The sequence below is a fragment of the Streptomyces sp. NPDC002853 genome (assembly GCF_053591915.1).
Genome location: NZ_JBSFUS010000010.1, coordinates 1 through 57,671, shown reverse-complemented (window position 1 = coordinate 57,671; position 57,671 = coordinate 1). Strand labels below are relative to the sequence as shown.

The 57,671-nt window shown below is 68.1% G+C and carries 49 protein-coding genes and 1 tRNA gene (1 of these 50 running past the window's edge); 22 read left to right on the top strand and 28 right to left on the bottom strand.

All coding sequences use genetic code 11. The annotated features are described in order from the left end of the window. Positions 1-980: the 3' portion of a serine/threonine-protein kinase gene (locus ACWD02_RS27165; protein ID WP_451215041.1), read on the top strand. Its footprint begins 541 nt before the window's first position; only the last 980 of its 1,521 coding nucleotides appear in the window; the start codon falls outside the window, past its left edge; its stop codon occupies positions 978-980. Position 981: 1 nt separating this feature from the next. On the opposite strand, the gene ACWD02_RS27160 is transcribed toward ACWD02_RS27165, so the two are convergent. Next, positions 982-2,421 carry a hypothetical protein gene (locus ACWD02_RS27160; RefSeq protein ID WP_451215040.1) on the bottom strand — a complete coding sequence of 480 codons (1,440 nt, stop codon included), beginning with the start codon at positions 2,419-2,421 and terminating at the stop codon, positions 982-984. A 258-nt stretch (positions 2,422-2,679) separates the two neighbouring features. Beyond that, positions 2,680-2,808: a DLW-39 family protein gene (locus tag ACWD02_RS27155; RefSeq protein WP_003999697.1), complete on the bottom strand. Its 129-nt coding sequence runs from the start codon at positions 2,806-2,808 to the stop codon at positions 2,680-2,682. Positions 2,809-3,144: 336 nt separating this feature from the next. Between ACWD02_RS27155 and ACWD02_RS27150 the strand changes: the two genes are divergently transcribed. Beyond that, positions 3,145-3,474, top strand: a complete 330-nt coding sequence (locus ACWD02_RS27150; RefSeq protein WP_451215039.1) for a DUF6344 domain-containing protein — start codon at positions 3,145-3,147, stop codon at positions 3,472-3,474. Positions 3,475-3,571: 97 nt separating this feature from the next. On the opposite strand, the gene ACWD02_RS27145 is transcribed toward ACWD02_RS27150, so the two are convergent. The 9 genes from ACWD02_RS27145 to dnaA form a co-directional block, all read right to left on the bottom strand. Further along, a tRNA-Ile gene (locus ACWD02_RS27145) sits at positions 3,572-3,645 on the bottom strand. 340 nt (positions 3,646-3,985) lie between these two features. Continuing rightward, positions 3,986-4,693, bottom strand: a complete 708-nt coding sequence (locus tag ACWD02_RS27140) for a DUF3566 domain-containing protein (protein ID WP_451215038.1) — start codon at positions 4,691-4,693, stop codon at positions 3,986-3,988. Positions 4,694-4,711: 18 nt separating this feature from the next. After that, positions 4,712-7,312, bottom strand: coding sequence for a DNA gyrase subunit A (gyrA, locus tag ACWD02_RS27135; protein ID WP_451215037.1), 2,601 nt, complete (start codon positions 7,310-7,312; stop codon positions 4,712-4,714). A 43-nt stretch (positions 7,313-7,355) separates the two neighbouring features. Next, on the bottom strand, positions 7,356-9,425 hold the full coding sequence (gene gyrB / locus ACWD02_RS27130; RefSeq protein WP_451215036.1) for a DNA topoisomerase (ATP-hydrolyzing) subunit B: 2,070 nt from the start codon (positions 9,423-9,425) through the stop codon (positions 7,356-7,358). Between the two features lie 265 nt (positions 9,426-9,690). Beyond that, a complete protein-coding gene (locus ACWD02_RS27125; RefSeq protein WP_451215035.1) occupies positions 9,691-10,254 on the bottom strand; it encodes a DUF721 domain-containing protein in 564 nt (187 codons plus the stop codon). 22 nt (positions 10,255-10,276) lie between these two features. Further along, positions 10,277-11,398: a DNA replication/repair protein RecF gene (gene recF / locus ACWD02_RS27120; protein ID WP_451215034.1), complete on the bottom strand. Its 1,122-nt coding sequence runs from the start codon at positions 11,396-11,398 to the stop codon at positions 10,277-10,279. An 81-nt stretch (positions 11,399-11,479) separates the two neighbouring features. Next, a complete protein-coding gene (gene gnd / locus ACWD02_RS27115) occupies positions 11,480-12,364 on the bottom strand; it encodes a phosphogluconate dehydrogenase (NAD(+)-dependent, decarboxylating) (RefSeq protein ID WP_363210338.1) in 885 nt (294 codons plus the stop codon). A gap of 89 nt (positions 12,365-12,453) precedes the next feature. Further along, entirely contained in the window at positions 12,454-13,584 is a 1,131-nt protein-coding gene (gene dnaN / locus ACWD02_RS27110) for a DNA polymerase III subunit beta (protein WP_344518427.1), read from the bottom strand. A gap of 817 nt (positions 13,585-14,401) precedes the next feature. Next, on the bottom strand, positions 14,402-16,321 hold the full coding sequence (gene dnaA / locus ACWD02_RS27105) for a chromosomal replication initiator protein DnaA (RefSeq protein WP_451215033.1): 1,920 nt from the start codon (positions 16,319-16,321) through the stop codon (positions 14,402-14,404). A gap of 366 nt (positions 16,322-16,687) precedes the next feature. Here dnaA and rpmH point away from each other — a divergent pair, with 366 nt between their 5' ends. From rpmH to ACWD02_RS27060, 9 genes are all read left to right on the top strand, one after another. After that, a complete protein-coding gene (rpmH, locus tag ACWD02_RS27100) occupies positions 16,688-16,825 on the top strand; it encodes a 50S ribosomal protein L34 (protein WP_006381191.1) in 138 nt (45 codons plus the stop codon). Positions 16,826-16,844: 19 nt separating this feature from the next. Continuing rightward, positions 16,845-17,216, top strand: coding sequence for a ribonuclease P protein component (gene rnpA / locus ACWD02_RS27095; RefSeq protein ID WP_363210336.1), 372 nt, complete (start codon positions 16,845-16,847; stop codon positions 17,214-17,216). After that, positions 17,213-17,572 (top strand): membrane protein insertion efficiency factor YidD, encoded by a 360-nt coding sequence (yidD, locus tag ACWD02_RS27090; protein ID WP_363210335.1) that lies wholly within the window; start codon positions 17,213-17,215, stop codon positions 17,570-17,572. The genes rnpA and yidD overlap by 4 nt, the downstream gene beginning before the upstream one ends. Positions 17,573-17,575: 3 nt before the next feature. Next, a complete protein-coding gene (yidC, locus tag ACWD02_RS27085; RefSeq protein ID WP_451215032.1) occupies positions 17,576-18,868 on the top strand; it encodes a membrane protein insertase YidC in 1,293 nt (430 codons plus the stop codon). A 14-nt stretch (positions 18,869-18,882) separates the two neighbouring features. Beyond that, entirely contained in the window at positions 18,883-19,404 is a 522-nt protein-coding gene (locus ACWD02_RS27080; RefSeq protein WP_363210333.1) for a Jag family protein, read from the top strand. Between the two features lie 99 nt (positions 19,405-19,503). After that, positions 19,504-20,220 carry a 16S rRNA (guanine(527)-N(7))-methyltransferase RsmG gene (rsmG, locus tag ACWD02_RS27075; protein ID WP_361193803.1) on the top strand — a complete coding sequence of 239 codons (717 nt, stop codon included), beginning with the start codon at positions 19,504-19,506 and terminating at the stop codon, positions 20,218-20,220. A 284-nt stretch (positions 20,221-20,504) separates the two neighbouring features. Then, positions 20,505-21,581 carry a ParA family protein gene (locus ACWD02_RS27070; RefSeq protein WP_451215031.1) on the top strand — a complete coding sequence of 359 codons (1,077 nt, stop codon included), beginning with the start codon at positions 20,505-20,507 and terminating at the stop codon, positions 21,579-21,581. After that, positions 21,578-22,690, top strand: coding sequence for a ParB/RepB/Spo0J family partition protein (locus ACWD02_RS27065; protein WP_451215030.1), 1,113 nt, complete (start codon positions 21,578-21,580; stop codon positions 22,688-22,690). The genes ACWD02_RS27070 and ACWD02_RS27065 overlap by 4 nt, the downstream gene beginning before the upstream one ends. A 306-nt stretch (positions 22,691-22,996) precedes the next feature. After that, entirely contained in the window at positions 22,997-23,614 is a 618-nt protein-coding gene (locus ACWD02_RS27060) for a GNAT family N-acetyltransferase (protein ID WP_451215029.1), read from the top strand. 108 nt (positions 23,615-23,722) lie between these two features. On the opposite strand, the gene trxA is transcribed toward ACWD02_RS27060, so the two are convergent. The 7 genes from trxA to ACWD02_RS27025 all read right to left on the bottom strand — a co-directional run bounded on the left by trxA (position 23,723) and on the right by ACWD02_RS27025 (position 33,468). Next, the gene (trxA, locus tag ACWD02_RS27055) at positions 23,723-24,055 is read right to left on the bottom strand and encodes a thioredoxin (RefSeq protein ID WP_363210328.1); all 333 of its coding nucleotides are present in this window, start codon (positions 24,053-24,055) and stop codon (positions 23,723-23,725) included. 43 nt (positions 24,056-24,098) lie between these two features. Next, a complete protein-coding gene (gene trxB / locus ACWD02_RS27050) occupies positions 24,099-25,058 on the bottom strand; it encodes a thioredoxin-disulfide reductase (RefSeq protein WP_363210327.1) in 960 nt (319 codons plus the stop codon). A gap of 183 nt (positions 25,059-25,241) precedes the next feature. Next, the gene (locus ACWD02_RS27045; protein WP_451215028.1) at positions 25,242-26,186 is read right to left on the bottom strand and encodes a hypothetical protein; all 945 of its coding nucleotides are present in this window, start codon (positions 26,184-26,186) and stop codon (positions 25,242-25,244) included. Further along, positions 26,183-26,893, bottom strand: a complete 711-nt coding sequence (gene sigM, locus ACWD02_RS27040; RefSeq protein WP_451215331.1) for an RNA polymerase sigma factor SigM — start codon at positions 26,891-26,893, stop codon at positions 26,183-26,185. Before sigM ends, ACWD02_RS27045 begins: the two co-directional genes overlap by 4 nt. Positions 26,894-26,949: 56 nt before the next feature. After that, entirely contained in the window at positions 26,950-28,659 is a 1,710-nt protein-coding gene (locus tag ACWD02_RS27035; RefSeq protein WP_451215027.1) for a protein kinase family protein, read from the bottom strand. Between the two features lie 118 nt (positions 28,660-28,777). After that, positions 28,778-31,063, bottom strand: a complete 2,286-nt coding sequence (murJ, locus tag ACWD02_RS27030; protein WP_451215026.1) for a murein biosynthesis integral membrane protein MurJ — start codon at positions 31,061-31,063, stop codon at positions 28,778-28,780. A gap of 47 nt (positions 31,064-31,110) precedes the next feature. Further along, positions 31,111-33,468 (bottom strand): DUF6049 family protein, encoded by a 2,358-nt coding sequence (locus ACWD02_RS27025; protein ID WP_451215330.1) that lies wholly within the window; start codon positions 33,466-33,468, stop codon positions 31,111-31,113. Between the two features lie 192 nt (positions 33,469-33,660). On the opposite strand from ACWD02_RS27025, the gene ACWD02_RS27020 reads away from it, so the two are divergent. Beyond that, the gene (locus tag ACWD02_RS27020) at positions 33,661-35,103 is read left to right on the top strand and encodes a CCA tRNA nucleotidyltransferase (protein WP_451215025.1); all 1,443 of its coding nucleotides are present in this window, start codon (positions 33,661-33,663) and stop codon (positions 35,101-35,103) included. A 100-nt stretch (positions 35,104-35,203) separates the two neighbouring features. On the opposite strand, the gene ACWD02_RS27015 is transcribed toward ACWD02_RS27020, so the two are convergent. The 4 genes from ACWD02_RS27015 to ACWD02_RS27000 all read right to left on the bottom strand — a co-directional run bounded on the left by ACWD02_RS27015 (position 35,204) and on the right by ACWD02_RS27000 (position 38,955). Continuing rightward, entirely contained in the window at positions 35,204-35,677 is a 474-nt protein-coding gene (locus tag ACWD02_RS27015; RefSeq protein ID WP_451215024.1) for an LppU/SCO3897 family protein, read from the bottom strand. A gap of 114 nt (positions 35,678-35,791) precedes the next feature. Then, positions 35,792-37,048 carry an MFS transporter gene (locus ACWD02_RS27010; protein WP_451215023.1) on the bottom strand — a complete coding sequence of 419 codons (1,257 nt, stop codon included), beginning with the start codon at positions 37,046-37,048 and terminating at the stop codon, positions 35,792-35,794. 78 nt (positions 37,049-37,126) lie between these two features. Beyond that, positions 37,127-38,209 (bottom strand): inositol-3-phosphate synthase, encoded by a 1,083-nt coding sequence (locus tag ACWD02_RS27005; protein WP_451215022.1) that lies wholly within the window; start codon positions 38,207-38,209, stop codon positions 37,127-37,129. A gap of 59 nt (positions 38,210-38,268) precedes the next feature. Further along, on the bottom strand, positions 38,269-38,955 hold the full coding sequence (locus tag ACWD02_RS27000; protein WP_451215021.1) for a helix-turn-helix transcriptional regulator: 687 nt from the start codon (positions 38,953-38,955) through the stop codon (positions 38,269-38,271). Between the two features lie 373 nt (positions 38,956-39,328). Between ACWD02_RS27000 and ACWD02_RS26995 the strand changes: the two genes are divergently transcribed. Next, positions 39,329-42,079 (top strand): transglycosylase domain-containing protein, encoded by a 2,751-nt coding sequence (locus ACWD02_RS26995; RefSeq protein WP_451215020.1) that lies wholly within the window; start codon positions 39,329-39,331, stop codon positions 42,077-42,079. Positions 42,080-42,211: 132 nt separating this feature from the next. Next, on the top strand, positions 42,212-43,759 hold the full coding sequence (locus ACWD02_RS26990; RefSeq protein ID WP_451215019.1) for a glycosyltransferase family 87 protein: 1,548 nt from the start codon (positions 42,212-42,214) through the stop codon (positions 43,757-43,759). A 95-nt stretch (positions 43,760-43,854) separates the two neighbouring features. Here the strand turns inward: ACWD02_RS26990 and ACWD02_RS26985 are convergent, their stop codons facing one another. From ACWD02_RS26985 to ACWD02_RS26975, 3 genes are all read right to left on the bottom strand, one after another. After that, positions 43,855-44,886: an alanine racemase gene (locus ACWD02_RS26985; RefSeq protein WP_451215018.1), complete on the bottom strand. Its 1,032-nt coding sequence runs from the start codon at positions 44,884-44,886 to the stop codon at positions 43,855-43,857. A gap of 90 nt (positions 44,887-44,976) precedes the next feature. After that, entirely contained in the window at positions 44,977-46,098 is a 1,122-nt protein-coding gene (locus tag ACWD02_RS26980; protein WP_361828908.1) for a lipid II:glycine glycyltransferase FemX, read from the bottom strand. 146 nt (positions 46,099-46,244) lie between these two features. After that, positions 46,245-46,556, bottom strand: coding sequence for a hypothetical protein (locus ACWD02_RS26975; RefSeq protein WP_249588912.1), 312 nt, complete (start codon positions 46,554-46,556; stop codon positions 46,245-46,247). Between the two features lie 276 nt (positions 46,557-46,832). Between ACWD02_RS26975 and rpsF the strand changes: the two genes are divergently transcribed. From rpsF to rplI, 4 genes are all read left to right on the top strand, one after another. Further along, positions 46,833-47,123: a 30S ribosomal protein S6 gene (gene rpsF / locus ACWD02_RS26970; RefSeq protein WP_006604399.1), complete on the top strand. Its 291-nt coding sequence runs from the start codon at positions 46,833-46,835 to the stop codon at positions 47,121-47,123. Between the two features lie 80 nt (positions 47,124-47,203). Continuing rightward, positions 47,204-47,815 (top strand): single-stranded DNA-binding protein, encoded by a 612-nt coding sequence (locus ACWD02_RS26965; protein ID WP_451215017.1) that lies wholly within the window; start codon positions 47,204-47,206, stop codon positions 47,813-47,815. 57 nt (positions 47,816-47,872) lie between these two features. Beyond that, entirely contained in the window at positions 47,873-48,109 is a 237-nt protein-coding gene (gene rpsR / locus ACWD02_RS26960; protein ID WP_003949403.1) for a 30S ribosomal protein S18, read from the top strand. A gap of 18 nt (positions 48,110-48,127) precedes the next feature. Continuing rightward, a complete protein-coding gene (gene rplI / locus ACWD02_RS26955) occupies positions 48,128-48,574 on the top strand; it encodes a 50S ribosomal protein L9 (RefSeq protein WP_190082966.1) in 447 nt (148 codons plus the stop codon). A 131-nt stretch (positions 48,575-48,705) separates the two neighbouring features. On the opposite strand, the gene ACWD02_RS26950 is transcribed toward rplI, so the two are convergent. Further along, positions 48,706-50,043: an MATE family efflux transporter gene (locus ACWD02_RS26950; protein WP_451215016.1), complete on the bottom strand. Its 1,338-nt coding sequence runs from the start codon at positions 50,041-50,043 to the stop codon at positions 48,706-48,708. A gap of 460 nt (positions 50,044-50,503) precedes the next feature. Between ACWD02_RS26950 and dnaB the strand changes: the two genes are divergently transcribed. After that, the gene (dnaB, locus tag ACWD02_RS26945) at positions 50,504-51,982 is read left to right on the top strand and encodes a replicative DNA helicase (protein ID WP_451215015.1); all 1,479 of its coding nucleotides are present in this window, start codon (positions 50,504-50,506) and stop codon (positions 51,980-51,982) included. Positions 51,983-52,007: 25 nt separating this feature from the next. On the opposite strand, the gene ACWD02_RS26940 is transcribed toward dnaB, so the two are convergent. After that, positions 52,008-52,985 (bottom strand): helix-turn-helix transcriptional regulator, encoded by a 978-nt coding sequence (locus ACWD02_RS26940; protein WP_451215014.1) that lies wholly within the window; start codon positions 52,983-52,985, stop codon positions 52,008-52,010. A 136-nt stretch (positions 52,986-53,121) separates the two neighbouring features. Between ACWD02_RS26940 and ACWD02_RS26935 the strand changes: the two genes are divergently transcribed. Then, positions 53,122-53,517 (top strand): RidA family protein, encoded by a 396-nt coding sequence (locus tag ACWD02_RS26935; RefSeq protein WP_451215013.1) that lies wholly within the window; start codon positions 53,122-53,124, stop codon positions 53,515-53,517. Between the two features lie 105 nt (positions 53,518-53,622). Here the strand turns inward: ACWD02_RS26935 and pdxR are convergent, their stop codons facing one another. Further along, a complete protein-coding gene (pdxR, locus tag ACWD02_RS26930; protein WP_451215012.1) occupies positions 53,623-55,200 on the bottom strand; it encodes a MocR-like pyridoxine biosynthesis transcription factor PdxR in 1,578 nt (525 codons plus the stop codon). A 28-nt stretch (positions 55,201-55,228) separates the two neighbouring features. Between pdxR and ACWD02_RS26925 the strand changes: the two genes are divergently transcribed. Next, the gene (locus ACWD02_RS26925) at positions 55,229-56,152 is read left to right on the top strand and encodes a methyltransferase domain-containing protein (RefSeq protein ID WP_451215011.1); all 924 of its coding nucleotides are present in this window, start codon (positions 55,229-55,231) and stop codon (positions 56,150-56,152) included. Positions 56,153-56,156: 4 nt separating this feature from the next. Continuing rightward, a complete protein-coding gene (locus ACWD02_RS26920; RefSeq protein ID WP_451215010.1) occupies positions 56,157-57,539 on the top strand; it encodes a serine hydrolase domain-containing protein in 1,383 nt (460 codons plus the stop codon). The last annotated feature ends 132 nt before the right edge of the window (positions 57,540-57,671 follow it).

Below are 57,671 nucleotides of genomic sequence, written 5' to 3'. Positions count from 1 at the left end.
GCGCCGAGCCGGACTTCACCGCCGATCTCTTCGCCGTGGGCCTCGTGGCCCTCTATCTGCTGCAAGGCGCCAAGCCGGATGCCAAGGCCCTGATCGAGCACTTCGCCGCGCGGGGCACACCTGGGGCGCCGCAGGGTGTTCCGGAGCCGTTGTGGCAGGTCGTCGCCACGCTTCTCCAGCCGGACCCACAAGCGCGGTTCCGAACCGCCACGGGCGCGCGCAAGGCGCTGAACTCCGCTGTCGAGCTGCTTCCCGAGCCGGGTCCCGATGACGAGGTCGTGGAGATATTCGACCAACTGGGCCCGCTTCCCCAGGGGTTCGGACCCGACGGCCCTCTCACGGCCCCACCGCAGCCGGGCTTCGCTCCGCCCTCGGCTCCATCCTCGATCTCGTCCTCGGCTCCATCCTCGATCTCGTCCTCGGTTCCGTCCTCGGTCTCGGTTCCGCCCTCCGTTCCGCCCCCGCCCCGCTCCGCGCCCCGGACCGGCAGCTTCCCGCTCACGCCACCACCACCGCCCCCACAGTCCACGCCGTCGCAAGGGACACCGGCGCAAGAGGCCCCCGCGCAGGCCACCCCCGCGCAGGAGCAACAGCCCGCAACGCCACCTCCACCCCCTGCTCAATCCCCTCATGTCCCTTCCCCCCACCCGATCTCAGCGCCGCCCCCGGCTCCGGCTCCGGCACCCGCTCCTGCCCCCGCCCCTGTTCACCTTCCGGCTCAGTCCCCGGCACCACACCCGTCGCAACTCCCGGCGCAACTCCCGGCGTACGCATTCTCACCGTCCGTGATGACTCCGGCGCACCACGTATCCGCCCCTACTTATCCATACACCGCTCAAGCCCCGCAGGTTCCACTCCAGCGCCGACCCGTCGCGCACCGGCAGAAACGACCGGGGCCGCCCGCGAAGGTGGCGATCCCGATGCTGCTGGCCGCCCTGGCGTGCTTCGCGGTGGGAATCTGGGCCCTCACTCAGATCTGAACTACGTCGGTGGCGGCCCGTACCGCCCGTGGGCCGCAGCGGCAGCCCTCCGCCGCCCGATCAGCGTCCACGCACCCAAAATCATCAGCAGCAAGGCCCCGGCCCCGAACCCCCCGGCGGCAACCACTTTCATGACGTCACTGTCACTGCCACTGCCACTGCCACTGCCACTGGCACCGTCGCTGTTACTGGCCCCGTCCCCGCTGCCGCCCCCGGCATCCGACTCCCCCCGCGACGCCGCATCCTTGTCCTCACCCGTGACGCCGAACTCACCGGCGGGCCGCGCCGTCCCCACGTACGCGGGCCCCGCCTTCGCCGCGCCGTCGACGTTCACCCGCAGCGTCAGGTCCAGCGGCCCCTTGCCGAACTCCCGGGTGACCTGCGGATTCAGATGGACCGAGAGGTAGTACCACCCGGCGAACCGTGTTCCGGCCACGTCGTCGATCGGGGAGTAGCGGTTCTCGTGGGCCACGGGAGCCAGCGGGTCCAGCGTTGCCGTCTTCTGCCGGCCGTCGTAGGCCGTGGTGGCGTCGTCGATGCGTTCGCGCACGGGATTGGCCAGTGACATCACGAGCGCCGACGTCACGTACTCGCCCCCGCCCCCGCTCGCGCTGCCCAGCTCGGCGCTGGCGGAGATCTGCTGCCCCCAGTCGACCGGCACACGGTAGAAGAGGGTCTGGCCGGGCTCGATCCGGTCGCCCCAGACGCCTGTCCCCAGCGCACGCGCATCATTGAAGCCCGTGCCGCCCTTGCGCTCCTTGCGCGCACCACCGGGTGGCGTGGGCGAGGCTGAGTTCCACGACCGGGGCGGCGTCGTAGGGGCGTTCTTGTCCACGCCGGGCTCCGACACGACGCGAAGCTCCGTGTCCCACGTCTCCGTACTGGAGCCCGGGTCACTGTTCCGCTCGACCACCACGTAGTACGTTCCGGCCACTTTGCACCGGTTGTCGGCGGGGCCGACCGCCCGTACCGCCGAGGCGGAGATGGGCCGCGGGCTCTGTGACGTACCGAACCGGGCGTCTCCGGAGTTGCAGTTGTTGCCGTTCGCGTCCTGCAAGGACACCTCTACGCCGTCCCCGTAGGCGACCTTCGCGTCGAGCCCCGGAACGGCGGTGGCGGATACGTACACGGTCTCGCGGGCGTCTAATTGCAGCTGGTAGTAGAGCTTGGCACCGCGTGCGAGGGAGCTCTTGTACGTCGCTCCGGGCGTAAGGCGCGCGCTGTTCATGCTGGTCTGCGCGCCGTCGACCGGCACGGCCCGCTCGGCGAAGGCGTACGGGCTGGGAGCCGGGTCCGACGGCCCCTCCGCGGCGCCCACGGCCACCCCCGGAGACGCCGCCACGGCCACAGCCACCCCCGGAGACGCCGCCACCGCGCACAGCACCGCACACAGCGCCACCCCCACGGCCGGTATCGCCCGGCCTTCGTGCAGCCGCCCCATCACGTGCCACCCCTCCCCTGAGCCCCAGTCGTCCCGCGCACTATGCCCACGCGGGGACACGACAACCTTTGCTCACGCAAGGTGATGCTTGCGTGAGCAAACCCGAGCGCCAGCCGGCCGGAAAGATCCTGCACCACGGCCGGTCGGACAGCCGGATCCCGGGAGCTGGGAACCAGGAGCCGGGAGTCAGGAACCGGACAGCACAAGGCCCCGGCCGCAAAAGCGGCCGGGGCCTTGTTAAGAGACTGTTGTCGGTACTCACGAACCCGTGGGCACGGAGTCAGTCGCCTCCGTCCACAGATCCTGCTCGGCGCGATCCGCCTGGATCTGGCGGTACACGAGGAGCCCGCCGATGGCGGCCAGTGCGACCAGGAGAAGCTTCTTCACCGCGCGACCTCGTCTTTCTTGACGTAAGGGACCTCTGGCGCCCGACTATACACACCGATCGATACCGATCGGTGACCTGGATCGACCTCAACTCCCGCCCCGATCACAGCAGTCGAATCGGGCGTCGCCGCTCTCCGGCGCCTCACGACCCGACGCGGCGTTCACCGCTCCCGACCTCACCCGGACCTCTCCCAGGCCCTCCAGGGGCCTTTTACGGCCATACGGGTGGTGTTCATCTGAACATCGACGCGCCACGAGCGTCGGTCCTTCACTCTCGGCTCGACATACACATGATGAGGAAAGTACGCAAATCGCCCAACCCGAAAGTGAGAAGCCATGACCGGCTCCAAGGCCATGAAGCTGTGGACCACGCTCATCACCGCCTTCCTCGCACTCTTCGCCACGCTGGGATTCACCACGACGGCAACGGCGGCCACGCCGGTACAGCAGGCCACGGAAACGTGCAAGAGCACGCCGACCATGACGGCCCCACTCGCGGCCTACTGGGCTGCAGCGTACGAACGGTCCTTGCCGCCCACGATGAAGCAGCGCATCCGCGCCGAGGCCCACGGATCATCCCCCAGCTGCCGCCACCTCCCCACGGACGACACGGAGACGGCCGTTGAGGCCGAGGCCCATCCGGGCGGGCTCGCCGCGGAGCCGTAGTCACACCCCGGCCGCCCAGGCCGCAGTCCCCCCAGGGACCCCACAGACACGAAGAAGACCCCCAGCCGATACGGGCTGCGGGTCTTCTTCGTGTCTGTGGGGCTAACAGGATTTGAACCTGTGGCCTCATCCTTATCAGGGATGCGCTCTAACCAACTGAGCTATAGCCCCGCCGCGCTGCGGTGTGTCCCGCGCGCTGACCTCTGAAGATTAGCGCACGTGCGGGCCAGTCCCAAAATCGATACCTCCGCGGGCACCGCACGAGCCGGTGCACACGCCAGGGCCCCGCCCTGTACAGGCCGATCCCCACGCCAGGACCCCACCCTGATCAGGCCGATCCCTACGCCGGGACCCCGCCCCCCACAGGGGAGGACCCAGACCGCGACGGCCCCCGGCGTTGAACGCCGGGGGGCCGTAAAGCTCGGAGGAAGCGCTACTCGGAGAAGGCGCTACAAGAAGAGAGCCGAGGAACTAACTGCAAGAACTACAGGAACTACAGGAACCACAAGAACTACTCGTCCTCGGCCAGCGTCAGCTCGACGCCGCCCACGAAGCCCGCGGAGAGGTTGTAGATGAAGGCGCCGAGCGTCGCGAGCGCCGTGGCGAGGACCACGTCGATGACCGCGATGATCGTCGTGAACATCAGGACGCGGGGCAGCGACAGGAAGGACTGCAGGTCGAAGCCGTTGGACTCGTTCGAGCCCGTCGCCTCCGAGATCGTGCCGCCCACCGTGGAGAAGACGCCCATGGCGTCCATGACCATCCACAGCACGGCGGCCGCGACGATCGTGCAGATGCCGAGCGCGATGGAGAGCAGGAAGCTGACCTTCATCACCGACCACGGGTCGGCCTTGGCCACCCGCAGCCGCGCCTTGCGCGTACGAGGCGTCGTGCGTGCACCCGTCCGCGGCCTGCGCACGGAACCCGTCTGGGAACCCTGCTGATAGGCCTGCGGCGGGTGGTACGGCTGGGACGTCTGCTGCTGGGGCTGGCGCTCACCGGGCAGAGCACCGGTGGCGTTCTGGGACCCTTGGCCCCCTTGGGACCCGTCGGCGTACTGCGCTGACTGAGCCGGCTGCGGCCCTCGGGTGTCGGTCACGGTTCCCCCCTGGGATCCACGGGACTCATGCGAGTCGGGAGAATCAGTGGCGGAGCCACGGACACCGTCTGTACCGGCTGGGCCGGTTCCACTTGCCCCGGCGCCCGTGGCTCCACTCACGATGACTCTCTCCTCGCGCTACTCGGCCGCGGACTCCGTGCCCTCGTCCGTACCGACGGCCGGTTCGCCGTCGGCCGATTCGACGACGATGTCTCCGTCGACTTCCTCAGCCTCGCGCCCGGCCTCGGCGTTACGAGCGATACCGACCACGGCATCGCGCTTGCCCAGGTTGATCAGTTGGACGCCCATGGTGTCACGGCCCGTCTCCCTGACCTCGTTGACTCGCGTACGAATCACACCGCCGCCCAGGGTGATGGCGAGGATCTCGTCGGTCTCCTCCGTCACCAGCGCGCCCACGAGCTCTCCGCGGTCCTCCACGATCTTGGCGGCCTTGATCCCGAGGCCACCACGACCCTGGACGCGGTACTCGTCGACGTTGGTGCGCTTTGCGTATCCACCATCGGTTGCGGTGAAGACGAAAGTACCCGGCCTGACGACATTCATCGAGAGCAGTTCGTCGCCACCGCGGAAACTCATCCCCTTGACGCCCGACGTCGCACGGCCCATGGGGCGCAGCGCGTCGTCCGTCGCCGTGAACCTGATCGACTGCGCCTTCTTGCTGATGAGCAGCAGATCATCCTCGGAGGAGACGAGTTCGGCACCGATCAGCTCGTCGTCCTTGCCGTCGTCCGTCTCGCGGAGGTTGATGGCGATGACACCGCCCGAGCGAGGCGAGTCGTAGTCCTTGAGCGGGGTCTTCTTCACGAGGCCGCCCTTGGTGGCGAGAACCAGGTAGGGCACCGCTTCGTAGTCACGGATCGCGAGGATCTCGGCGATCTGCTCGTCCGGCTGGAAGGCGAGCAGGTTCGCCACGTGCTGACCACGGGCGTCCCGTCCGGCGTCCGGGAGCTCGTATGCCTTCGCGCGGTAGACCCGGCCCTTGTTCGTGAAGAACAGGAGCCAGTGGTGGGTCGTCGACACGAAGAAGTGGTCGACGATGTCGTCCTGCTTCAGCTTCGTGCCGCGCACGCCCTTGCCGCCGCGCTTCTGCGAGCGGTAGTCCTCCGTCTTGGTGCGCTTGATGTAGCCGCCGCGCGTGATGGTGACGACGATGTCCTCTTCGGCGATCAGGTCCTCCATGGACATGTCGCCGTCGAAGGGCACGAGCGCCGATCGGCGGTCCTCGCCGAACTTGTCGACGATCGCCGCGAGCTCCTCGCTGATGATCTGGCGCTGCCGCTCGGGCGAGGCCAGGATCGCGTTGTACTCGTTGATCTTCGCCTGGAGTTCGTCGTGCTCGGCGACGATCTTCTGGCGCTCCAGGGCGGCGAGCCGGCGCAGCTGCATCTCGAGGATGGCGTTGGCCTGGATCTCGTCGATCGAGAGCAGGCCCATCAGGCCCTCACGCGCGACGTCGACCGTCTGGCTGGCCCGGATGAGCGCGATGACCTCGTCGATCGCGTCCAGGGCCTTCAGGAGGCCACGCAGGATGTGAGCCCGCTCCTCGGCCTTGCGCAGCCGGAACTTCGTGCGCCGGACGATGACCTCGACCTGGTGCGTCACCCAGTGGCGGATGAACGCGTCCAGGGAGAGGGTGCGCGGCACGCCGTCGACCAGGGCCAGCATGTTGGCGCTGAAGTTCGACTGGAGGTCGGTGTGCTTGTAGAGGTTGTTCAGCACGACCTTGGCGACCGCGTCACGCTTCAGGACGACGACGAGGCGCTGGCCCGTGCGCGAGGACGTCTCGTCGCGGACGTCGGCGATGCCGCCGACCTTGCCGTCCTTGACCAGGTCGGCGATCTTCTGCGCGAGGTTGTCGGGGTTGGTCTGGTAGGGGAGCTCGGTGACCACCAGGCACTGGCGGTTCTGGATCTCCTCGACCGCGACGACCGCGCGCATCGTGATGGAGCCACGGCCCGTGCGGTACGCCTCCTCGATGCCTTTTCGGCCCACTACTAGTGCGCCGGTGGGGAAATCGGGGCCCTTGATGCGCTCGATAAGAGCGTCGAGCAGCTCCTCGTGCGAGGCGTCCGGGTGCTCCAGGGCCCACTGCGCGCCCGCCGCGACCTCGCGGAGGTTGTGCGGCGGGATGTTCGTCGCCATGCCGACCGCGATGCCCGCCGAGCCGTTGATCAGCAGGTTCGGGAAGCGCGCCGGCAGGACCGTCGGCTCCTGGTTGCGGCCGTCGTAGTTGTCCGTGAAGTCGACGGTCTCCTCGTCGATGTCACGGACCATCTCCATGGCCAGCGGCGCCATCTTGCACTCGGTGTACCGCATGGCGGCCGCCGGGTCGTTGCCCGGGGAGCCGAAGTTGCCGTTGGAGTCCACGAGGGGCATCCGCATCGACCACGGCTGGGCCAGGCGGACCAGGGCGTCGTAGATGGAGGAGTCGCCGTGCGGGTGGTAGGTGCCCATGACGTCGCCGACGACGCGGGCGCACTTGTAGAAGCCCTTCTCGGGGCGGTATCCGCCGTCGTACATCGCGTACAGGACGCGGCGGTGCACGGGCTTCAGGCCGTCCCGCACGTCGGGCAGCGCGCGCGACACGATGACGGACATCGCGTAGTCGAGGTAGGAGCGCTGCATCTCCGTCTCGAGCCCGACGGGCTCGACACGCAGGCCCACGCCGGGAACGGCGGGCTCCTCTTCGGGCATCACAGGGGTGTTCTCGTCGGCCATTGCTGGTCAAAGTCCTTTCGAGGTGCGGCTTGTACGGGCCGACTCAGATGTCGAGGAAGCGGACGTCCTTGGCGTTGCGCTGAATGAACGAGCGCCGTGCCTCGACGTCCTCTCCCATCAGCACCGAGAAGAGGTCGTCGGCCTGTGCCGCGTCGTCCAGGGTGACCTGGCCGAGAACGCGGTGGTCCTGGTCCATCGTCGTGATCCGCAGCTCCTCGGCGTTCATCTCACCGAGACCCTTGAAGCGCTGGACCGAGTCGTCCCTGAAGCGCTTGCCGGCCTGCCGGCCGAGCTCGACCAGCGCGTCACGCTCACGGTCGGAGTAGGCGTACTGGAAGTCGTCACGGGACCACTTGATCTTGTACAGCGGCGGGCGCGACAGGTAGACGTGCCCCGACTCCACGAGCGGCCGCATGAAGCGGAACAGGAACGTCAGGAGCAGGGTGTTGATGTGCTGACCGTCGACGTCGGCGTCCGCCATCAGGATGATCTTGTGATAGCGGAGCTTCTCGATGTCGAAGTCCTCGTGCACACCCGTGCCGAAGGCCGAGATGAGGGCCTGGACTTCCTGGTTCTGCAGGATCTTGTCGATCCGCGCCTTCTCGACGTTCAGGATCTTGCCTCGGATGGGCAGGATCGCCTGGTACATCGGGTTACGACCGGACTTCGCCGAACCACCGGCGGAGTCACCCTCGACGATGAAGATCTCGCACTTCGTCGGGTCGTTCGACTGGCAGTCGCTGAGCTTTCCGGGCAGCGAGGCCGATTCGAGCAGGCCCTTGCGACGGGTCAGGTCGCGCGCCTTGCGGGCGGCGACGCGGGCCGTGGCGGCCTGGATGCCCTTGCGGATGATGTCCGCAGCCTCGTTCGGGTTGCGGTCGAACCAGTCCGTGAGGTGCTCGTGCACGACCTTCTGCACGAAGGTCTTCGCCTCCGTGTTGCCCAGCTTGGTCTTGGTCTGGCCCTCGAACTGCGGCTCGCCCAGCTTCACCGAGATGATGGCCGTCAGGCCCTCGCGGATGTCCTCACCCGTGAGGTTGTCGTCCTTCTCGCGCAGCAGCTTCTTCTCGCGCGCGTACCGGTTGACCAGGCCCGTCAGCGCGGCCCTGAAGCCCTCCTCGTGCGTACCGCCCTCATGCGTGTGGATCGTGTTCGCGAAGGAGTAGACACCTTCGGTGTACTGCGAGTTCCACTGCATCGCGATCTCGGCCGAGAGCATGCGCTCCTTGTCCTCGGCCTCGACGTCGATGACGGTCGGGTGGATCATCTCTCCCTTGCGGGAGTTGAGGTACTTCACGAAGTCGACGATGCCGCCTTCGTAGTGGTACGTCACCGTGCGGGCCTCGGCGGCCTCGTCGTCGGTGGCCTCGGCCGAGTCCGCACCCGCCGTCGCCTTCGCCGAGTCGCGCTCATCAGTGAGTTTGATGGTCAAACCCTTGTTGAGGAACGCCATCTCCTGGAAGCGCCGTGCCAGCGTCTCGAAGGAGTACTCGGTCGTCTCGAAGACGTCCGGGTCGGCCCAGAAGGTGACCGTGGTGCCCGAGTCCTCGACCGGCTCGTGCTTGGCGAGCGGGGCCGTCGGCACGCCCAGCTTGTAGTCCTGGGTCCAGCGGTAGCCGTCGGTCCTGATGTCGACGGCGAGCTTCGTCGACAGTGCGTTCACCACGGAGACACCGACGCCGTGCAGACCACCGGAGACCGCGTATCCGCCGCCGCCGAATTTGCCGCCCGCGTGCAGCACCGTGAGCACGACCTCGACGGCCGGCTTCTTCTCGACGGGGTGGATGCCCACCGGGATGCCTCGGCCGTTGTCGATGACGCGAACGCCGCCGTCGGCGAGGATCGTGACGTCGATGGTGTCCGCGTGCCCGGCGAGGGCTTCGTCGACTGAGTTGTCGACGACCTCTTGCACGAGGTGGTGCAGGCCGCGCTCACCGGTCGACCCGATGTACATGCCAGGCCGCTTGCGGACCGCGTCCAGACCCTCGAGGACGGTGATCGCGCTGGCGTCGTACAAGGCTGTGACCTCGCCGTTCTCGCCAGCGACGGTAGACGGGATGTTCTCGTTGGGGTTGCCGGAATCGGCCACGAAGCGCCCTTTCTGGCACAGCACAAGCCAAGCATCCGGCGTTGGCCGGAGCGGCTGCGTCGTTCAGCGATAGTCAGCGTTTTTCGATGCGTCCCACGCGTGGGACGCGATTAGCTTCCAGTCTACCGGTAGCGCCGACAGTGATGGGGGTTTGCCGGTACCTGAGTCCGCATGTGCCGTCCTGAACCGGAGTCGCCCGACTCCCCATATGCGGCCCGGGGCCCTAAGAGGCTCACAGCGGCACTCAGCGCTTCGAGGTGTCAACCTTGAGCTACCACTCGGTACGGCCTCAGCCGTAGGTGTCCCCGGGGCCCGTGCTGCCCGGCGCGCGCAAGGGTCCGAAGCGCCGCGTGGGGCCGCTGGGACCAAGGACTTTGATGAGGCGCACGGTGCCGTGGCCGAGGTCCTCGTTGAGGCGCGCGACCAGCTGCGGGGCCAGGAGGCGCAGGTTCGTCGCCCAGGCAGTGGAATCGCACTGGACGGTCAGGACGCGCTCGTTCTCGTCGTAGCGCTGTGGCACGCAGTGGTTGGCCAGGTCCTCGCCGACGATCTGCGGCCAGCGGCCCATCACACCGCCGACCGCGGCCGGGGTCTCCCAGCCGCGCTCGGTGATCAGACGGTTGATGGCGGAGCCGAGCGGCTGCGGGTCACGCCCGTCGGCGCGCGCGCCGGAGCGAAGACCGCCTCTACGGGCCTGCTTCTTCTGCTGGGCGGCGTCTCCACGCGCGCGTGCCTGTTCCTTGGCGGCGCGCAGGGCGACCCGGGCGAGGTCGACGCCGGAAGGCTCGGGCGTCTTCGGCGTCTCCTTGGGAGCGTCCTGAGGCGTGCCCTTGGCGGGCTCTTCGGCGCTCATGCGCGCTCCCTGCTCAGGCGCGTCATGCGCGCTCCACCGCGCCGTCGGCCACCGCGAACCGCGTCCCGGCGAGCACGCCCGGCACGTCGTCCTCCACCGCGGCCGTGACCAGGACCTGCTCGCCCGGCGCCACCAGCTCCGCGAGCCGCTCCCGGCGGCGCGCGTCGAGCTCCGCGAACACGTCGTCCAGGACGAGCACGGGTTCGTTGCCCTCGGCGCGCAGCAGGTCGTACGAGGCGAGGCGCAGCGACAGGGCGTACGACCAGGACTCGCCATGGCTCGCGTACCCCTTGGCGGGGAGCTGGCCCAGCTTCAGGAGCAGGTCGTCGCGGTGCGGGCCGACCAGCGTCACTCCGCGCTCGATCTCCTGCTTGCGGGCCTCTTCGAGTGCGGCGATCAACTGCTCGAACAGAGCCTCGCGCGTATGGCCCTCGCCCGGCGCGGACGGCTTGTACTCAAGGGCGACGGGGCCGCCGCCGGGCGCCAGCTGTTCGTACGCCTTGTCGGCGAGCGGCTGCAGCGCGGCGATCAGGTCGAGCCGCTGCGTGAGCAGTTCGGCGCCCACGCGCGCGAGGTGCTGATCCCAGACGTCGAGTGTGGACAGGTCCATGGAGCGCCCGCCGTGCCGCCGCGCCAGGGCGGCGGACTTCAGGAGGGTGTTGCGCTGCTTCAGCACCCGGTCGTAGTCGGAGCGCACGCCCGCCATGCGCGGAGAACGTGCCGTGATCAGCTCGTCGAGGAACCGCCGGCGCTCACCCGGGTCGCCCTTGATCAGCGCGAGATCCTCGGGAGCGAACAGCACCGTGCGCACGATTCCCAGCACGTCACGGGGTTTGACCTGCGAGGACCTGTTGATTCGGGCGCGGTTGGCCTTGCCCGGATTGAGTTCGAGCTCGACCAGCTGCTGGCGTTCGCCCTGCCGGACCGCGGCCCGGACGACGGCACGCTCGGCGCCCATGCGCACCAGCGGGGCGTCCGAGGAGACCCGGTGGCTGCCGAGCGTGGCGAGGTAGCCGACGGCCTCCACGAGGTTCGTCTTGCCCTGGCCGTTGGGGCCCACGAACGCGGTGACGCCCGGATCGAGTGGGACCTCGACCCGGGCGTACGAGCGGAAGTCGGCCAGCGACAGATGCGTGACGTGCATGGTGTGCGCCGACCTCCCCCGGCTTCCTTCTCTTGCTGCGAGGCCTGTGGGAAACAGCTGATGTTCCCCACAGGCTGTGGATCAGTTCTCGCTCTTGGACTCGACCGCGTGACCACCGAACTGGTTGCGCAGCGCCGCGATCATCTTCATCTGCGGGGAGTCGTCCTGCCGCGAGGCGAAGCGGGCGAAGAGCGAGGCCGTGATCGCGGGCAGCGGCACGGCGTTGTCGATGGCGGCTTCCACCGTCCACCGGCCCTCGCCGGAGTCCTGCGCGAAGCCGCGCAGCTTCGCCAGGTGCTCGTCGTCGTCCAGGGCGTTGACCGCGAGGTCGAGCAGCCAGGAACGGATGACCGTGCCCTCCTGCCAGGAGCGGAAGACCTCGCGCACGTCCGTGACGGAGTCGACCTTCTCCAGGAGCTCCCAGCCCTCGGCATAGGCCTGCATCATGGCGTACTCGATGCCGTTGTGGACCATCTTCGAGAAGTGGCCCGCACCGACCTTGCCGGCGTGCACGGAGCCGAAGTCACCCTCGGGCTTCAACGCGTCGAAGATCGGCTGGACCTTCTCGATGTCCTTGGCGTCGCCGCCGTACATCAGCGCGTAGCCGTTCTTGAGGCCCCAGACGCCGCCGGAGACGCCGCAGTCGACGAAGCCGATTCCCTTGGCGGCGAGCTCCTCGGCGTGCTTCTCGTCGTCCGTCCAGCGGGAGTTCCCGCCGTCCACGACGACGTCACCGGGCTGGAGCAGCTCGGCGAGCTCGTCGACGGTGGACTGGGTCGCGGCTCCGGCCGGAACCATCACCCAGACGACGCGCGGACCCTTGAGTTTGCCCACAAGCTCTTCGAGGCTGTGGACATCCGCGACGTCCTGGTTGCGGTCGTATCCGATGACGGTGTGGCCTGCGCGGCGGATGCGCTCGCGCATGTTGCCGCCCATCTTGCCGAGGCCGACGAGACCGAGCTCCATCAGTGGTTCCTTAAGTAGCGATGTGGCGTGGAGGCACCTTCGTACCCGCGTCCGAGCCTACGCCCGGACGCTCGCTCACACCTGTGGGCTCAGCCGCTCAGACGTACAGGCATGATCAGGTACTTGTAGGCCTCGTCGGCCTCCGCGTCCACGGCCGGCCTGCCGCTCAGGAGCGCGGGCTTCGTCGACGTCGTGAACGACAGCTGGGCGACCGGGGAGTCGATCGCGCTCAGGCCGTCGAGCAGGAACGTCGGGTTGAAGGCGATCGAGACGTCGTCGCCCTCGAGCTGGGCGTCGACCCTTTCCACAGCCTGTGCGTCGTCGCTTGAGCCGGCCTCCAGGATCAGCACGCCCTGCTCGAAGCTGAGGCGCACCGGAGTGTTCCGCTCGGCCACCAGGGCCACGCGCTTCACGGCCTCGACGAACGGGGCGGTCTCGATGACCGCGATCGAGTTGAACTCCGTGGGGAAGAGCGTCTTGTACTTCGGCAGGTCGCCCTCGAGGAGACGCGTGGTCGTACGCCGTCCGGCGCCCTCGAAACCGATCAGGCCCTCACCGGCACCGGAGCCGGACAGCGCCAGGGTGACCGTGTCGCCGCTCGTGAGCGCCTTCGCGGTGTCCAGGAGCGTCTTGGCGGGCACCAGGGCGACCGCGGACGCCTCGGGGTTCTCCGGCTTCCACAGGAACTCGCGGACCGCGAAGCGGTAGCGGTCGGTGGAGGCCAGGGTGACCGTGTCGCCCTCGATCTCGATGCGTACGCCGGTCAGGACGGGCAGCGTGTCGTCGCGGCCCGCGGCGATGGCCACCTGCGCGGCGGCCGAGGCGAAGACCTCACCGGGGACCGTGCCGGTCGCGGTGGGCATCTGCGGCAGCGCGGGGTACTCCTCCACAGGAAGGGTGTGGAGTGTGAATCGTGAGGAGCCGCAGACCACGGTGGCCCGCACACCGTCTGTGGAGATCTCCACCGGACGGTTGGGAAGGGCGCGGCAGATGTCGGCGAGCAGCCGGCCGGAGACGAGGACCGTGCCCTCGTCGTCGATCTCGGCGTCCACGGAGACACGTGCCGAGACCTCGTAGTCGAAGCTGGAAAGGCTGAGTGCGCCTTCCTCGGCCTTCAGCAGCAGGCCCGCGAGGACAGGTGCCGGTGGCCGGGCCGGGAGACTGCGCGCCGCCCACGCCACTGCCTCCGCGAGTACGTCGCGTTCCACCCGGATCTTCACTTAGCCGCCCTCCTGCTGTTGCTGGCACTGGGGACCAGTCTGACGCACCGCACTGACAGTGGGTGCCCGTCGGGGTCAAGTCGTGACGAGAGGCGTCGGAGGTCCGGAGCGCGAGTTGTGCACAGGCCCCTCTTCGAAGCCATTTCCCCGGTGACTCTAGGGGGCAGTAGTAGTAGGGCCTGTGGAAACCGTGGATAACCGCGTATGCGCAGGTCAGTGCCGGTTTTTTATCCACTGCGCCTGTGGGCGGAGGCGGTGGACAACCGGTGGTTTCTGTGGACGGGCGAAAGTTCTGCACACCCGATGCACAGGCAAGGGGTACTTCTCCCCAGCGCCGTCCCCAGTTTTACCCACCTTCCCCACAGGCCAACCGACCACCTTGGTGTGACGCCTTTCACTCGGCACGGTGACGGGGCGCGTTGCGTTGCCGAACAGTGGACAGCCGTGTGGAGAAGCTGGGGAAAGCTGGGGACAACTGGCCCGAGCCTGTGGGTTGCCGGTGGACAAGTTCATGCACACCCTGTGGACGAGATTTTCCTCCACAGCCTGTGGAGGGCCGTCGTCCACCAATCCACAACCACCTGACCTGGCTTGATGATCCTTCAGCAGGGTCCCCTGTGGACAGCATCTGGACAACTTCTCAGTCCCCAGGGTGTGGAGGGGAAAAAGTGCGCACATCTGTGGAGAACAGGCCCCTCAGCTGGGGAAATCGAACAGCGGGGAGGGTGCGACGGGCTCCACGCGCGCGTGCACAACGCCGAAGGGCGCCCCGGAAGTTGTCCCGAGGCGCCCTTGAGAGGTGTTCTGCCGGCGTCTGTCAGCCGTTCTTGATGCGGTTGGTGAGCTCGGTGACCTGGTTGTAGATCGAGCGTCGCTCCGCCATCAGCGCGCGGATCTTGCGGTCCGCGTGCATGACGGTCGTGTGGTCGCGGCCGCCGAACTGCGCGCCGATCTTGGGCAGGGAGAGGTCCGTCAGCTCGCGGCAGAGGTACATCGCGATCTGGCGGGCCGTCACCAGGACGCGGCTGCGCGAGGATCCGCAGAGGTCGTCCACCGTCAGTCCGAAGTAGTCCGCGGTCGCGGCCATGATGGCCGGAGCCGTGATCTCCGGAGAGGCGTCCTCGCCGCCCGGGATCAGATCCTTCAGGACGATCTCCGTCAGACCCAGGTCCACCGGCTGCCGATTGAGCGAGGCGAAAGCCGTGACCCGGATCAGCGCGCCCTCGAGCTCACGGATGTTGCGTGAGATGCGGGACGCGATGAACTCCAGGACCTCCGGCGGTGCGTTGAGCTGCTCCTGCACCGCCTTCTTACGAAGGATGGCGATACGCGTTTCGAGCTCCGGCGGCTGGACGTCTGTGATCAGCCCCCACTCGAAGCGGTTGCGCAGCCGGTCCTCGAGCGTCACCAGTTGTTTGGGCGGCCGGTCGCTGGAGAGCACGATCTGCTTGTTCGCGTTGTGGAGCGTATTGAAGGTGTGGAAGAACTCCTCCTGCGTCGACTCCTTGCTCGCGAGGAACTGGATGTCGTCGACGAGCAGGATGTCCATCTCGCGGTACCGCTTGCGGAAGGTGTCACCCTTGCCGTCGCGGATGGAGTTGATGAACTCGTTGGTGAACTCCTCGGAGCTCACGTACCGCACGCGCGTGCCGGGGTAGAGGCTGCGGGCGTAATGACCGATGGCGTGCAGCAGGTGCGTTTTGCCGAGCCCGGACTCCCCGTAGATGAAGAGGGGGTTGTACGCCTTGGCGGGCGCCTCGGCCACGGCGACGGCCGCCGCGTGCGCGAAGCGGTTCGAGGCGCCGATCACGAAGGTGTCGAAGAGGTACTTCGGGTTGAGCCGCGCGGTGGGTTCGCCGGGCGCGGACGCCGGGGCCGGCTGAGCGGCCAGGGGGCCGGGGGTACCGCTGCCGTGGACACCGTGGCCGTTGCCGTGGCCGCCGCCCCTGGGGTCGTGGCCGCCGGACCCCTGCGACTGGTCGTGGCGCTCACGTCTGTCGTGGCGGTCGTGGCGGTCCTGCTGATCCTGGCGGTCCTGCCGGTCCTGCCGGTCCTGCCGGTCCTGCCGGTGTTGTTCATACGGTGAGCGCCCCTGCGGGGGCTGCGACCGGTAGTCGTGCTGGGGCTGCTGCTGGGGGCTCGCGTACGGGTCGCGCTCGGGGAAGCCGAGCCGCTGCTGTTGCCAGCCGTAGTCGTCCTGCTGGGGCGGCTGCTGCTGCGGCCAGGCGCCGGGCGCGGGGCGCTGGTAGTCGGGGTAGGCAGGGCGGGCGGTCGGCAGCTGGTCGGGCCCGTGGCCAGGGGCGTGGTCGTCCGAGGCACGGCGGCCGTAGCTGTCGTACGGCTCGTGTCCCTGATTGGAGCCCGGGTGCTGTTCCGGCTCCTCGTAACGCTGCTGCTGTTGCTGGCCGGGCTGCTGCTGGTACGGCGGCGCCGTGGGGCCGGGCCGGTCCATGGGGTCGCCGACCGAGTCGTCCACCGTGATGGCGATACGGATCGGACGGCCGCACTCGCGGCTCAGCGACTCGCTGACGATGGGGGCGAGGCGGCCCTCGAGCACGCCCTTGGCGAACTCGTTCGGCACGGCCAGCAGGGCGGTGTCGGCGACCAGTGCCAACGGCTGGCAGCGCTTGATCCAGCGCTCGTCCTTCGCGTCTACTCCGTGCCCCCGCCCCTCACCCAGCAGCTGCTCCAGAACTCGTGGCCACACTGCGGCAAGATCGGCAGGTACGTCAGCCACAAGGCACGCTCTCTCACGGGTCCCACGAAGGTGTGGTTCTTGGGACGGAAATCGGGATGGGCAGGGAGAAGGGAATGAATCGGAGTTTGCCCACGGTAGTCAGGGCAACGGCTGCGGTTCAAGTTGTTGTCCACAGGCTGTGCACAGTGTCTCCGCCTGACGGTCGGTTTGACCGGATGGCGTAGCCCCGCGTACCGTGACCAGGTCGAGTTGTCGATGGCTGCTGCCGCCTGCCTCCGATGGGCAAAGATCACGATCTGTGATTGTGAAGCGGTGCACTCGGTGCGTATTCGCGAGCTTCTCGTGGGCGCACGGTGACAGCCAGGCGATGTCCCGCCACCACACAATCATTTCTGGAGCCCCCGAGTGAGCAAGCGCACCTTCCAGCCGAACAACCGCCGCCGCGCCAAGACCCACGGCTTCCGCCTGCGGATGCGCACCCGTGCCGGCCGCGCGATCCTCGCGAACCGTCGTGGCAAGGGTCGCGCCAGCCTTTCCGCCTAATCGTTTAGGTCATGACGTCGTGCTGCCTACCGAGCATCGGCTGAGGCGGCGCGAAGACTTCGCGACCGCGGTACGCCGAGGACGACGGGCCGGACGCCCGCTTCTCGTCGTCCATCTTCGTAGCGGTGCAACGGACCCGCACGCGCCTGGGGAGAGCGTTCCCCCGACGCGTGCGGGTTTCGTCGTGAGCAAGGCCGTTGGCGGAGCAGTCGTACGCAATACGGTGAAGCGCAGGCTTCGCCATCTGATGCGCGACCGGGTGGGCCAGCTGCCCCCCGGTAGCCTGGTAGTCGTACGAGCGTTGCCCGGATCGGGTGACGCCGCCCATGCACAGCTGGCCCAAGACCTGGACGCCGCTCTTCAGCGGCTGCTGGGAGGGGGCGCTCGATGAAGTACCCACTGCTGGCTCTGATCAAGCTGTATCAGTGGACGATCAGTCCGCTGCTTGGTCCGGTGTGCAAGTACTACCCGTCGTGCTCTCGCTACGGCTACCTGGCCATCGACCGGCACGGTGCGATCAAGGGAACGGCGCTGACGGCCTGGCGCATCCTGCGGTGCAATCCGTGGTCGCTCGGTGGTGTCGACCATGTCCCGCCGCGCAAGCGTCCGCGGTGGCACGAGATGCTGCGCGCCATGTGGCGCGAGCGCAAGGGCGGGCCCTCCGCCGCTGGCGTGCCCTCCGAGGAGATGTCCCCGGATACCCCGAGCCCGGCCGCCGAGACCCCGTCCCATGCTCAAGGAGCCTGATTAGTGGACACGATTGCCAGTCTGTTCAGCTTCATCACGACACCCGTTTCCTGGGTCATCGTCCAGTTCCACTCGCTGTACGGGGCCATCTTCGGTCCTGACACGGGCTGGGCCTGGGGCTTGTCCATCGTGTCCCTGGTGATCTTGATCCGTATCTGCCTGATCCCGCTCTTCGTGAAGCAGATCAAGGCGACCCGGGCGATGCAGACGCTGCAGCCCGAGATGAAGAAGATCCAGGAACGCTACAAGAGCGACAAGCAGCGTCAGTCCGAAGAGATGATGAAGCTGTACAAGGAGTCGGGCACGAACCCGCTCTCCTCGTGCCTTCCCATCCTGGCGCAGTCGCCGTTCTTCTTCGCCCTCTACCACGTGCTCTCCGGCATCGCGTCGAACGACACCATCGGCGTCATCGACAAGCCGCTGCTCGAGAGCGCGCAGAAGGCGCACATCTTCGGCGCCCCGCTGGCCGCGAAGTTCATGGACAGCCAGGAGAAGGTCGAGGCGCTGCACGCGTCGCTGACCGACGTCCGCGTTGTCACCGCGATCATGATCATCCTGATGTCGGCCTCGCAGTTCTTCACGCAGCGCCAGCTGATGACGAAGAACGTGGACACGACGGTCAAGACGCCGTTCATGCAGCAGCAGAAGATGCTGATGTACGTCTTCCCGATCATGTTCGCCGTGTTCGGCATCAACTTCCCGGTCGGTGTCCTCGTCTACTGGCTGACCACCAACGTGTGGACCATGGGTCAGCAGATGTTCGTGATCCGCCGTAACCCGACTCCGGGCTCCAAGGCCCAGGCCGCGTACCTCGAGCGCCTCCAGAAGCAGATCACGCACCACAAGAAGGTGCGGGGCCGCGGCAACGTGAACGTCATCAAGGCGATCGTCGCCAAGGGACGTGACCGCAACGAGTTCGAGCGCAAGTTCATCAACGGCCTGAGCAAGGCGGGCCTCGTGGCCCAGACCGACGGCTCCGTCGAGCCGAGCGACTCCGCTGTCGCCACGGAGACCGAGGACGGGACTCCCGCGGGCGGCGCTACCCCGAAGCGGCAGCAGCCCAAGCGCCAGAGCAAGTCGCAGCGCCAGTCCGCCGCCACCCACGGCAAGGCGGAGAGCGACACGGAGACGCCTTCGGACGCGAAGACGTCGCTGGAGAAGACTCAGGACGAGCCTGAGGACGCCGCTCCCAAGGGCAAGCCCGCGGGCGGCAAGTCCGGGTCAGGTAACGCACGCCAAGCCAAGTCGGGGCAGCGCAAGGGCCAGCAGCGGCCCAAGCACCCGTCCAAGAAGTAGAAGGAGTCCATCCCGTGACGGAAGGCACCACCGCCCCCGCCGAGGCCGAGGTCGAGGCCGGCGACACCCTCACCCGCCTTGAGCAGGAGGGTGAGATCGCGGCGGACTACCTCGAGGGTCTGCTGGACATCGCCGATCTCGACGGCGACATCGACATGGACGTCGAGGCCGACCGCGCCGCTGTCTCGATCATCAGCGACTCGCACAGCCGCGATCTGCAGAAGCTCGTCGGCCGTGACGGTGAGGTCCTGGAGGCGCTCCAGGAGCTGACGCGTCTCGCCGTGCACCGCGAGACCGGTGACCGCAGCCGCCTCATGCTGGACATCGCGGGCTACCGCGCCAAGAAGCGCGAGGAGCTCTCCGAGCTGGGTGCCAAGGCAGCGGCCGAGGTGAAGAGCTCGGGTGAGCCGGTCAACCTCAAGCCGATGACGCCCTTCGAGCGCAAGGTCGTGCATGATGCGGTCAAGGCCGCCGGACTGCGCAGCGAGTCCGAGGGCGAGGAGCCGCAGCGCTTCGTCGTCGTGCTTCCCGCCTGATCGCACGTCGTTTCCCCGGCCCCGTCTGTTCGCAGGCGGGGCCGGTCTTTGTCAGCCTGATAGTCAGCCACCCCAGTGCGGTACGGAAGGACGGTCCCCGTGACGGAGGCAGCGGAGCTCCCCTCAGCGCCCGAGCAGGCCCGGGCGGTATTCGGTGAGCGCTTCTCGGACGCGGTCCGGTACGCGGAGTTGCTGGCCGACGCGGGAGTGCAGCGCGGTCTGATCGGCCCCCGCGAAGTGCCTCGGCTGTGGGAGCGGCATCTGCTGAACTGCGCGGTCCTCTCCGAGGTCGTGCCCGAGAACGTGATGGTGTGCGACGTCGGCTCGGGTGCGGGCCTGCCGGGCATTCCTCTCGCTCTCGTCCGTCCGGATCTGAAGATCACGCTGCTTGAGCCCCTGCTGCGGCGGACCACCTTCCTCACCGAGGTGGTCGAGCTGCTCGGGCTCGACCATGTGACCGTCGTGCGGGGGCGCGCCGAGGAGGTCCTTGGCAAGCTGCCTCCCGTCCACGTGGTGACCGCGCGGGCCGTGGCGCCACTGGACCGCCTCGCGGCCTGGGGCGTGCCGCTCTTGCGTCCCTACGGGGAGATGCTTCTGCTCAAGGGCGACACGGCCGAGGAAGAGGTCAAGGCTGCTGGGGCCGCACTGAGCAAGCTCGGCGCGGTGACCACCTCCGTGCTGCATGTCGGTGAGGGCGTGGTGGACCCGCTGTCCACGGTCGTGCGGGTCGAGGTCGGGGAGAGCCCCGGCGGTGTGCGCTTCGCGGCCAAGCGTGCGAAGGCCGCCCGGACGGGTCGTACCAGGCGTCGTCGCTGAGCGATCCCGCCCTCGTCGTTGATCCGTCCTGACGACGAGCCGTACTCCACACAAGCTGCCAAACGTACGCATACCGGGGTGTCGCGCATGCGGCACCCCGGCTGCCGTGCATCGTGTTTCACGTGAAACGTCGCTCACTGCTGCATGGCATCATCAGTCGCGGCCGCGCTGCGGAACCTCGCGAGCGTCGGCCACTCGGTTCCCTCGATAAGGGAACGGAGTTGTCCACAGAGGTGGATTCGTCCACAGAAGACCGGGCCTCGCTGGTTCACGACCCTCAAAGCATGGGAGGCTCTGTTCATTGCGAGCCTGAAGTCGAGGAGAGTGAATCCTTGCGGTCCGACGCCAACATCGCGGGACCGATGACCGATCCGGTCCCCGGTCCCCGTACCGAGTCGGCGGGGGAGGATGTTTCACGTGAAACACCGCCCCCGATGGACGACACCCCTATCGGTCGTGCTGCCCAACTGGCGGTGGAAGCCCTGGGCCGTGCAGGCGAGGGCCTGCCACGACCCGAGCAGACCCGAGTCATGGTGGTTGCCAACCAGAAGGGTGGAGTGGGCAAGACGACGACAACCGTCAACCTCGCCGCTTCACTCGCTCTGCACGGCGCGCGCGTCCTGGTCGTCGACCTCGACCCGCAGGGCAACGCCTCCACGGCTCTGGGGATCGACCACCACGCCGAAGTACCGTCCATCTACGACGTGTTGGTCGAGAGTAAGCCGCTCTCCGAAGTCGTGCAGCCGGTCCCCGATGTAGAGGGACTCTTCTGTGCTCCGGCCACCATCGATCTCGCCGGTGCGGAGATCGAGCTGGTGTCGCTGGTGGCACGGGAGAGCCGTCTGCAGCGGGCGATCCAGGCGTACGAGCAGCCGCTGGACTACATCCTCATCGACTGCCCGCCGTCGCTCGGCCTCCTGACGGTCAACGCCTTGGTTGCCGGCGCGGAGGTGCTGATCCCCATCCAGTGCGAGTACTACGCACTGGAGGGCCTCGGTCAGCTCCTGCGCAACGTCGACCTGGTGCGGGGGCACCTCAACCCCCACCTGCATGTCTCGACGATCCTGCTCACCATGTACGACGGCCGGACCCGGCTCGCCTCCCAGGTGGCGGACGAGGTGCGCAGTCACTTCGGCGAGGAGGTTCTGCGGACGAGCATTCCCCGCTCGGTCCGTATCTCCGAGGCACCGAGCTATGGGCAGACCGTGCTGACCTACGATCCGGGATCCAGTGGTGCCCTCTCGTACTTCGAGGCGGCACGGGAGATCGCGCTTCGCGGCGTCGGCGTTCGCTACGACGTACAGCACGCCCACCTGGGCGCTCAAAATGATCAGCACAGTATGACGGAGGGGATGCAGTGAGCGAGCGACGGAGAGGGCTGGGTCGAGGCCTCGGCGCCCTGATCCCTGCGGCCCCGACGGAGAAGTCGGCCGCCCAGGCCATGGGTGGAGCTTCGGCCTCGCCCAGTGCCGCACCGGTACTCACCGCCGAGCGAGGAGTGGCGGCCGCGAAGGTGGCTGCGCTCCCGCAGAGCCCCGTTTCACATGAAACGGACCAGCCGTTGAACGGAGCGGTGGAGCCCGAGGAGAGCGCGGTCGGTGCACACTTCGCCGAGCTGCCTCTCGACTTCATCACGCCCAACCCGAGGCAGCCCCGTGAGGTCTTCGACGAGGACGCCCTCGCCGAGCTGGTGACCTCCATCAAGGAGGTCGGGCTCCTCCAGCCGGTCGTCGTGCGGCAGGTAGCTGCCTCGCGCTACGAGCTCATCATGGGCGAGCGGCGCTGGCGGGCTTGCCGTGAGGCAGGCCTCGAGCGCATCCCGTCGATCGTCCGCGCCACGGACGACGAGAAGCTCCTCCTGGACGCGCTCCTGGAGAACCTGCACCGTGCGCAGCTGAATCCGCTGGAGGAGGCTGCCGCCTACGACCAGTTGCTCAAGGACTTCAACTGCACGCACGACCAGCTGGCGGACCGGATCGGCCGTTCTCGCCCGCAGGTCTCGAACACGCTGCGGCTGCTGAAGCTGTCGCCGGCGGTTCAGCGCAGGGTCGCCGCCGGTGTGCTGTCAGCGGGCCATGCTCGTGCTCTGCTGTCCGTGGAGGACTCGGAGGAGCAGGACCGCCTCGCGCACCGGATCGTGGCCGAGGGGCTCTCGGTGCGGGCGGTCGAGGAGATCGTGACGCTCATGGGTTCGCGGCCGCAGAGCACTCCGCGGGCCAAGGGGCCGCGTGCGGGTGCTCGGGTGTCGCCGTCGCTGACCAGCCTTGCCACTCGTCTCTCGGACCGGTTCGAAACCCGGGTGAGGGTGGACCTGGGGCAGAAGAAGGGCAAGATCGTCGTTGACTTCGCCTCGCTGGAGGACCTGGAGCGCATCCTTGCGACGCTCGCTCCGGGTGAGGGTCCGGTCCTGAAGAACGGGCTCGCCGACGACTCGGCCGAGGATGACACGTCCGAGGGCGAAGAGGCCTGAGCCCATCAGCCAGTCCGTGCAGAGCGGGCCGTGTCCGGTGTGTACCGGAACACGGCCCGCTCTTTGCTTTCCTACGGTATCGGTGCAATCGCATCGTGGATACGATGCGATTGGGTATGGCACATCCAGCTTGCGGCACCTCATTGGGGAGGGGAGGGCCATGCGATCGGTGAGCCGGACCGGATTGATGACTGCGGGCCTTGGGCTGGGAGCGGTCGGCGGATTCGTCGGCAGCCTGCTGAAGGAACGGAGCGCTCTGACTGCCGCCCGTGATGCGGCGGGCGAAGGAAGTGAGGAACAGCCTTCATGGGGCGTCGGCTCGTACCGCTCACGCTGGACAACCTCCCGGACCTTCCCCAGCGTTGCCGGACGTGTGTCTTCTGGGAGCTGGACCCGGTCAGCGGCCAGGCCGCGGTAAAGGCCGGTACGCCGGAGCTCGAGAAAGAGGCGTGGATCTCCGCGGTCCTGCTCGAGTGGGGATCATGCGGTCGGGTGGTCTACGTCGATGATCTTCCGGTGGGCTTCGTGCTGTACGCCCCGCCGGCGTATGTGCCTCGTGCCACCGCCTTTCCGACGAGCCCGGTGTCCCCAGATGCTGTGCAGCTGATGACCGCCTGGATCATGCCGGGTTATCAGGGCCAGGGGATCGGCCGTGTCATCGTCCAGACAGTCGCGAAGGATCTGTTGCGACGGGGGTTCAAGGCGATCGAGGCCTTCGGGGACGCCCGGTGGGAGAAGCCCGCCTGTGTGCTGCCCGCCGATCATCTGCTGGCGGTGGGCTTCAAGACGGTCCGTCCGCATCCCACATATCCACGGCTGAGGCTTGAGCTGCGTACGACGCTCTCCTGGAAGGAAGACGTCGAGATGGCGCTCGACCGCTTGCTGGGGGCGGTACAGAAGGAGCCCGTGCTCCGGCCGCTCTGATCGTGAGCGGCGCCGACGCACCCTTCTCATGCGAATGGGCCAGCCCGGGTGGGCTGGCCCATTCGTGTTTCACGTGAAACAACGCGTCGCCTGTAGCGGCGTCGCTCGTTACTCGGCGATGAAGTCCGCGAGGTCGCGTTCCAGAGCCGCCTTCGGCTTGGCGCCGACGATCGTCTTGGCCACCTCGCCGCCCTGGTACACGTTCAGGGTCGGGATGGACATGACGCCGTACCTGGCCGCGATGCCCGGGTTCTCGTCGATGTTGAGCTTGACGATCTCGATCTTGTCGCCGTGCTCAGCCGCGATCGCCTCGAGGGACGGCGCGATCTGGCGGCACGGGCCGCACCAAGCGGCCCAGAAGTCCACCAGGACGGGCTTGTCGTTCTTCAGGACGTCTTCCTCGAAGGAGGCGTCGGTCACGTTCTTCAGAGTGCCGGCCACGGCGGGCTCCTTAACTCGGTGATGCGGTGGGGAGGATGGGATGTCAGACGGCGGCGGCGGCCGTCTCGCTGTCCACGAGGGCAGCGAGGAACCGCTCGGAGTCCAGGGCGGCGGAGCAGCCGGTGCCGGCCGCAGTGATCGCCTGGCGGTACGTGTGGTCGACGACGTCACCGGCGCCGAAGACGCCGGGCACGTTCGTCCGGGTCGAGGGCGCGTCCACCTTCAGGTAGCCCTCGTCGTCCAGGGTGAGCTGGCCCTTGAAGAGCTCCGTGCGCGGGTCGTGGCCGATCGCGATGAAGAGGCCGGTCACGGGCAGCTCGGAGGTCTCACCCGTCTTCAGGTTGCGCAGCGTCAGACCGGAGAGCTTCTGCTCGCCCTTGATCTCGGCGACCTCGCTGTCCCAGACGAAGCTGATCTTCGGGTCGGCCATCGCGCGCTCCTGCATCGCCTTGGACGCACGCAGACTGTCGCGACGGTGCACGATCGTCACGGACTTGGCGAAGCGCGAGAGGAAGGTGGCCTCCTCCATCGCGGTGTCGCCACCGCCGATCACGGCGATGTCCTGGTCCTTGAAGAAGAAGCCGTCGCAGGTCGCGCACCAGGAGACGCCGCGGCCGGAGAGCGCGTCCTCGTTCGGCAGACCGAGCTTGCGGTGCTGGGAGCCCGTCGTGACGATGACGGTCTTGGCGCGGTGCACGGTGCCCGCCGTGTCCGTCACGGTCTTGATCTCGCCGGTGAGGTCGACGGAGATCACGTCGTCCGGCACCAGCTCGGCGCCGAAGCGCTCGGCCTGGGCCCGCATGTTGTCCATGAGCTCGGGGCCCATGACGCCGTCCTGGAAGCCGGGGAAGTTCTCCACCTCGGTGGTGTTCATCAGCGCACCACCTGCGGTGACGGCGCCCTCGAACACCAGGGGCTTCAGCGACGCTCGCGCGGTGTAGAGCGCCGCCGTGTAGCCGGCGGGCCCGGAGCCGATGATGATCACGTTACGGACGTCGGTCACGGCTTGATTCCTCGTCTCTGGAGACTGCTGCGTACTGCTGGTGGGTGCCTGGCTCAGGTCTCTCATCCCACCCAACGGATCCTACGGGGCATGCATTCCCGACGTGTCCGAGCGCACGGAAGCATGTCAGGGGACGCCAGGATGCCACGCTGAGCCGAATCTCCCGCCGCAGCGGTGAGAAGGTCAGGGCCGCGCGTAGGAGTTGGTCAGCAGTACCTTGCCCGCAGCGGAGGCCGACGACGCCTTGTCCACGCACGTCGCGTCGACCACGTACGCGGACACCTTCGTCGTGTCGGAGTCGTGGGACGCCACGACGAGGTAGGCGTCCTTCCCCTTATAGGTGCCCTCTTCGGCGGCGAGCGGTGTCCTGTCGCCGATGCCGAGCTGGATGCACGTCGGGACGGTGACCGTGGACTCGCGCATCTTCTGTTCCTTCGGGGACTCCGGGCTGGACCGCACGTCGAAGGACGGCCTGCCAGTCCCGGACTCAGGGCCCGTGGTGGGCGCCTTGGCGAGCAGGTCCGTCACCTGACCCTTGAGCTTGTCCTCAGAGAAGGCATGCGCGGAGTTGCTGTGCTCTGAAGCCGTCTCGCCCCCACCGCCCGAGTCATCGCCCTCGTTCTGCAGCAACAAGGAACCCAGGCCGATGGCGGCCGCCGTAAAGACGGCACCCAGCACTACGTTGCGCCGACGGCCGCTCCGCAAGCGACTGCGTCGTCCGGGCCCAGTGGCAGCGCGCGAGTGGCCCGCGGGACGGTCGACGAGCTCGCCGCGCTGCACGGAGGCGGGCGATGTTTCACGTGAAACACGTGCGGTGGGCGTCGGCTTCGGCGCTGAACCCGGGTCGTTCGCCTCGACGGACCCGGGCGCGATGGAGTCGAGGAGCGCCTCCGCCGCCAGTGCGGCGTCGATCCGTCCCGCGACATCGGCCGGCATCCGTGGCGGCCCCGGCAGGGTGCCGAGAATCCCCCGGATCTCCTCCAGGGAGGCATAGACGTCGGCACAGAGCCCGCAGTCGTCCAGGTGCTGCCGGAGATCGGCGGTTCGGGACGGAGGCAGCAGCCCCTCCGTGAGGTCGGAGATCTCGGCGACTTCCGGGTGCCCGGCCGAATCGGTCGTGGTTGTCACGCTCGCCCACCTCCGCCCTTCACAGCAGCTGAATCGCTTGGTCCCGTGTCCCGTGGTCCCGCTGCAGGTGGGACGGATGTCCCCTGCGTCCGGTTCCTTCCACGGCCAGACTTCTTGCCCTCCTCGTCGTCGCCGCCGTCTCCGTTCTGCTTACGGGGCTCCGTACGCAGGTGGGTGAGCAGCGGCAGCAGTCTGGCTCTGCCGCGAGCGCAGCGGCTCTTCACGGTGCCGGTGGGCACCTCCAACACGCTGGCAGCCTCGGCCACCGGGTAACCGTGCATGTCCACGAGGACGAGGGCGGCGCGCTGGTCGTGCGGCAGGGTGCCCAGAGCCTCGATGACCTCGCGGTGGAGATCGCCGCGCTCTACGGGGGCTTCCGCGGACTCGTGCGGTTCGAGGAGCTGCTCGAGCCGTTCGGTGTCGTCGATGGGGGAGGTCTTACGGGATGCCGCCTTGCGGGCCCGGTCGAGGCAGGCGTTCACGGTGATCCGGTGCAGCCACGTCATGACGGCCGACTGACCGCGGAAGGTGTGGGCGGCGCGGTAGGCGGAGACCAGAGCGTCCTGGACGGCGTCAGCGGCTTCCTCGCGGTCGCCCAGCGTGCGCAGGGCCACGGCCCACAGGCGGTCGCGATGGCGCCGGACGAGTTCGCCGAAGGCGTCCTTGTCCCCTGCCACGTGGCGGGCCAGGAGGTCCTTGTCGCTCATCTCGTCGTGCGTGGTGTCGTCCACCGTCGAACCCCCTCCCCCGGTGAGCCTCGGACTCAGCCCGTGAACTTCACGTCCGTGATGGCCTGCTTGTACCCGGCACTGCTGTACTCGTCACGCGGTGACTGCGGTACCTCGGTGAGCCAGACCAGTACGTACCGCGTGGCGACCGGCTTCTTGGCCTTGATCTGCGCGGATTGTCCGGTGGTCGTGGCGGTCCCGATCTTCTTCATGGAACTCGGGGGCGTCGAGGAGGACATCGAGTTCGCGGCGTACAGCTCGACCGTCGTGTGGTCGCCGCCGTAGCGGAGCCCGAGTGACGCGGCTGACACGTCCTCTTCCTTGCCGAGGTCGTAGACGATACCGACGCCGGGCTTGTAAGGGGCCAGCTTCGGGCCCTCTATGAAGCTCTTGGACCGCCAGTACGTCGAGTCGTCGCCGTCGTACGTGTTGGGGACGCCCGCGAGATCCTGCGGGCCGCCCTTGAGCACGTACTCCTCGCCGCTCACGATCTTGATCGGGTGTGTGGCCTTCGGCTCGCTCTTGTCGCCGTCGTCGGACGTGTCGGCGCTGCCGGGATCCTCGGAGTTCCCCCGGTCCATCAACGCGTCGGCGAGCTGCCAGCTGCCGAGGCCCAGGGCTGCGATGAGCAGTGCGGACACGGCCCACTTGAGGGCTTTGCCGGTACGGCTCTGCAGCGGGGGCGGCGGGGTCGGGACGACCTGGGTGTCACCGGGGCGGGGAGTGGTGCGGCCGTAGGTGCCCTGCTGGTAGGTCGTGCGCTGGTACTCGGGCGGCGCGGTGAAGGCGGGCTCCGGCGGGCGGATGCGCGGCATCTCACCGATCGCCTTCACCAACTCCTCCGGGGTCGTGCACGGCGGCTCTTGGCGGGAAGCCGTCGCGCCCTCGTTCACGAGCGCGCGCATGGCGAGCTCGGAGAGGCCCCTGTGCACGCCTGCACGCACCTGGTCGGGGGCGATGAGACCGACGCCCTTGGGAAGCCCGGAGAGGCCGTACGCGTCGTCCTCGTACGGCCAGCGCTGGGTCAGCGAGGCGTACAGGAGCGCACCGACGGCTTCGGTGTCCGTGCGTTGCGGGGTGTCCGAGCTGATGCCGCGCAGCGCCGCGTTCACGGCGAGGCCGCGGATGCGGTACTGACCGGAGGACGTCCGCAGCACCGCGCTCGGGGTCAGCCGCAGGTGGGCGAGCCCCTCGCGGTGGGCGGCCGCCATGGCCTGGGCGACCTGACTGACGAGTTGATACGCGTCGTGCGCCTCGAGAGGGCCGGCGGCGAGCAGTGCGGTCAGTTCCGTGGCGTCGGGCAGCCACTCATGCACCACGTAGACGAGGTCGTTCTCCTCGACCGCGTCCAGGACGTGGACGAAGCGGGGGTCGCCGAGCAGCGCCGACGAGCGGGCCGCGGCGAGCACCGATCGTGCCCGCGGATGGTCGGCGGGCAGCAGATGCACGCCGACAGCCCGGCGGAGCTTCTCGTCCACCGCACGCCAGCTGCTGAAACCGTCCAGACGGGTGACGCATTCTTCGAGTCGGTAGCGTCTGGCGAGCTTGTGACCGCTGTGCAGCTCGGGGGGTGATGCCGCCCCCGCGCCCATGGGCTCACCAATCTCTGCTGCGCCTTCTTCTGCCGTTTCCCGCTCCCGGGTCTGGGCCACCCCGTCGGCCGTGGCCTCGTCCGCCTTCGCGGTCAGCGGCTCATCGCCGCTGTTGTCTGCCACGTCGACGGCAGCCGTGCTCCGTTCCGCCACCGTCGTTCCTGCCTCCCCATCCATCGCGCTTCGTCAGACGCCAAAGCCAATTGTGCCCACAGTCCGGCGCTATGCACGACACGCGGTGGCCGGTGATGGTTGTGCGAACCCCTGTATCTCACCGTCCGAGACGGCCGCGGACCATCCCGACCATCGAATTGAGCTCCGCAATCCGCATCTTTCGGGCGGCCACGAAGAACACACCGCCGAGAATGACTCCACCGACCACCAAAGCGATCAGGGAACCGCCCGCACCGTCACCCAGAGTCTTGAGGATTCCGTAACCCGCGGCGCCGCCGAGAATGGCCGCGGGGACGCACGCCATGGCGAGCCGGGCGTACGTACGCAGGACCTGGGTGCCGTCCAGGTCGCCGCCGAGGCGGTTGCGCAGCCTGCGCCAGGCGACACCGACACCGACCGCGTAGGCGAGGCCGTACGAGGCGGCCATGCCGACCACGGCCCACTCCGCGGGCAGGACGACGTAGGCCAGGACGCTCGCCGCCGCGTTGACGGCGGCCACGATGACCGTGTTGTAGAAGGGCGTCCGGGTGTCCTCGTAGGCGTAGAAGCCACGCAGGACGACGTACTGCACCGAGTACGGGATCAGCCCCAGTCCGAACGCCATCAGGACGAAGCCCATGGACTGGGCGGCCTGGCTGCCGCTGGAGGCGAAGAGCAGGGTGCACATCGGGACGCCGAGGGCGACGAAGGAGAAGGCGACCGGGACGATCGCCACCGCGGAGGTGCGCAGCCCCTGCGAGATGTCGTCACGTACGGCGCCGGGGTCGTTGTCGTGGGCCGACCGCGAGATGCGGGGCAGCATGGCCGCCATGACGGAGACGGTGATGATGGCCTGCGGCATGCCCCAGATCAACTGGGCGTTGGAGTAGGCCATGATGCCCGAGCCGTCCTTGCCGGAGGCCTTGCCGGCGGCGGTGGCCAGCTGGGTGACGACGAGCACGCCGGCCTGGTTGGCGAGGACGAAGAGCACCGTCCACTTGGCGAGCTTGACCGCCTTGCCGAGGCCGTGGCCCTTCCAGTCGAAGCGCGGCCGGAACCGGAAGCCCGTCTCGCGGAGGTACGGGATCATCGCCAGGGCCTGGACCACCAGACCGAGCAGGGTGCCGATGCCGAGGAGACGGACACCGTCCGCCGGGATCGACTCGACCCTCATGCCGGAGTCGCCTGAAGTGCCGTAGACCCAGATGAACAGCCCGAACGTGAAGATCATGACGATGTTGTTGAGGACCGGGGTCCACATCATCGCGCCGAACTTGCCGCGGGCGTTGAGGACCTGCCCCATCACCACGTGCACGCCCATGAAGAAGATGGTGGGCAGGCAGTAGCGGGCGAAGGTGACCGCGACGTTGTTGGCCGCCTCGTCGTTCGCGATGGGGGTCGACATCAGCTTGACCAGGAGTGGCGCCGCGAAGACGGCCAGGGCGACGATGAGGCCGAGGGCGACCATGACGAGGGTCAGCAGGCGGTTGGCGTAGGCCTCGCCGCCGTCCTTGTCGTCCTTCATGGCGCGCACCAGCTGCGGCACGAACACCGAGTTGAGGCCGCCGCCGACGGAAAGGATGTAGATCATCGTCGGCAGCGTGTACGCGACTGTCCAGGCGTCACCGAGTGTCGCGGCGCCGAGAGCCGCGGTGATCACCATGGTGCGCACGAAGCCGGTGAGGCGGGAGACCATCGTGCCCGCGGCCATCACCGCGCTCGACTTCAGCAGGCTCGAGGCCCGACCGCCGCCGCTCGACTTCGCGGCCGGCGCGGGGGCCGGGGGAGCTGCAGGTGCCGGGACCATCGGAGGCTCGGCAGGCTGATAGCCATCCTGCTGCTGATAGCCGTCGCCCTGGGGGTACCCAGGGTTCTGGGGGTAGCCGTTGCCCTGGGGGTAACCGCTGTCCTGGGAATAGCCGTCCTGCTGGTAGCCACCGGACTGCTGGTAGCCGCCGGGCTGCTGGTCCCGGAAGAGGTGGGCGAAGGCGTCCGGCTCGTGGCGTTCCTCGCCGGCCTGGGTGACCAAGTCGTCGACGCCCACGAACTGCGTGGTGCGGGCGTCGTCGCCGTACGGGAGGTGCCGGGTCGGGCCTTCGGGTTCGGGGGCCGGGGTCTGCGCCCACACGCGAGGGTCCGGGGCGTGCTGAGGGGAGGGCGGCTGGGCGTAGAGCGGCTGCGGGTCCTGGTAGTAGCCGGGCGGCGGCGGGGGGTGCGCGGCGCGGTCGTACAGCGCCTCGGTCACCGGATCCTGGGCGGCGAGGTCCTGTGCCCGGTAGGGGTCCTGGTCGTAGGCATCCTGGAGGTACACGTCCGGCGCGGGCTGGGGTGGCACCTGCCCGTCCTCAGGAGGACCGGAACCGCCCGCGCCCTGGCCACGGTCACCGTCGTACGGCGCGTTCATGGATTACCCCACCTCATCGTCCCCGGGCCCACCGGCCACGACATCGCTCAACGGTCCACTCTCTCACCCGTGTCCGACGGGTCGGTGCTTTCCGGAGCGGTGTCCGGTGTCGGGTCACTCGGCTGCTCGGGGTCGTCCTCCCCCGGCTCCGTGCCGGGCTCGCCGTCCGGCCCGTCCTCCGGGCCATCCTCCGGGCCCTCCTCAGCCTGCTTCCGGGCTGCCCGCTTGCGCTGGGTGTACATCCGGAATCCGGCGAGGACGAGGAGCAGCACGCCGCCCGCGATGACCAGCATCACCGTGAGGGTGATCTCGGTGACGTTCACGTCGAACTGGACCCTCTTGCCGTACGGCTGCCCGTCCTCGGTGTAGAGCTGCGCGTAGACCGGGACCGGGCCGTTGGCATTGGCCGTGGTGGTGAACTTCACCGACTGGGCGTGCCCGCCCGAGACCTTGACCGGCCGCTCCGAGTAGGACTTGCCGTCGATCTTCAGACGGGTGGGGTTCTCCGACGTCAGGCGCAGAACCATGTGGTCGACGCCCTGGACCAGGTTGTTCTGCACCGTCACGGGGATCGTCGCGCTGCGCCCCGAGAGCTTCGCGTCGGACTTGTCGATCAGTGCCACTTGCTCGACGAGCGTGGTCAGATAGTCCGCCACGCCTTGGCGGAATGTTGCCGCCTCGGCGGCCCTGCCCCGCCAGGACGTCGACATCTCACGGTCTATGGCCCGGCCGAAGGGCGTGATGACGCGGTCGGGCTCGCTGAGGATCGTCTGGAAACGGTTGAGCTTGTTCTGGGTCCCCTGGATCGACGTGAAGGCCGACTTCGGCAGCTCCTGCTTGCGCAGCGCCGCCGGATAGGACCTGGCCGACGGGACCTGGGTCGTGGCCGCCGGGTCCGGCTTCGCCTTGGCCGCCGCCGAGAGATCCTGCGGCTCGGACCAGCGCTCTTCCGAGAGAGCGGTCAGGGCCTTGGCCATCGACTGGGCCTGGCTGGCGGAGGGCATGCGCTGCGGTGCCACCACGATGCTCCGCTGCCTGTCCGGATCCTGCAGCGTCACCATCAGGCTCTGGGCGAGGAACTGCTGCACGGCGAGCGTGGAGTCCTCGGCCCCCGTCATGTCGCCCTGGAAGGCCGTGGAGAGGCGTGCGTCGGCCACCACGGCTGTCGTGCCGCCGCCGATGGGCCGGGCGGCGTTGGGCGTGTACGGCAGCGCGTTGCCCTCACGCAGGCTGTCGCTCCGGGCGATGACCGAGTGGGCGCCCGCCGAGGTGGAGACATCGACGATCGACGGATCCAGGGCGCCGTCCACGGGCCACGCGAAGTCCGACTGCGGCTTGACGTGGAGGATGGAGTCCACGGCCATCGCCCCCGCGTCCGTGGCGTCCTTGAGCTGGCCCAGGGAGCCGGTGACGGTCCTGCCGTTGTGGGCCAGCGATGCCAGGTCGGGATCGGCGAAGGGCAGCGCCACGACCTTCTTGTTCTTGACGGTCTGCTCGAGCTCGTTGAGCCACTCCTTGGCGAGCGCCTGGTTCTTGCCCGCCGTGGTGCTCTTGCCGTCGGCGGTCTGCACCCTGTAGTTCCGCGTCATGTGGTCGACCGAGGCCAGCAGGTCGGGGTCGACGACCCAGGTCACGTCGAGCTGACGGCCCAGGGACAGCATCTGCTCCAGGCGACCGCCCGGAGCGAGCTCCTTGGCCAGGTCGTCGTCCGTGAAGACGGGCGTCTGCTGTTCGTCCGAGCCGGTCTCCGCCGTGAGGTGCGAGGTGGAGATGAGCGGCCACAGGTAAGTCGTCTTGGTCTTGGTGTCGGCGGCGCCCGACTGCCACGGCAGGAAGGTCCGCTCGAAGCCGAGTACCTGGGACCACGGCTGGGCCGTGGTGCGGCCGGTCAGCGAGACACCCAGCTGGTAGACGCCGTCGGCGCCGAGGTCCAGGGCCTTGACCGGGACGGAGATGCTGAAGTCCTGGCGGATGCCGGGGGCGAGCTTGGAGAACTTCTTGACGTACTTGCCGCCCACCTCGGTGCCGTCGGCTCCCGGCCGGTAGCCGGTGCGCTTGGCGGCGGAGTCGATCTGGCTCCGGCCGTTCAGGACCGGCCCCAGGCGCAGGCCGACCTCGGCCCCTGTCACCGGCTGCTTGCTTTCGTTGGTGACGGTGCCGGAGATCGTGAGCGTGTCGCCGTCCGTCGGCGCGGTGGGTGTGAGTTTGTTGAGCGAGACGTCGACGGTGCTCGAACCGGTGGCGTCTGCCGGCGCGCTCGGCGTCGCGGCGTGTGCGGTCGGCTCAGCCGACAGCTGCAGCATGCCGGCCAGCAATGGGGCCCCAGCCAGCAACGCTGCCGTACGCCGCAGCCACCGGCGGGCAGGTGAGGGACTGGTCCCCGGGAAGTCTGCCGCCTCGGCCACGCGTTGCCCGTCCTCGTCGTCGTCAGTGGTCGTCGGTTGTGCGTCCACGCATGGTAACGAGGTGCGCTGTGGCGAAGTGCCGCGGACTGCTCCACAAGATCGGAAGACCTGGCCGGAGAGGGGCGCGCGGCCCTGGAGGCCCGCCGAAAACGGGGCGGCCGGGGGCGTCCGGGGCACGTACCCTTTTCTGTTGTGCCGAACGCCAATGAAGAAACTCCCAGCGCACTGAGCCAGGTGCAGCGCCGCGCGGTCAGTGAACTGCTGCGTGTGTCCCCTGTCGCGGACGACCTTGCCCGCCGTTTCCGGGAGGCCGGGTTCTCTCTCGCCCTGGTCGGTGGGTCGGTCAGGGACGCGCTCCTTGGCCGGCTCGGCAATGACCTGGACTTCACGACGGATGCCCGTCCCGAGGACGTACTGAAGATCGTCAGGCCGTGGGCGGACTCGGTCTGGGAGGTCGGGATCGCCTTCGGCACGGTCGGGAGTCAGAAAGACGGCTACCAGATCGAAGTCACGACATATCGGTCCGAGGCCTACGACAGGACCTCGCGCAAGCCTGAGGTGTCGTACGGCGACTCCATCGAGGAAGACCTCGTGCGTCGCGACTTCACCGTCAACGCGATGGCTGTCGCTCTCCCGGAGAAGGAGTTCATCGACCCGCACGGAGGGCTCGAGGATCTGGCGGAGCGCGCCCTGCGTACTCCGGGCACCCCTGAGGACTCCTTCTCCGACGATCCGCTGCGGATGATGCGTGCCGCCCGGTTCGCCGCGCAGCTCGACTTCGAGGTGGCTCCGGAGGTCGTAGCCGCGATGAAGGCGATGGCCGAGCGCATCGAGATCGTCTCCGCGGAGCGTGTCCGTGACGAATTGAACAAGCTGATCCTCTCGCCGTACCCGGCGAAGGGGCTGGCTCTACTTGTCGACACAGGCATCGCCGACCGCGTGCTGCCCGAGCTTCCCGCGCTGCGTCTGGAGAGTGACGAGCACCACCGTCACAAGGACGTCTACGACCACTCGCTGATCGTCCTCGAGCAGGCGATGGCGCTGGAGGAGGACGGCCCGGACCTGACGCTGCGGATCGCGGCGCTGCTGCACGACATCGGGAAGCCGCGGACGCGACGCTTCGAGGACGACGGCCGGGTTTCCTTCCACCACCACGAGGTGGTGGGCGCCAAGATGACCAAGAAGCGGATGACGGAGCTCAAGTACTCCAACGAGCTCGTGAAGGACGTCTCGCGCCTGGTGGAGCTGCACCTGCGCTTCCACGGCTACGGGACGGGCGAGTGGACGGACTCCGCCGTACGCCGTTACGTACGCGACGCGGGGCCCCTGCTCGACCGTCTGCACAAGCTGACCCGGTCCGACTGCACGACGCGTAACAAGCGCAAGGCCAATGCGCTGTCGCGGGCGTACGACGGCCTTGAGGAGCGCATCGCGCGACTCCAGGAGCAGGAGGAGCTGGACTCGATCCGCCCGGACCTCGACGGCAACGAGATCATGGAGATCCTGGATGTCAGGCCGGGCCCGGCGATCGGCCAGGCCTACAAGTTCCTGCTGGAGCTACGCCTTGAGAACGGGCCCATGGAGCGGGACGCGGCGATCGCGGCGCTCAAGGAGTGGTGGGCGACGCAGGAGTGAAGTAGGGCGACGTGCGCTGTTTCACGTGAAACATCGCACCGGATCCGGACATGCGAAGGGGCACTGTTTCACGTGAAACAGTGCCCCTTCGCTTATGCCGCTACTTGTTCTTCAGGCAGAGCACCACATCGTGGCCGCTGCCGGTCTGGTAGTAGGAGACCTCGGTCCCCTTAACCGCCTCGCACTTGCTGACGCTGCTCGTGTCGTCGAACTTCTCGATGACCTCGAACTCGGCGTCGCTCGAGGAGCAGTCGGTGTTCTTGAGGTCCGGCGCGGACTGCGTGCCCTTGTTGTGCAGGCAGTCACCGACGGCCGTCGTCTCGGCGTCGCTCTGGCCGAAGTACCACTTGCCTGCAGCGATGAGGATGGCGACAACTATGAAGCCACCGATGCGCAGCATGAGCTTCTTGCCGCGACCACCACTCGGCGCGGCCGGAGGAGGAACCGGCGCCCCCTGGTTGTACGGCGGGTAGGGCTGCTGCGGCACGGTGGGCTGGCCGGGCTGGCCCGGCTGCCCGGGGTGCGGCTGCACGCCCTGGCCGTACGGATTCTGGCCCTGGGGCGGAGTAGTCACTTTGGGGGTCCCCCTCGAACGGAAGCGCGATGGCGCGGATACGACGTCCGTAAGTTATAGGCACGCGGTGGCATCGTTGAAGTCGAGGGGTGCTCTGTGTCACTGATGTGACACTTACTGCGCGTCAAACCTGGCCATAGCGGCAGCAATCGCCGCGTAGATAACGGCCACCGTGACCACCAGGGGGACCGATCGTCCGTCAGGCGGCAGCATCAGTGCGGCTACTCCCGCCGCACCGACGAAAGCGACGTTGAACAGGACGTCGTAGACCGAGAAGATCCGGCCACGGAAGTTGTCGTCCACCGCCGACTGCACCACCGTGTCCGTGGCGATCTTCGCGCCCTGCGTCGTCAGCCCGAGGAGGAACGCGGCGATGAGCAGCGGGACCGGGGTGAAGGGGAGGGCGAGCGCCGGTACCAGGATCGCCGCGGCGCCCGCGCAGGTGACGATCCAGCCGCCGGCCGTCAGGCGGCTCACCGCCCAGGGAGTCAGTACGGCCGCAGCGAAAAAGCCCGTCCCCGAAACCCCCACGGCGAGCCCGAGCAGGGCAAGACCATCGGACTCCGAGGACGACCAGGCGTACCGGCAGAGCATCAGGACCATGACCGTCAGAGCGCCGTAGCAGAACCGCATGAACGTCATCGCGAGCAGCGCGCGGGCGGCGGGGCGCCTCTGCGACAGATGCCGCACCCCGGCCATCAGGTCCCGTGCCGTACCGGAGAGCGCCGCGGCGAGGCGAGGCTGCACCACCTCCGGGTCCGGGCCCAGCAGTTCACGCGTCATCCGGAGTGAGGCGAGCGCCGCGCAGAGATACAGGGCAGCTCCGAGCAGGACGACCGCCGCGTCCGAATCGGGGCCCACCAAGCGCACGACGAACGCGAGACCACCGCCCACGGTGGCGGCCAGCGTTCCCGCGGTCGGTGAGAGGGAGTTGGCCATCACCAGGCGCTCGGCGTCGACCACGCGGGGCAGCGCCGCGGAGAGCCCGGCGAGGACGAAACGGTTGACGGCCGTGACACAGAGCGCGGAGGCATAGAAAAGCCAGTCCGGCACGCCGCTCAGCATCAGCACCGCGGTCACTGAGGCGAGAGCGGTCCGCAGCAGGTTGCCGTAGAGAAAAACCTGACGGCGTGGCCAGCGGTCGAGGAGCACGCCGGCGAAGGGGCCGATCAGTGAGTAGGGCAGGAGCAGCACCGCCATCGCGGAGGCGATCGCGCCCGGCGAGGTCTGCTTCTCGGGCGAGAAGACGACGTAGGTGGCGAGGGCCACCTGATAGACGCCGTCCGCGCCCTGGGAGATCAGCCGCACGGCCAGCAGCCGCCGGAAGTCCCGCAGGCGCAGCAGCACGCGCAGGTCACCGACGACAGCCATGATCCCCAGCCTCACATACGAGAAGGGTCCCCGGGCGGATTGCCCGGGGACCCTCAACAGTCGTTCAAGGGGCGAGCTTTAGCGCTCGACCTCGCCCTTGATGAACTTCTCGACGTTCTCGTAGGCCTCGTCGTCGAAGTACTGCACCGGTGGGGACTTCATGAAGTACGAGGACGCGGAGAGGATCGGGCCGCCGATGCCGCGGTCCTTGGCGATCTTCGCGGCGCGCAGGGCGTCGATGATGACACCGGCCGAGTTCGGGGAGTCCCAGACCTCGAGCTTGTACTCCAGGTTCAGAGGGACGTCACCGAAGGCGCGACCCTCGAGGCGGACGTACGCCCACTTGCGGTCGTCGAGCCACGCCACGTAGTCCGAGGGGCCGATGTGGACGTTGTTCTCGCCCAGCTCACGGTCACGGATCTGCGAGGTGACGGCCTGCGTCTTCGAGATCTTCTTGGACTCGAGGCGGTCGCGCTCCAACATGTTCTTGAAGTCCATGTTGCCGCCGACGTTGAGCTGCATGGTGCGCTCGAGACGGACACCGCGGTCCTCGAACAGCTTCGCCATCACGCGGTGCGTGATGGTGGCGCCGACCTGGGACTTGATGTCGTCGCCGACGATCGGGACGCCCGCCTCGGTGAACTTGTCGGCCCACTCCTTGGTGCCGGCGATGAAGACCGGGAGGGCGTTGACGAAGGCGACCTTGGCGTCGATGGCGCACTGCGCGTAGAACTTCGCGGCGTCCTCGGAACCCACCGGCAGGTAGCAGACGAGAACGTCGACCTGCTTGTCCTTGAGGATCTGGACGACGTCAACGGGGGCCTCGGTGGACTCCTCGATGGTCTGGCGGTAGTACTTGCCCAGGCCGTCGTGGGTGTGGCCGCGCTGGACGGTGACGCCCGCGCTCGGCACGTCGCAGATCTTGATGGTGTTGTTCTCGCTGGCGCCGATGGCGTCCGAGAGGTCGAGTCCGACCTTCTTGGCGTCGACGTCAAAGGCGGCGACGAACTCGACATCGCCGACGTGATAGTCGCCGAACTGGACGTGCATCAGGCCCGGGACCTTGGCGTCCGGGTCTGCGTCCTTGTAGTACTCGACGCCCTGGACCAGCGAGGCGGCGCAGTTGCCCACGCCGACGATGGCTACGCGAACCGAACCCATTCCGGTTGCTCCCTGTGTGATTCGTGTATTCCGGATGAGACCCCGCGGACCGCGGGGCCTCACTTGGCGGTGTCATCGGACGGATCCGGCGGCGGGTTCGTGTCCCGCCGCCGGGGCAGGCCGCCCGACTCCCCAGATGTGCTGTCGTGCTGAGCGGAGCCGTCCGGGGCGGACCGTTGCTGGCCCCGCCCCGCGCGCTCGCTCTCGATGAGCTCGTTCAGCCAGCGCACTTCGCGCTCCACGGACTCCATTCCGTGCCGCTGCAGCTCAAGCGTGTAGTCGTCCAGGCGCTCCCGGGTACGGGCCAGGGAGGCGCGCATCTTCTCCAGACGTTCCTCGAGGCGGCTGCGACGCCCCTCGAGCACCCGCATGCGTACGTCCCGCGAGGTCTGCCCGAAGAAGGCGAAGCGGGCGGCGAAGTGTTCGTCCTCGTATGCGTCGGGGCCGGTCTGGGAGAGCAGCTCCTCGAAGTGCTCCTTACCTTCCGCCGTCAACCGATAGACGATCTTGGCGCGGCGCCCGGAGAGAGGTGCCGCGAGGGCCTCCTCGGGGGTGCCACCCGTTTCCTCGATCAACCAGCCGTTGGCGACCAGCGTCTTGAGGCAGGGGTAGAGCGTCCCGTAGCTGAAGGCGCGGAACACTCCCAGCGAAGTATTGAGCCGTTTACGCAGCTCATAGCCGTGCATCGGGGACTCGCGCAGCAGGCCGAGGACGGCGAACTCGAGGATGCCGGAGCGTCTGCTCATCTTCGCCTCCCGTCTGTCAGCGTCTGTCGACACGGTCTTTATGCCGAGCTGATGTATCGACTCGATACATCGAGACGATAGAACGGCCTGCCTGTTGAGACAAGAGGGGAATCGGTGAACGGCGTCACATCACCGATTCGTAGGAAGTAACTTGCCTGATTTGGGGTGAACTTCTGCGCTAAGAGGGTTTTGACGGTGCGTAGTCTGTGCGCCATGCAGACCGCCGGGAACCAAGTGACGCGTGAGGGCGTCGTTGACCCTGGTGTAGTGCGGATGAGCGCCGACAGCGGCGTATCCGTACTTCGGGGGGACCGGAAACCAGCCGCCGTTTCCAGGCGCGGATACCTGCGCCTGCCCGAGGAGTAATCGTTCGATGAGCGAGCACCGTCGCAAACCGCCGCAGCCGCAGGGCGGCGGACGCGCCGCGGCCAGACGCGGCGTCCCAGGCGCGTCGTCGGGTCGCCGCGCGGCACCGCGTGGCGCCACTGGATCGCCCACTTCCTCAACCGGCTCGCACGGAGCAGGAGCCCCTGACGACGGGGACCGCTCCTACGGCGGCCGCGCCGAGGCCCGCCGTGCCGCGCAGCGCAGTGGCGCTGTCGGCGCGGGTGGCGGCCGCCGCAGAGCGGCCGACGGAGCCGGCTCCGGGCGCGGAGGCGCCGGAGGCGGCGGGCGCCGAGGTGGCGGTGGCCCGAACGGGCCCGGCCGAGGCCGTGGCCGTGGTGGGCATGAGCCCGGCAAGAAGCGACTGATCAACTATCCGCGTTCGGACAAGGACGGCCTGCGCCGCTGGGTTCCGTCCTGGCGTCTTGTCACCGGCCTGTTCGTCGGCTTCCTCGGTGGCCTGATGGCGGTCACCGGGATCGCGTACGCCTTGGTGGAGGTGCCGAAGGTCGACGAAGCGGCCAAGGCGCAGAACAACGTCTATTACTGGGCCAACGGCAAGCAGATGGTCGCGACCGGTGGTGAGACGAACCGCCAGATCATCGACTACGACAAGATCCCCAAGGAGATGCGGACCGCCGTCATCTCGGCCGAGAACAAGACGTTCGAGGACGACAAGGGCGTCGACCCCATGGGCATCGCGCGGGCCGTGGTCAACATGGCCAAGGGCGGCGAGACCCAGGGTGGCTCGACCATCACTCAGCAGTACGTGAAGAACGCGCGCCTGGGCGACCAGTCGCAGACGTTCACGCGTAAGTTCAAAGAGCTCTTCATCTCCATAAAGGTGGGCCGGCAGGAGTCCAAGGAGAAGATCATGGCGGGGTATCTCAACACCGCCTACTACGGCCGTGGGGCCTACGGCATCCAGGCAGCGGCCCGCGCCTACTTCGACGAGGACGCCGCCAACCTGAACCCCAGCGAGTGCGCGTTCCTGGCGACGGTCCTGAAGGGCGCCACGTACTACGACCCGGCCGGCTCCCCTGAGGTCGACCCCGCAGCCTCGCCGCAAGCCAACCGCGCTCGTGCAACGAAGCGCTGGAGCTGGATCCTCGACGAAGAGGTCAAGGACGGTCACCTGACCGCCGAGGTCCGGAACAAGTACACGGAGTTTCCGGAGCTGCAGAACCCCCGCTCCAACGCTCAGCTGGGCGGTCAGGTCGGGTACCTGGTCGACTTGGCTAAGGCCTACGTGATCAACAACAGCGACGGTCAGATCACGGCCAACGATCTCCAGCAGGGCGGCTACGAGATCCACACGACCTTCTCCAAGTCGAAGGTCGACAAGCTCGAGAAGTCCGTGGAGAAGGTCCGCAAGGCGAAGATCAAGCCCAAGCAGCGGCCGGACAAGGACACCCACGTCCAGTTCGGTGGCGCGTCCGTGAACCCCAAGGACGGGGCGATCGAAGCCATCTACGGCGGTGAGGACGCGACCAAGCACTTCACCAACAACGCGGACCAGACCGGTGCGCAGGTCGGCTCGACGTTCAAGCCCTTCGTGCTGGCGGCGGCCTTCAAGGACGGAACGCGCGCCAAGGACGGGTCGCCGGACCAGGGTGAGGACGAGCGCACCATCGTCAACCCCAAGAGCCTGTACAGCGGCAAGAACAAGCTCAAGATCCAGAACTACGACGGCAGCATCTGGAAGGACAAGGAAGGCAAGGAGTGGCTGCAGACCAACGACGGTGACGCGTCGTACAACGCGCCGACCTACCAGATCGACCTTCGTGAGGCGATGCGGGAGTCCGTCAACTCGGCCTACGTGCAGCTGGGCATGGATGTCGGCCTGGACAAGGTGAAGGAGGCGGCCATCGCCTCCGGCATCAAGGAGAACAGCCTGGCCAGCGCCAACTATCCGTCCTTCTCGCTCGGCACGTCCTCTCCCAGTGCGATCCGTATGGCCGGCGCGTACTCCACCTTCGCGGCCAGCGGCAAGCAGAACGAGCCGTACTCGGTGAAGGAAGTCGAGTACAAGGGCAACACTGTCTACCAGCACGATGCACAGCCCACGCGAGCCTTCGACGATGAGGTCGCCGACAACGTCACTGACGTACTCCGGACCGTTGTCGAGAAGGGCACGGGCAGCGCGGCCCAGCTGAGCGGCCGCCAGGTGGCGGGCAAGACCGGTACGACCGACGGCAACAAGTCCGCCTGGTTCGTCGGGTACACCCCGCAGTTGTCGACCGCGATCAGCATGTACCGCCTCGACGACGACGAGGGGAACAAGAAGCGCGAGTTCCTGGAGATGTTCGGTACGGGTGGCGAGGAGAAGATCCACGGCGCCTCGTTCCCCGCGCAGATCTGGAAGAGCTACATGGAGCAGGCTCTGAAGGGCGAACGCGTGATCAACTTCCCGGTCCCTGCACCGATCGGCACAGTCGTCGGCGAGACTCCGCCCCCGGCCCCGAGCCCGACCCCCTCGGAAACCGAGGAGCCGGAGACGAGCCCTTCGCCGACTCCGTCGGACACCAGCCCCTCCCCGACTCCGTCGGACAGCCCCGATCCCGATGAGTCCTGTGCTGACTGGGACTGGCAGTGCAACAACAACGGCGGCACGACAGAGGGCGGCGACACCGACGGCAGTACTGGCGGAGAGTCGCCACCGCCCACGGGTGAACCGACAGGCGGCGGAGGCAACAACGGGAACGGAAACGGAGGCTGGCTCGGGGGCCCGGGAGGCTGACCGGTCCCCGTGAGTGTGTTTCACGTGAAACGCGCTGTTTCACGTGAAACATGCGCCACTGAACGTTGACGAGGGCCGCCACACCGCACCGGTGTGGCGGCCCTCTCCGTGTTCTCAGGTGCATACGGCAGGATGTGCGGCATGCCCAGTGCAGAGACGACGCGCACGAGCGTGCACAAGACCACTAGTGCACAACAGCCGGAGCCCGTACGGCCGACCCGGGAGGATGAGGTCGCCGCGGCCGGCAGTGAGCTGATCGGCGGCCCCATCGGCCGCAGAGTGCTGTACGCGGCGACATGGTGGACTCCCGTACGCGTCATCGCGCTCGTGGCCATCGGGATGTTCGCGCTCGGCATGGTGCAGAAGATGCCCTGCTATGACGGCGCCTGGTTTCAGGGTGCGAGTTCGCAGTACACGCATGCCTGCTACTCCGACATCCCGCACCTCTACCAGGGGCGCGGATTCGCCGACGGGCTGGTCCCCTACTTCGACAAGCTGCCCGGCGACATGGAGTACCTCGAGTACCCGGTGCTGACCGGCGTGTTCATGGAGGTGGCTTCCTGGCTGACCCCGGGCAGCGGCAGCATCCAGCACCAGGAGAAGTTCTACTGGATGGTCAATGCCGGGATGCTGATGGCCTGTACGGCGGTCATCGCCGTCTGCGTCGCCCGTACCCACAGGCGGCGCCCCTGGGACGGCCTGATGGTCGCCCTGGCGCCCGCCTTCGCGTTGACGGCCACCATCAACTGGGACCTGTTCGCCGTCGCTCTCACGGCTGCCGCGATGCTGATGTGGGCGCGCGGTGGGGTGCTCTCCGCGGGCGTCCTGCTGGGCCTGGCGACCGCCGCGAAGCTTTACCCGGCGCTGCTCCTGGGCCCGCTGCTCATCCTGTGCTGGCGAGCGGGGCGCTGGCGGGCCTTCTGGGTGACGGCCGGGGCGGCGATCGGTGCCTGGCTCGTGGTGAACCTGCCCGTGATGATCACGCACGACGCCACGGGCTTCCACATCCGCGAGGGCTGGGCGAAGTTCTACACCTTCAGCCAGGAGCGGGGCGTCGACTTCGGATCGTTCTGGTTGATCCTCTCGCAGCGCATGGACGACCCGCTGTCCACGGATACGGTCAACACCCTGGCGACGGCGCTGATGCTCCTCTCCTGCCTCGGGGTAGGCGCGCTGGGCCTGACCGCACCGCGCCGTCCGCGCTTCGCACAGCTCGCCTTCCTCGTCGTCGCCGCGTTCATCCTCACCAACAAGGTCTACTCGCCGCAGTACGTACTGTGGCTGATCCCGCTCGCGGCGCTGGCCCGCCCACGGTGGCGTGACTTTTTGATCTGGCAGGCGTGCGAAGTGGCGTACTTCTTGGGGATCTGGCTGTACCTCGCGTACACGACAAGTGGGGACGACCATAAGGGCCTCCCGACCGAGGGCTATCAACTCGCCATCGTGGTGCACCTGCTGGGGACGCTGTACCTGTGCGCCGTGATCGTGCGCGACATCCTGATGCCGGAGAGGGACCCGGTGCGACGGTCCGGCGACGACGACCCCTCAGGGGGCGTCCTGGACGGTGCACCGGACGTCTTCGTCCTCGGACAGGCGGCCCATCCGCCGCGGCATGCGGTGCACGTCACCGAGGGGCCTCAGGTGCGGTGGGGAGCGGCCCCGACCGACGTTTCGCCCTGAGCGAACAGGCCGTCGACGTAGGGAAAACGAACTGAAGGGCCGCGAGCGACAACCGTCGCTCGCGGCCCTTCAGTCTGTGCTCGGTCCGGCTGTCGTCAGCGGTCGACGATGCGGTCGAACTGCGTGGTGGTGTGCCGCAGATGGGCCACCAGCTCCTCGCCCACCTTCGGCTCGGGCGCGTCCGAGGGCACGAAGAGGATGGAGACCTGCATGTGCGGCGGCTCCGCGAACCAGCGCTGCTTGCCGCCCCAGACGAACGGCGAGAGGTTGCGGTTGACGGTCGCGAGTCCCGCGCGGGCCACGCCCTTCGCCCGCGGCACCATCCCGTGCAGCGCCTTCGGCGCCTCCAGGCCGACACCGTGCGAGGTGCCGCCCGCGACGACGACCAGCCAGCCGTCGGACGCGACCTTCTGCTGGCGGTAGCCGAAGCGGTCACCCTTGGCCACCTGCGTGACGTCCAGGACGGCTCCGCGGTACTGGGTCGCCTCGTGGTCGCCCAGCCACAGATGCGTGCCGATGCGGGCGCGGAAGCGCGTCTGCGGGAACTGCTGCTGCAGGCGGGCGAGTTCGTCGGCCTTGAGGTGGCTGACGAACATCGTGTGCAGCGGAAGACGCGCGGCACGCAGCCGGTCCATCCAGCCGATGACCTCCTCGACGGCGTCCGAGCCGTCGGTGCGGTCCAGCGGCAGGTGGATCGCGAAGCCCTCGAGCCGTACGTCCTCGATGGCCGCGTGCAGCTGTGAGAGCTCCTGCTCGCTCACGCCGTGCCGCTTCATCGAGGACATGACCTCGATGACGACGCGGGCGCCCACGAGGCCGTGTACGCCGTCCAAAGACGACACGGAGCGGATGACGCGGTCGGGCAGTGGCACGGGCTCCTCGCCCCGCCGGAACGGCGTAAGGACCAGCAGATCGCCGCTGAACCAGTCCTTGATCCGGGCTGCTTCGTACGTGGTGCCGACGGCGAGGACGTCGGAGCCGAAGCGGGTCGCTTCTTCCGCGAGGCGCTCATGACCGAAGCCGTAGCCGTTGCCCTTGCAGACCGGGACGATTCCCGGAAACTGCTCCAGCACGTGCTTGTGGTGTGCCCGCCAGCGCGCGGTGTCGACATAGAGCGTGAGCGCCATGGCCGGATCCCGGAACCTTTCTCGTGGCTGCGGTGTATCAGAGGTATGAAGACTATTCGGGGTTACGCGAATTGTGCCGGGGCGGTGCGGTCAGCGGCGCGACATGTAGATGTCGAGCGCCTTGTGGAGCAGCTTGTTGAGCGGGAAGTCCCACTCGCCGATGTACTCGACAGCCTCTCCACCCGTGCCCACCTTGAACTGGATCAGTCCGAAGAGGTGGTCCGTCTCGTCCAGGGAGTCGGAGATGCCCCGCAGGTCATAGACGGTGGCGCCGAGCGCGTAGGCGTCCCGGAGCATCCGCCACTGCATCGCGTTCGAGGGCCTGACCTCACGGCCGATGTTGTCCGAGGCGCCGTAGGAGTACCAGACGTGCCCGCCGACGACGAGCATCGTCGCCGCGGACAGGTTCACGCCGTTGTGCCGCGCGAAGTACAGACGCATGCGGTTGGGGTCCTCGGAGTTGAGGGCCCGCCACATCTGCTGGAAGTAACCCAGCGGCCGCGGACGGAACTTGTCGCGGATCGCCGTGATCTCGTAGAGGCGCTGCCATTCGGCGAGGTCCTCGTATCCGCCCTGGACGACCTCGACACCGGCCTTCTCGGCCTTCTTGATGTTGCGTCGCCACAGCTGGTTGAAGCCCTTGAGGACCTCGTCCAAGGAACGGTTGGCCAGCGGCACCTGGAAGACATAACGCGGCTGTACGTCACCGAAGCCGGCGCCGCCGTCCTCGCCCTGCTGCCAGCCCATCTTCCGCAGCCGGTCGGAGACTTCGAAGGCACGCGGCTCGATGTGCGAGGCCTCGACGTCCCGCAGGCGCTTCACGTCCGGGTTCTGGATGCCCGACTTGATCGCGGGAGCGTCCCAGCGCCGGATGACGACCGGCGGGCCCATCTTCACGGAGAAGGCGCCCTGCCGCTTCAGATGCGCGAGCATCGGCTGCAGCCAGTCGTCCAGGTTCGGCGCGTACCAATTGATGACCGGGCCCTCGGGAAGGTATGCGAGGTAGCGCTTCACCTTGGGCAGCTGTCGGTAGAGCACCAGGCCCGCACCGACGAGTTCGCCGGTCCGGTCGTCGAACCAGCCCAGGTTCTCCGAACGCCATTCACTCTTCACATCCGCCCATGCCGGGACCTGGCAATGACTTGCCGACGGCAGGCTCTGGATATACGCCAGATGCTGCTCGCGACTGATGGTCCTCAGGGTCAGACTCATTCGGGGCGCTCCTCGGGCTGGTGTGTCCCCATGGGTACAGGGGCTCCGGCTCTCGCGCCGAAGCCTACTGTGCCCCGAGAGCGCCCCGTCTGGGCGTACGGAACCTTGGCCCCCGCCTCAGGTGCGGCGGGGGCGTTCGGGGGTGGCTACCAGAGCCCGCCGAAGAGTCCGCCGTGGGCCATACCCAGGAAGAATCCGACCGCCGATGCTCCGAGGCCGAGGATCAGGCCGAAGCGTTCGCGAGTCGTCTCGGAGATGAACTGTCCCCACGCACCCGTGGCGATCCCCACCAGGCCGGCCCATGAGCTGAGCAGGTGGAGGTTGTGGAACATCGCCGAGACGAAGGCGATGGCACCCAGGATCAGGGTCACGCCGAGCAGCGTGTCCTGCATGGGATGGGCCTTGCCGTCCGTGGCGAAGAGAGAGCCCGCGGTATTCGGTCGCAATGTCTGTGCCATACGGCACCTCCTGCGGAAGGCGGCGCATCGTAGCGCCATACACACCCGATGTGTACAGATTCTGCCCGTCCGCGGCCGGATTTCAACCGGAAGCCTAGGTGCGGGTACTCTGTACCGTCTGCACCGGTGTCTGCCCAGGCCATGGCATGGACTCCCGATCGGCTCAACGATCGGGAAGCCCGATTGTCAGTGGTCGCCGATACCGTTGCGTACGCATCACGACCCTCCTGCCACGGAACGACCGTGGCCGCTGAGTCCAAAGGAGGTGGGTTCCACATGCGTCACTACGAAGTGATGGTCATCCTCGACCCCGATCTCGAGGAGCGCGCTGTCTCCCCGTTGATCGAGAACTTCCTCTCCGTTGTCCGTGAGGGCAACGGAAAGGTCGAAAAGGTCGACACCTGGGGCCGTCGTCGTCTCTCGTACGAGATCAAGAAGAAGCCCGAGGGCATCTACTCGGTCATCGACCTGCAGGCCGAGCCTGCGGTCGTCAAGGAGCTCGACCGCCAGATGAACCTGAACGAGTCGGTCCTCCGGACCAAGGTCCTCCGTCCCGAAACCCACTGAGCTTCCTAGCTCAGCGGTATTCGGGATCCGAGTAGCAGCAGCAAAAGCAGCCAGCAGCAAACCCGCCGAGAGGTTCCCCCATGGCAGGCGAGACCGTCATCACGGTCGTCGGCAATCTTGTCGATGACCCCGAGCTGCGCTTCACCCCGTCCGGTGCGGCGGTCGCGAAGTTCCGTGTCGCGTCCACTCCCCGCACCTTCGACCGTCAGACCAATGAGTGGAAGGACGGCGAAAGCCTCTTCCTCACCTGCTCGGTCTGGCGTCAGGCGGCGGAGAACGTCGCGGAGTCGCTCCAGCGAGGCATGCGCGTCGTCGTGCAGGGCCGGCTGAAGCAGCGGTCCTACGAGGACCGTGAGGGCGTCAAGCGCACGGTCTACGAGCTGGACGTCGAGGAAGTCGGCGCCAGCTTGAAGAACGCCACGGCCAAGGTCACCAAGACCACCGGCCGAGGTGGCCAGGGCGGCGGATTCGGCGGCGGTGGCGGCGGCCAGCAGCAGGGCGGCGGCAACTGGGGCGGCGGCCCCGGTGGCGGCGGTCAGCAGCAGGGTGGCGGCGGTGCTCCCGCCGACGACCCCTGGGCGACCGGTGCGCCGGCCGGCGGCGGCCAGCAGGGCGGCGGCGGTGGCTGGGGCGGAAGCTCCGGCGGCTCCGGCGGCTCTGGCGGCGGCTACTCGGACGAGCCCCCCTTCTAGGCCTCAGGGCCAAGGGTGGGCCGTTCCCACACTTCTTGATCACACAGGAGAAACACCATGGCGAAGCCGCCTGTGCGCAAGCCTAAGAAGAAGGTCTGCGCATTCTGCAAGGACAAGGTCACGTACGTGGACTACAAGGACACGAACATGCTGCGGAAGTTCATTTCCGACCGCGGCAAGATCCGTGCCCGCCGCGTGACCGGCAACTGCACGCAGCACCAGCGTGACGTCGCCACGGCCGTGAAGAACAGCCGTGAGATGGCGCTGCTGCCCTACACGTCCACCGCGCGATAAGGGAAGGGTGACCGACTAATGAAGATCATCCTCACCCACGAGGTCTCCGGCCTCGGTGCCGCCGGCGAGGTCGTAGACGTCAAGGACGGCTACGCCCGCAACTACCTGATCCCGCGGAACTTTGCGATCCGCTGGACCAAGGGTGGCGAAAAGGACGTCGAGCAGATCCGTCGTGCTCGCAAGATCCACGAGATCGCGACCATCGAGCAGGCCAACGAGGTCAAGGCCAAGCTCGAGGGCGTCAAGGTCCGTCTGGCCGTCCGCTCCGGCGACGCCGGTCGTCTCTTCGGTTCCGTCACCCCGGCTGACGTCGCTTCGGCGATCGAGGCTGCCGGTGGCCCGAAGATCGACAAGCGCCGTGTCGAGCTGGGCTCGCCGATCAAGACGCTGGGCGCCCACGCGACGTCCGTGCGTCTGCACCCCGAGGTTGCCGCTCAGGTCAACATCGAGGTCGTCTCCGCCTAAGCACTGCGCTTGGCAGGGCTGAAGCAACCGTTGGGCCGCACCCTCAGGGTGCGGCCCAACGTGTTTCCCGGACACGCTGTTTCCCGGACATGCCGTTTCACAGACGTGCTGTTTCACGTGAAACAGCGGGATCAGCGGGTGGCGCCGGTGACGATCCAGTGGCCGGAGCGCGTGCGCAGCCAGAGGGTCACCATGCGGACCGCCATCATCAGAGTCATGGCCCCCCAGACGGCGGTCAGTCCGCCCCCGAAGGTGGGCACGAGGAGTGCCACCGGAGCGAAGACCGCCAGCGTGGCCAGCATCGCCCAAGCCAGATACGGGCCGTCTCCCGCGCCCATCAGGACGCCGTCGAGGACGTAGACGATGCCGCAGATCGGCTGGGAGATGGCCACCATCACAAGGGCGGGCAGGGCCGTGTCCTGGACGACGGAGTCGCTGGAGAAGAGCGGGATGAACAGTGGCCGGGCGAGGACAACCAGCACACCGAGGGCGACGCCCGAGGCGATGCCCCACTGCACCATGCGACGGCAGACGTCGCGCGCTCCCTGTGGATCGTTCGCGCCGAGGTAGCGTCCGATGATCGCCTGGCCTGCGATGGCGATGGCGTCGAGCGCGAAGGCCAGAAGGCTCCACAGAGACAGGATGATCTGGTGGGCGGCCACGTCGGCGTCGCCGAGGCGGGCCGCCACCGCGGTCGCGATCATGAGGATCGCCCGCAGTGAGAGCGTACGGACGAGAAGCGGGGCGCCTGCCTGGGCGCAGGCCCTGATGCCGGCGGCGTCGGGACGCAGGGAGGCGCCGTGGCGTCTGGCCCCACGGATGACGACGAAGAGATACACGGCGGCCATCGCGCACTGGGCCATGACGGTGCCCCAGGCGGAGCCGGCGATGCCCAGGCCGGCCCCGTAGACGAGGGCCACGTTGAGGACGCCGTTGGCGATGAAGCCGCCGATCGCTACGTACAGCGGGGTCTTGGTGTCCTGGAGCCCGCGCAGGACGCCGGTGGAGGCCAGGACGACGAGCATGGCGGGGATGCCGAGCGAGGAGATGCGGAGATACGTGATCGCGTACGGTGCCGCGGTGTCCGATGCGCCGAAGAGTTCCACGAGCGCGGGTGCGGCGGGAAGGACGACGGCGATGACGGCGGCGCCGAGCAGGAGGGCGAGCCAGATGCCGTCCATGCCCTGGCGGATGGCGGCCTGGAGATCACCGGCGCCCACCCTGCGGGCGACGGCGGCTGTGGTCGCGTAGGCGAGGAAGACGAAGACGCTCACGGCGGTGGTGAGGAGCGCCGAGGCGACGCCGAGTCCGGCTAGTTGGGCGGTGCCGAGGTGGCCCACGATGGCGCTGTCGGCCATCACGAAGAGAGGCTCGGCGACGAGCGCGCCGAAGGCGGGAACGGCGAGGGCGATGATCTCTCGGTCATGCTGTCGCCGAGCGGCCTTGGGCGCCGCGGGAGCCTGTGTCATGGACACCAATCTAATCTTCCACAGGTAAGAGATGCAATGCTCATAAGACCCTTACGTGGTCTCGAGTCGGACACTCTTCGGGGCGCTGTTCGGCAGGATCTTGGTCCGACTGGGGAAGTTTTTCTTCTGCACAGCCGGTGGATGGGAAAGGTGCAGGTCAGAGTGGGTTTCTGGAGAACGCTGAGTGCTTGTTCACAGGGCTGTCCACCGAGCCGTGCACAGGTTTGGCGGGGTTCTCCACAGCAACGCGCCCGTCATCCACACCGCCTGTGGATAACCAGATTGGCTGACGGTGCCCACGGGCCTACCGTGGGGCGGCGCCCCCCTCGTGATCCGGCCTCGGAAAGCCCGTAAAACCGACGCGTCAGAACCGGAGTTGGGCCGCTTATTTGTCAGTGTCGTGCCGTAAGAAAGTAGGGCACGGCGAGGTCCGCGCGGCGGACGTGAGGGAGGTGGCCCGGTGAGTATTTCCGAGCCCTTGGACGACCCCTGGGCCGACAGCGGTCCCAGTGACCGTCTGCCCGCCTCCCGGCAGCGCCGCGACGGAGGCAGAAGCCGCGACGAGCAGCACGAGCGCGGGCGCGAAGGCGGTGGCTGGGACGGCGGCGGCACCGCCTTCGAGCGCGTACCGCCGCAGGATCTCGACGCCGAGCAGTCCGTGCTCGGCGGCATGCTGCTCTCCAAGGACGCCATCGCCGATGTCGTCGAGGTGCTCAAGGGCCACGATTTCTACCGGCCCGCGCACGAGACGATCTACACGGCGATCCTCGACCTGTACGCCAAGGGAGAGCCGGCCGACCCGATCACCGCGGCGGCCGAACTCACCAAGCGCGGTGAGATCACCAAGGTCGGCGGGGCCTCGTATCTGCACACGCTGGTGCAGACGGTACCGACCGCGGCGAACGCCGAGTACTACGCCGAGATCGTCCACGAACGGGCGGTCCTGCGTCGCCTCGTCGAGGCGGGCACGCGCATCACACAGATGGGATACGCGGCCGACGGCGACGTCGATGAAATCGTCAACAGCGCCCAGGCCGAGATCTACGCGGTCACCGAGCAGCGCACCAGCGAGGACTACCTGCCGCTCGGCGACATCATGGAGGGCGCGCTCGACGAGATCGAGGCGATCGGTTCGCGCAGCGGCGAGATGACCGGTGTGCCGACGGGCTTCACGGACTTCGACTCGCTGACGAACGGCCTGCACCCGGGCCAGATGATCGTCATCGCGGCCCGTCCCGCCATGGGTAAGTCCACGCTGGCCCTCGACTTCGCGCGCGCCGCGTCCATCAAGCACAACCTGCCCAGCGTCATCTTCTCCCTGGAAATGGGGCGCAACGAGATCGCGATGCGTCTGCTGTCCGCGGAGGCTCGGGTGGCGCTGCACCACATGCGCTCCGGCACGATGACGGACGAGGACTGGACGCGGCTCGCGCGCCGGATGCCCGAGGTCTCGGCCGCCCCGCTCTACATCGACGACTCCCCGAACCTGTCGATGATGGAGATCCGCGCGAAATGCCGCCGCCTCAAGCAGCGTGCGGACATCAAGATGGTGATCATCGACTATCTGCAGCTGATGCAGTCCGGTGGTTCCAAGCGCGCCGAGAGCCGTCAGCAAGAGGTCTCGGACATGTCGCGAAACCTGAAGCTGCTCGCCAAGGAGCTGGAAGTTCCGGTCATCGCGCTCTCGCAGCTGAACCGTGGTCCCGAGCAGCGCACGGACAAGAAGCCCCAGGTCTCCGACCTGCGTGAATCCGGCTCCATCGAGCAGGATGCGGACATGGTGATCCTGTTGCACCGCGAGGACGCGTACGAGAAGGAGTCACCGCGCGCGGGCGAGGCGGACATCATCGTGGGCAAGCACCGTAACGGCCCGACGGCGACGATCACGGTGGCCTTCCAAGGCCACTACTCGCGCTTCGTGGACATGGCGCAGACGTAGCGGTTCCACTTCCTGAGGGTGCCCGTCACCGGGGCGGTGGGTCCGCGTAGCGGGCGGCGATCGTGGCGGCACGGTCGTGGAGGGCGGTGCGCAGCGACGTCGGGGACAAGGCTTCCGCGTCCGTGCCGAGCTGCCACAGCGCCCACTCGGCATGGCGTGAGTCCTGGAACGTCACCTCCAGCCGCAGCCGGCCGTCTGCCTCGGGCTCTTCGGCGCGGACCGCCATCGCGGTGCTCAGCAGTTCCTCGCGCCGCTCCGGGCTCACCCGTACCAGCACGGCTATGTGTCCGTCGGACAGGAACCGCGCACAGCGTTCCCGCCAGGCCTGTTCCAGGTCGACCCGGTTCGGTCGCTGTGCTGGTTCGGGGAGTTCCTCGGCGGCCAGTATGCGCGACAGCCGGTAGGTGCGGTCCTCGCCGGATCTCCTGGCCAGCAGATATCCCCGGTCTCGCACGGTGACCAGGCCGATCGGGTCCACCGTGCGCCACTGCGGCGGCTGGCCCGTGGCCGCGTAATGGATGCGCAGCCTGTGTCCGGCGAGCACCGCGCGACGGACCTCGATCATGGTGGTGTCGGGCACCTCCTCGGTGGCCGGCCGCCGTGAGAGCAGGTCGGTCTCCGGCTCCACGAGGATGCGTCGGGCCGCGTCGCTCGCGGAGGCCTGGTGGCTCTCGGGCAGCGCGTCGACCACCTTGCGCATGGCCGAGGCGAGCGCTGAGCCGAGGCCGAACGTCTGCTCGCCACGCCCCGATCCGGCGGTCAGCAGGGCGAGGGCCTCGTCGTGGTTCAGGCCGGTGAGCTCGGTCCGGAAACCGGGCAGCAGAGCGAAACCGCCGTGTCGTCCGCGTTCGGCGTAGACGGGGACGCCTGCCGCGGACAGTGCCTCGATGTCACGCAGCACGGTGCGGGTGGACACCTCGAGCTCGCGGGCCAGCATGTCCGCGGTCAGCCGGCCGCGCTGACGCAGCAACAGCACCAGCGAGACGAGTCGGTCGGCGCGCATACGAGAACCTTCTCAAATACATGACCGAGGATGTCGTGAATTGTTGCGAGGCTCCTGAGCACCGACGTCACCGATGGCCTTCAGAGCGTCGCCGGACGTACGTGCTCGCCATGAATCGAATGGAGCTGATGTGGCAATGGAACGAACGGCAGTCAACCCGGTGACGTGGTCGGTGGAGATGGGATTCAACCAGGGTGAGGTCGTCTCCGGGCACACCCGGACCCTGTACTGCTCCGGGCAGACCGCGATGAGCGGGGACGGCAAGCCCCAGCATGACGGTGACATGGCCGCTCAGTTGGCGCTGAGCCTTGACAACCTGGAGGCCGTGCTCGGCGAGGCGGACATGTCCCTCGCGAACCTGGTGCGGCTCAACGTGTACACCACCGACGTCGACCTGCTGTTCCCGCACTACGGCGTGCTGGCGTCGCGGTTGGGCGTCGCCGGCGTGGCACCGACCACCACGATGCTCGGGGTGACGCGGCTGGCGATCCCCGGCCAGATGGTCGAACTCGAGGGCACTGCCGTCGCGTGAGCCGACCTTTCTGCCGTGCCACGCAAGGGTTCTGGTGGTGCGGCAAGGGGTGCTGGTGGTGCGGCAAGGGTTTCTCGCAGTACGGCAAGGGATTCTGGCGGTAGGTCAGGGCAGGTGCCGCAAGGCATCGCCGAGGGTGGCCAGGCCCTCGGCGATGTCGGCGGCGGTGGGGGCGGCGTAGCCGAGAACCAGACCAGGGCGGTGCGGCCGCTGGCTGTGCCAGGACAGGGGCTGGACCTTCACACCGCGGGCCAGGGCCGCCGCGGCGAGCTCCGTGTCGCGGAAGCGGGCGTCGAAGGTGATCGTCAGATGCAGGCCCGCTGCGGCGCCGTGCACGACGGCCTGGGGCAGATGAGTCCTGACCGCGGCGATCATCGTGTCCCGGTGGCGGCGGTGGCGGCCGCGCAGGAGACGCAACTGGCGCTCCAGGGCGCCTGATTCCATCAGCCGGGCCAGTACGAGCTGGGGCAGTACGGCGTTGCCGAGATCGGCGAAGCGCTTGGCGGCGACCAGCGCATCCCGGTACCTCGGCGGTGCGAGGACCCAGCCGATGCGCAGCGCCGGAGCGAGCAGCTTGGACACGCTCCCGGCGTAGCAGACGTGGTCGGCGAGCAGGGAGCGCAGGGCGGGCACCGGCGAGCGGTCGTAGCGGTGTTCGGCGTCGTAGTCGTCCTCGATGATCAGCCCATCGCGCTCGGTGGCCCAGCGCATCAGGTCGCGTCGCCGGTCACCGCCGAGCACCACGCCGGTCGGGAACTGGTGTGCCGGAGTCAGCAGCACCGCGGGGGCGTTCGTGGCACGCAACTCGTCGACGCGGATGCCCTCGGCGTCGACCGGGACCGGCGGGGTGTCGAGGCCGCCGTTGCGCAGATGCTGACGGGCGCCGAGTGAGCCGGGGTCCTCCACGGCCACCGTACGGATGCCGGAGCCGTGCAGCACCTGGCCGAGCAGGGTGAGGGACTGTGCCGTGCCCGCAACGATGACGACCTCGCCCGGGTCGGCGCGGATGCCTCGGTTGCGGGCCAGCCAGTCGGCGACGGCGGCCCGCAGTGGCGGGGCCCCGCATGGGTCCCCGTATCCGAAGGCGGACGCCGAGAGCTCCTTGAGTACGGCCCGTTCGGCGCGCAGCCACGCGGTGCGGGGGAACGCGGCGAGGTCGGGCATGCCGGGCGAGAGATCGATCCGGGCCGGGGCGGCTCGCAGCGCGTCGTAGATGTCCGTGCCGGGCGGGGTGCCGAACAGTGCGTGCGGCGGCGACGCTGGGGGTTCTTCGGCAGGAAGGGGCCGGGCAGCCTTCGCCGCTGAGCCAGGGCGGGTTGTCGTCGGTGCGGCGACCACCACGGTGCCGTTCCGCCCGCGTCCGACGACGTGGCCGTCCTCGCTCAGGCGCTGGTAGGCCTCGGTGACCACGCCGCGGGACACGTGGAGTTCGGCCGCCAGGACGCGGCTCGCCGGGAGCTTGCCGCCGACCGGCAGGCGGCCGTCCGCTATCGCGCGACGCAGGCGTCGGGCCAGCCAGTCCGCACGGCCGCCCACGGGGGCGTCGGCAATGTTCAGCTGGAGGAAGTCGGCGCCGACCGTCGCCTCGCGCCCGGGGTTCCCTGGCCCGCGCGGTATGGACCCGGGCGGTATGGACTCGTGCGTTATGGACCGGTCGATGGCGCGGTCATTGGACCTGTTCACCGGGCCATAGTGGCAGCAGGGTGAAGCCATGCAGACAGCAGCAACGGCATCCGACGAGGCCATCACGACGACACTGGACCCCGCTGCCCGCCCGGGAGTTGACTACGTCCACGGGTATTCGCGCCGCGAGGAACGCAGGCTGGGGGACCAGGCCGACACCCTCGCCGCGCTGCTGCACGACGGCACGGCGTATCCCGCGGGAAGCCGGGTCCTGGAAGTCGGATGCGGGGTCGGTGCCCAGACCGTCCACCTGATCGACTCCAGTCCCGGGGCCCATTTCGTGGCCGTCGACCGGTCGGCGGATTCGCTGGCGAAGGCCCGTGCCCGCGTGACGGCACACGCGCCCGAAGGGCACGTGCGGTGGTGCCGTGCCGACCTCTTCGCTCTTCCTTTCCCGGATGCCGAGTTCGACCACATCTTCGTCTGCTTCGTCCTCGAGCATCTGGCCGCCGCCCGGCAGGCGCTCGCCGGACTGCGGCGGCTGCTGCGGCCGGGCGGGACCATCACCGTGATCGAAGGGGACCACGGGTCGGCGTTCTTCCATCCCGACAGCGCCTACGCCCGCGCGGCGATCGACTGCCTGGTCCGGCTCCAGGCCGAGGGCGGGGGAAACGCCCTGGTCGGGCGGCAGTTGCAACCGCTCCTCGCGGAGGCCGGCTACGACGGCGTCCGGGTGCGGCCCCGCACCGTCTACGCGGACCGGACCCGCCCCGAGCTCGTCGAAGGCTTCACCCGCAACACGTTCATCGCCATGATCGAATCCGTCAGGGACGACGCGCTGGCCTCGGCCCTCATCACCGCGGCCGACTGGGACCGCGGGATCGCCGACCTGCGCAGGACCGCGGACCACGGTGGGACCTTCCACTACACGTTCTTCAAGGCCACGGGCACGCGTCCCGCACAGCGCACAGCGGAATTGGCTCGACGTGAGGCCTTTCCGAAGGTGGACTAGGGCCATGACACCACCGCGTGAAGAGTTGCTGCCCACCACCCGTCGAGCTTTGCTGCACCGCGTCGCCACCGCTCAGGCGGAGGGGAGGGCCCCCTCGCTGGTCGCCTCTGTGCTCAGGGACGGTGAGTTGTTGTGGACCGAGGGCCGCACCTGCGTCGAGGGGCACGCACCGGACGAGAACGTCCAGTACCGCATCGGCTCTATCACCAAGACCTTTACCGCCGTGCTGGTGATGCGGCTGCGCGACGAGGGCGTCCTCGACCTCTCCGACCCCCTGGAGAAGCACCTGCCGGGTACGGCCGCGGGCAACGTCACCGTTGCGGAACTTCTCGCGCACACCAGCGGGTTGGCGGCCGAGACCCCGGGTGAGTGGTGGGAGCGTTCGCCTGCTTCGCAGCGCCCCGAGCTCGGGGACGTGCTGGGTGAGCAGCCCTTCAAGCACGCCACCGGGCGCCGTTTTCACTACTCCAACCCCGGCTACACGTTGCTCGGTTCGCTGATCGAGGCGCTCCGCGGTGAGCCCTGGGAAGCCGTGTTGCGCCGCGAGATTCTGGAGCCGCTGGGCCTGGACCGTACGAGTGCGCAGCCGCAGGCCCCGCATGCGGGTGGCTGGGCCGTTCACCCGTGGGCGGACGTGATGATGCCCGAACCTGCCGAGGATCTGGGCATCATGGCTCCGGCCGGGCAGCTGTGGTCGACGACGGCGGACCTGGGGCGCTTCGCCGCCTTCCTCCTTGAGGGCGACGACCGGGTGCTGTCCGCCGACTCGGTGCGGGAGATGCGTGAGCCCGCGTCGCCCTTGTCGCCGGGGGACTGGGACGTCACGTACGGCCTGGGGACGCAGCTGATCCGCGGGGACGGGCGCACCTTGGTCGGTCACGGCGGGTCGCTGCCGGGCTTCATGGCCGGGCTGTGGGCGAGCGCGGAGGACGGGCTGGTGGCCGTCACGCTGACCAACTGCACCTCGGGCCCGGCTGTGACGGCGTTGGCCTTCGACCTGCTGAAGATCGTGGCCGAGGCCGAGCCTCGTATCCCCGAGTCGTGGCGGCCTCTGCCCGAGTTGGATGCGGGTCTGCTGGAGTTGGCGGGGCCCTGGTACTGGGGGACGAGCACCTTCGTGCTGCGGCCGCAAGGCGACGGTGCGCTCGAGCTGGCGCCCCTTGCGGGCCGGGGCCGCGGATCGGGGTTCCGGTCGAACGGCGACGGGTCATGGACCGGGCTCGACGGCTACTTCGCCGGGGAGCAGCTGCGGGCGATACGGCGGTCCGATGGGACGGTGAGCCATCTTGACCTTGGCTCGTTCTTCTTCACCCGGGAGCCGTATGAGGCGGGGGCTCCTGTGCCGGGTGGGGTGGACCCGGAGGGGTGGCGCGGACTTCCTTTGTAGCGGTCCTTACAGGCTTTATAGAGGTCCTTACCGGGTCCGCGAGCTGGTGGGGTGTCGTGTTTCACGCTTGCTGTCATCGCGGTTCTCCGTTCGTCCCCGAACGCACGGTTCCGGGACCAGTTCGTTCCTGGC

What these genes read in the sequence shown, in the direction of transcription:
- ACWD02_RS26940 (WP_451215014.1), bottom strand. Translation starts at nt 52,985, where the DNA reads ATGCGCGCCGACCGACTCGTCTCGCTGGTGCTGTTGCTGCGTCAGCGC.
- ACWD02_RS27060 (WP_451215029.1), top strand. Translation starts at nt 22,997, where the DNA reads ATGGGGCGTCGGCTCGTACCGCTCACGCTGGACAACCTCCCGGACCTT.
- rplI (WP_190082966.1), top strand. Translation starts at nt 48,128, where the DNA reads ATGAAGATCATCCTCACCCACGAGGTCTCCGGCCTCGGTGCCGCCGGC.
- ACWD02_RS26925 (WP_451215011.1), top strand. Translation starts at nt 55,229, where the DNA reads ATGCAGACAGCAGCAACGGCATCCGACGAGGCCATCACGACGACACTG.
- recF (WP_451215034.1), bottom strand. Translation starts at nt 11,398, where the DNA reads ATGCACGTCACGCATCTGTCGCTGGCCGACTTCCGCTCGTACGCCCGG.
- gnd (WP_363210338.1), bottom strand. Translation starts at nt 12,364, where the DNA reads ATGGAGCTCGGTCTCGTCGGCCTCGGCAAGATGGGCGGCAACATGCGC.
- ACWD02_RS27070 (WP_451215031.1), top strand. Translation starts at nt 20,505, where the DNA reads ATGGGAGGCTCTGTTCATTGCGAGCCTGAAGTCGAGGAGAGTGAATCC.
- rpsR (WP_003949403.1), top strand. Translation starts at nt 47,873, where the DNA reads ATGGCGAAGCCGCCTGTGCGCAAGCCTAAGAAGAAGGTCTGCGCATTC.
- sigM (WP_451215331.1), bottom strand. Translation starts at nt 26,893, where the DNA reads ATGAGCGACAAGGACCTCCTGGCCCGCCACGTGGCAGGGGACAAGGAC.
- ACWD02_RS27125 (WP_451215035.1), bottom strand. Translation starts at nt 10,254, where the DNA reads ATGAGCGCCGAAGAGCCCGCCAAGGGCACGCCTCAGGACGCTCCCAAG.
- ACWD02_RS26965 (WP_451215017.1), top strand. Translation starts at nt 47,204, where the DNA reads ATGGCAGGCGAGACCGTCATCACGGTCGTCGGCAATCTTGTCGATGAC.
- ACWD02_RS26920 (WP_451215010.1), top strand. Translation starts at nt 56,157, where the DNA reads ATGACACCACCGCGTGAAGAGTTGCTGCCCACCACCCGTCGAGCTTTG.
- ACWD02_RS26995 (WP_451215020.1), top strand. Translation starts at nt 39,329, where the DNA reads ATGAGCGAGCACCGTCGCAAACCGCCGCAGCCGCAGGGCGGCGGACGC.
- ACWD02_RS26985 (WP_451215018.1), bottom strand. Translation starts at nt 44,886, where the DNA reads ATGGCGCTCACGCTCTATGTCGACACCGCGCGCTGGCGGGCACACCAC.
- murJ (WP_451215026.1), bottom strand. Translation starts at nt 31,063, where the DNA reads ATGAACGCGCCGTACGACGGTGACCGTGGCCAGGGCGCGGGCGGTTCC.
- gyrA (WP_451215037.1), bottom strand. Translation starts at nt 7,312, where the DNA reads ATGGCCGACGAGAACACCCCTGTGATGCCCGAAGAGGAGCCCGCCGTT.
- ACWD02_RS26975 (WP_249588912.1), bottom strand. Translation starts at nt 46,556, where the DNA reads ATGGCACAGACATTGCGACCGAATACCGCGGGCTCTCTCTTCGCCACG.
- ACWD02_RS26980 (WP_361828908.1), bottom strand. Translation starts at nt 46,098, where the DNA reads ATGAGTCTGACCCTGAGGACCATCAGTCGCGAGCAGCATCTGGCGTAT.
- ACWD02_RS27005 (WP_451215022.1), bottom strand. Translation starts at nt 38,209, where the DNA reads ATGGGTTCGGTTCGCGTAGCCATCGTCGGCGTGGGCAACTGCGCCGCC.
- ACWD02_RS27150 (WP_451215039.1), top strand. Translation starts at nt 3,145, where the DNA reads ATGACCGGCTCCAAGGCCATGAAGCTGTGGACCACGCTCATCACCGCC.
- ACWD02_RS27160 (WP_451215040.1), bottom strand. Translation starts at nt 2,421, where the DNA reads ATGGGGCGGCTGCACGAAGGCCGGGCGATACCGGCCGTGGGGGTGGCG.
- ACWD02_RS26950 (WP_451215016.1), bottom strand. Translation starts at nt 50,043, where the DNA reads ATGACACAGGCTCCCGCGGCGCCCAAGGCCGCTCGGCGACAGCATGAC.
- rpsF (WP_006604399.1), top strand. Translation starts at nt 46,833, where the DNA reads ATGCGTCACTACGAAGTGATGGTCATCCTCGACCCCGATCTCGAGGAG.
- ACWD02_RS27010 (WP_451215023.1), bottom strand. Translation starts at nt 37,048, where the DNA reads ATGGCTGTCGTCGGTGACCTGCGCGTGCTGCTGCGCCTGCGGGACTTC.
- ACWD02_RS26990 (WP_451215019.1), top strand. Translation starts at nt 42,212, where the DNA reads ATGTGCGGCATGCCCAGTGCAGAGACGACGCGCACGAGCGTGCACAAG.
- ACWD02_RS26935 (WP_451215013.1), top strand. Translation starts at nt 53,122, where the DNA reads ATGGAACGAACGGCAGTCAACCCGGTGACGTGGTCGGTGGAGATGGGA.
- ACWD02_RS27000 (WP_451215021.1), bottom strand. Translation starts at nt 38,955, where the DNA reads ATGAGCAGACGCTCCGGCATCCTCGAGTTCGCCGTCCTCGGCCTGCTG.
- yidD (WP_363210335.1), top strand. Translation starts at nt 17,213, where the DNA reads ATGAAGTACCCACTGCTGGCTCTGATCAAGCTGTATCAGTGGACGATC.